Genomic DNA, 57,671 nt, shown 5'->3' on the forward strand with positions numbered 1-57,671 from the left:
CACAAACTGTTGCGATTGCGCATTTTCAGCTGCAGATGTTATCTATTGTAAACAAGCTCGTAGATTCATTTGCGCTCGAAACGCCATGTAGAGCGCTTCGGCGCAAAATTTTGCTCACGTCAGGGAGAGTAGAGATTTGGACAAGCGCGACCTGTCGACGATCTTTCGCGAGCGCCTGAAAATGCTCTTGACAAGGTCCGATTTGAACCAGTCGGCCTTCGCCGCCGCGGTTGGCATCGACCGTTCGGCACTGTCGCAGCTGCTCTCCGGCGCCTCGACCCGCCTTCCCCGCGCCGAAACGCTGCTCAACATCGCCGCCGAATTCAAAGTCTCGCTCGACTGGTTGCTCGGCCTCAGCCACGACGAGGGTGTTACCGGCGAAATCCGCGAGAGCCTTGAGATCGAGGAGGCGCCGGACGGCTTCGACCGCACGCTGCTGGCTCGCTGGCATGCCGAGGCGGCGGGAACGAAAATCCGCTACGTGCCGGCCGGCATTCCCGATCTTCTGCGCACCGAGGCGCTTGTCGACTACGAAGCCGTCATCGCCAACAAGAGCCGCGAGGCACAGGCCGGCGAAACGCAGTACCGCATCGACTACAACCGACGGCCCGAAACCGACATGGAAGTCTGTATGCCGCGCCACACGCTGGAGATCTTCGCGCGTGGGCTGGGCGTGTGGGACCGCTTTCCGGAGGCCGACCGCCACCAGCAGCTCCTCCACATGGCGACGCTGCTCGACGACCTCTATCCCACCTTCCGCCTGTTTCTCTATGACGGGCGGATGCGCTATTCGATCCCCTACACCATCTTCGGGCCCTATCGCGCCGCCATTTACGTCGGCGACATGTATCTGGTGCTGAACGCCACGCAGCCGATCCGCACCCTGACCAGCCATTTCGACAATCTGATCCGTGCCGCGGACGTCAACGCGCATGAAGCGGCCAGCTTCACACGAAAGCTGGCGGAGATGCAATTTTGACCGGTTGCTCTACGTGCCGACATTGACGGCACATAAAGAATTCTTTATATCCTTATCTCAGTTATTCTTCCGGGAAGGCGTATTTCACATGACCAATCCGATCGACGCTCTGCTTGCCGAAAAGGGCGTCCTGCTCGCCGATGGCGCCACCGGCACCAATCTGTTCGCCATGGGCCTTGAGGCCGGAGAGGCTCCCGAGCTCTTGAACGAGACCGCGCCCGACACCATCACCAGCCTGCACCAGAACTTTGTCGATGCCGGCGCCGACATCATCCTGACCAACTCTTTTGGCGGCACCTGCCATCGGCTCAAGCTGCACCACGCGCAGGACCGCGTCTATGCGCTGAACAAGCGCGCGGCCGAGATCGCAAGCGCCGTCGCCGGCAACGCTGGCCGCAAGGTGATCGTGGCCGGCTCCGTTGGCCCGACCGGCGAGCTGCTGGTGCCGCTCGGCGCCATGACCTATGACGAGGCGGTCGAAGCCTTTGCCGAGCAGATTGAGGGGCTGAAGGCCGGCGGCGCCGAAGTCGCCTGGATCGAAACCATGTCGGCGCCTGACGAAATCCGCGCCGCCGCCGAAGCCGCCATCCGCGTCGGCCTGCCCTATACCTATACCGGCTCCTTCGACACCGCCGGCCGCACCATGATGGGACTGCTGCCGAAGGACATCCACGGCGTCGTCGACGGCCTGTCGCAGACACCGCTCGGTGTCGGCGCCAATTGCGGTGTCGGCGCCTCCGACATTCTCGCTTCGCTGCTCGACATGACCGAGGCGAAGCCGGAAGCAACGGTGATCGTCAAGGGCAATTGCGGCATTCCCGAATTTCGCGGTGCCGAGATCTACTATTCCGGCACACCCGAGCTGATGGCCGACTATGTGCGCCTCGCCGTCGATGCCGGCGCCAAAATCGTCGGCGGCTGCTGCGGCACCTCGTTCCAGCACCTCGCCGCCATGCGCAAGGCGCTCGATGCGCACACCAAGTCGGATCGCCCGACCGTCGAGCAGATCGTCGAACGCATCGGCCCGATGCGCAACAAGCAGGCTACGGTCAACGTCGCCGAGACCAGCGAAGCCCGCCGCGAGCGGCGCCGCGGACGCGCCTGACGCTTTCGTCTGCGACATGGTCCGCGCGAAGCAGTGCGGCCGCGAAAAAAGGCCGGCAAGGTTTCCCTCGCCGGCCTGCCTCACCCGCCCGTAGGCCGGCTCCCCCTATCAGAACGATCCCATCTGAAGAAACCGGCCGTCATTGCCACTACCGGTTACCGCCGAGCGCCGAGGCAAGGCGCACAAGCGAGAGGAACTCGGACCGGTATCCAAACGGGTCGGCTCCTCTGGCGGCGGTGGCAATCTGCATGATCTTGTCGTAGCCGAACTTCGCGGTCGCATCCTCGTCGCGCAGCTTCTGGCCGAAGGCAGCAACGGCAACGGAGAAACGCTGGTCGGTGCTGGCCTGGTCGAACGACGCCACCTCGTTGGTTGACGTTACCGGCGTGGTGATCAGCTTCGAGGTGTCCTCGTTCGGCAGCTTGTAACGGATCTTGACGAAAGCATATTCGTCGGCATTGGCGACACCGCCATTGTTCACCGAGGCCTGGCCGTAGCGCAGCTGGTCGATCTGTTCGCCGCCGCTGCCCTTAGGCGTGATCTCGTAGATCGCGGTGACTGAATGACCTGAGCCGATCTCGCCGGCATCGACCCGGTCATTGTTGAAATCCTCGCGGTTCAAGGCGCGGGTTTCGTAGCCAATCAGCCGGTACTCCGAGACCTTGTTCGGGTTGAACTCGACCTGGATCTTCACGTCCTTGGCGATGGTGAACAGTGTCGAGGAGGCATCCTCGACCAGCACCTTCTCGGCCTCCGCCAACGTATCGATGTAGGCAGCAGTGCCATTGCCGTTCTGGGCGATGGTCTGCATCATCTGGTCGTTCAGATTGTCGCGGCCGAAGCCGAACACCGACAGGAATACGCCTGTCTTGCGCTCCTTTTCGATCAGCCGCTTCAGGTCGTCGTCGTCGGTCTGGCCGACATTGAAGTCGCCATCGGTGGCGAGCATCACCCGATTGATGCCGTCCTTGACGAAGGATTTCTGCGCCAGCCTGTAGGCTTCCTTGATGCCGGCCTCGCCTGCCGTCGAGCCGCCGGATGTCAGATTGTCGATGGCAGCGAGGATCTTGTCCTTTTCCGAAGCCTTGGTGGGTTCCAGCACGGTACCGGCATCGCCCGCATAGGTGACGATCGAGACGGTGTCGTCAGGTCTCAGCTTGTTGACAAGCAGCCGGAAGGCCGACTGCAGGAGCGGCAGCTTGTCCTGCTCGTTCATCGAGCCCGACACATCGATCAGGAAGACCAGATTGGCCCTGGGCTGCTCGGCCGGCTTCACGTCGAAACCCTTGATTGCGACATGCATCAGCCTGGTGTGCTCGTTCCACGGCGTCGGCATGACGCTGACGGTCGAGTGGAACGGCGTCGAGGCGGAGTCCGGTCCCTTCCAGGCATAAGGGAAGTAGTTGATCATCTCCTCGACGCGAACCGTGTCGGCCTGCGGGATAAAGCCTTCCTTCAGCGAGCGCCGGACGAAGGAATAGGAAGCGGTGTCGACATCGATCGAGAAGGTCGAGACCGGGTCTTCAAGTGCGGCATGCACCGGGTTGGTCTTGAAATTCTCGACGCGGTCGCGGTTTTCCTCTTGCGGCAGCATCTGGTCGGCCGGCGCAGCGGCGGGCTGCTGTGCCATCAGCTTGGGCTCGGCAACCGTGCCAGGCACGCGTCCGACCCGCGCGCCGCCATCGACTGCCGGAGCCGCGGAGCTTGCACCCCCATCCAACGCGAACTCGCCGCTCTGCGCCGGTTCGGGTGCATTGCGGCTGAGCACATCCTGCTGCGTCAGCCCGCCGACCGCGGTCGATTCCGCCTTCGGCGGCGATGTCGGCGCCACAAGCGCCTCGCCGGTGTCGCGGCTTTCACTGTCGGCGTCCGCCTTCTTCTGCTTGTCCGCTTCGGCAACGACCGGCGGTTTGACGGTCGCCGGTTTGTCAGCCAGCGTTTCGGTGATCTTATCCCCGCCGAATTCGGGCCCGCCGAATTTGGATTCCCCCAGCATATAAATGGTAGCGTATCCGGCGATCGGCAGGGCAACGAGCCCGGCAATGGCCGGCGTGGCGAAGAGTTTCTTTTGCATGATTTCGCTCCAGAGCCTTTGTGCTCGCTCTGTGAGACGAAGCCCGCTCACCGATCCTTGGGCGCCCGGCAAAGTTTTTTCTTCCATGTCATAGGCGCGCAGCGCGGCCTGGAGGGCACGCGCCTTTGCGTCCGCGTCCGGCGCCGGTGCTGCGATGTCGCGCAGTCTGTTCAGTTCGTTGTCGTCGACCATGGTCACACTTCCCCGGCTGAACGCATCAGCGTCTTCAGCCGTTTCTTCGCTTCATGGATGTGCCAGGAAACCGTCGTCTCCGAGATCGCCATCGCCTCGGCGGCGGCGGCGTGGCTCAGCCCTTCGCCATAAACCAGCAGCACCGCATCGCGCTGCTTGTCCGGCAGCTTGCGCACCGCTGCCCAGAGCGTCTCGGCCGGGTCTTCCGGCTCAGCCGAGATTTCCCCCGAAATCAGCGCATAGGCGCCATAGGCCTCGGTCTTGACCGTCTCGCGGGCGGTCTTGCGCATCATGTCGCGCGCCGCATTCAGCGTCATGGTGTAGAGCCACGTCGTGAAGGCACCGCTGCCGTGATAGTCGCGGATCGCCCGCCCGAGCCGGACGCAGACTTCCTGGGCGATGTCCTCGGCGTCGGCCTTTTTCCCGCACCAACGATAGGCGGCGCGATAGACGAAACCATAGTGCCTTTCGAGCAACTTGCCGAAAGCACCCCGGTCTCCGCCCTTCGCCCGTCCGATCAGTTCGGCGTCGGAGGCTTCGCTTTCGTCCAGCATCATCGCCATCATTTGCCTGTTGGACGAAGGCTAATGGCGGTTCCTTGGGGCGATGGAAAGAATTTTTTGGCGGGCGGTCACGTCGTAATGGTTGGCGTGCCTTGGCCGAGCGTCTCCGCAAACAGCGTCGTCAGCCGCTTCCAGTGGCGTTCGGCGCCGGCTGCATCGAAGGCACTATGGTCCGGCATGCACCAGCCATGCGCCATGCCGGCATAGTTCTCTATGACATGATCGACCTCGGCGGCGCGCAGTGTTTCGGCCAGCCGCGCCGATTGCTCCGGCGGAAAGCTGCGGTCCACACCGGCAGTGCCGATATAGACCCTTGCCTTGACCGAGGCGGCCTTCCGATGCGGACTGTCGGCTGCGTCACCAGCCAGATTGCCGCCGTGAAAAGTGGCCGCGGCGGCGATGCGATCGGGATAGCTGGCCGCCGCGTTCAGCGCCCGCGCTCCGCCCATGCAATAGCCGACAATGCCGACCGGCCCGGTTAGGCCCTGGGCAGCGAGCACATCGAGGAAAGCGCCGCTGTCGCGGATCGTCATCTCCTGGGTCGTGCCGCCCAGGAGACCTGTGATGGCGGCCTTGCTCCTCTCGTCGCCGAACGCAGTCTTGGGATCGAACGGACCGTAGGGCGCATTGCGGTAAAAAAGGTCCGGCACAAGCACCGCATAGCCCTCGCCCGTAAGCCGCTCCGCCATCTGATCAAGCGCCGGTCGCGGACCGAAAACGTCCATGTAGAGGATGATCGCTGCCTTGGCTGGGGCCGCCGAACGGTACAGCCGGGCCTTGGCAATGCCGTCGCTTGTCTTGATCTGCATCGCTTGCGTGGCCATCATCCGCTCCGTTGATCTGACGTGCGATAGATACCCGCGGTGACCGTCGCGGCAAGCTGTAATGAGGCGATCTGCTTCAAGATTTCGTGCGGCATTCGGCGACGCTACAGACGCGCGAATGCTGCCATGTGAAAGGCCTGAACCTCGGCCGGATAGCGATAATCGGTAGCGTAAGGACAGGCGTTGCGTTCGAGGCAGCCGCCGGTCCGGCAGGGCGCGCCGTTTTGCCCGCGCACATGGGCCAGACAGGTTTCATGTGCAAAACCATTCGCAGAATAAGCCTCGACCGGACAGGATTTCAGGCAAGGTTTTTCCAAACATGTATCGCAAAGGTGAATCACGTCGTGGGGTTCTTGGAGCGCAATCTCATTTTCGAACAGCAGCGCGCCGCGATAGGCATGCCAGAGCCCGTATTTCGGATGCATGAGAATGCCGAGCGGCGACGGCTTCAGCCCCTCCGCACGCATCGCCCATTGCTGGAACGGCAGATAAGGCCTGTCGGACGGTGACACGGCGCGCGCCCCGAATTTTCCGGCCACCGCGCCGATCACTTCGCGCGACCATCTGTCGAGCGGATCGTCGATCGGCTGTGACTGTTTCTCCAACCAGCGCAGGAAGTGCGGCCAAGGTGCGGCACCCGCCTGCCCCACCAGCAGCACGGATTTGGCGGCGACGCCGGAGAGACCGGAGGGTGTTTCTTCACCACCTGCAAAATTGAAGCCGCCGCGAAGCATGAGGCCGGAGGCGGAAAGCGCTGCCGCGATGGTTTCAGTCATGCCGCGCTCGGGATCACCCCTTCTTGTCCGGGTCGGAGAAGGCACTCCGCCAGACTTCCTTGTGGATGATGTTGGCGACTTTAGCCCCGCCTGATTCGGGCTCCTTTCAGGTGAAGGCGTCGGCCATCGACGACTTCTTCCTGGCGATGAAGTCCTTCAGCCCATCGTCGATGCCCGGATCGAGATACGGCGCCTCGTAGCTTTCGAGCCAGCGGCGCGCGAGCTCGTTGGCGCGCTGCGGCGCGGTTTTTTCGCCTTCGGCCAGCCACTGCTCGTAGGAATTGTTATCGGCGATGTTGGAGCGGTAGAACGCGGTCTGGAAATTGGCCTGGGTGTGATCGCAGCCGAGATAGTGGCTGCCTGGGCCGACCTGGCGGATGGCATCCATCGCCTGGCCGTTTTCCGACAGGTCGACACCCTCGGAGAACTTCTGCGTCATGCCGAGCTGGTCGATGTCCATCATGAATTTTTCGTAGCAGGAGGCGAGACCGCCCTCGAGCCAGCCGGCCGAATGCAGCACGAAGTTGGTGCCGGCGAGGATCGTCGAGTTGAGCGTGTTGGCGCTCTCGTAGGCGGCCTGCGCATCGGGGATTTTTGAAGCACAGAGCGAACCGCCGGTGCGAAACGGCAGGCCGAGCCGACGGGCAAGCTGTGCGGCGCCATACGAGACAAGCGACGGCTCCGGCGTGCCGAAGGTCGGCGCGCCAGACTGCATTGAGATCGACGAGGCGAAGGTGCCGAACAGCACCGGCGCACCCGGCCGGATCAGCTGTGTGAACGACGCCCCGGCCAGAACCTCGGCCAAAACCTGGGTCAGCGTGCCGGCGACCGTCACCGGGCTCATCGCACCGGCAAGGATGAACGGCGTGACGATGCAGGCCTGATTGTGGCGCGAATAGACCTTCAGCGCTCCCAGCATGGTCTCGTCGAAGACCATCGGCGAGTTGGCATTGATCAGGCTGATCAGCACCGTGTTGTTCTCGACGAAATCGTCACCAAACACGATCTTGGCCATCGCCACCGTATCTTCAGCGCGCTCGGGCGCGGTCACCGAGCCCATGAACGGCTTGTCCGAATATTTGATATGGCTGTAGACCATGTCGAGATGCCGTTTGTTGACCGGCACGTCGACCGGCTCGCAAACCGTGCCGCCCGAATGATGGATCGACGGCGCCATATAGGCGAGTTTCACGAAATTCCGGAAATCCTCGATCGTCGCATAGCGCCTGACGCCGTCGAGATCGCGCACGAAGGGCGGTCCATAGACCGGCGCGAACACTGTCGCGTTGCCGCCGATCTGCACCGAGCGCTCGCCGTTGCGGGCGTGCTGGGTATAGACGGACGGAGCGGTCTTCAACAGCGAGCGGCAGAGGCCCTTGGGGAAATGCACCCGCTCGCCCTTGACGTCGGCGCCCGCCTCTTTCCAAAGCTGCAGCGCCTCGGCGTCGTCGCGGAAGATGATGCCGATCTCCTCCAGCACCGTGTCGGTGTTCTTTTCGATCAGCGCCAGCCCTTCCTCGTCCAGCACTTCATAGACGTTGATCTTGCGCTTGATATAGGTGAGCTGTGTGCCGGGGCCGCCGCCCGAACGTGCAGCCCGTCGGGCTGCGGCGCCACCGCTGGCAGCGCGCCCGCGCCGTGCGTTTGACGCTTCCTGATCGACCGGCGCGTTCTCACTCATAATCGTTCTTCCCTGGCTTTCGTTCTGGCCTGATTTACTCCGGCCGGGCTCTTGCACCGGCCTGAAATCCGTTTGCGGCCGCATATTGCGGTCTCTGGCCGGATCGTAGCCATGCACCCTATTCGAAACGGCCCGCCAGCGCCAACGCCTGTCGCAAAATCGACAAGAATTCCAAGAGATTTACGGTCGCTTTCGTTTTGCGGGAAGTCGCAAATCAGCTATGGACAACCGGCCCGTGCGGGTTAGGTATTGACGCGATATTTTTAAGCTGCCGCAACAGTTGTAGCCGGCAAGGAGCCTGAGAAAAAATGGCCGACGACGAGATCATCCTTTCGGAACTCTCCGACGACGAGTTGGTGCAGCAGATGCACGACGATCTTTATGACGGGTTGAAGGAAGAAATCGAGGAAGGCACCAATATCCTTCTCGAGCGCGGCTGGGCGCCTTACAAGGTGTTAACCGAGGCTCTGGTCGAGGGCATGCGCATCGTCGGCGAGGACTTCCGCGACGGCATCCTGTTCGTTCCCGAAGTGCTGCTGTCGGCCAACGCGATGAAGGCCGGCATGTTCATCCTGCGTCCGCTGCTTGTCGCCACCGGCGCGCCGAAGCAGGGTAAGATGGTGATCGGCACCGTCAAGGGCGACATCCATGACATCGGCAAGAATCTGGTCGGCATGATGATGGAAGGCGCCGGCTTCGATGTCATTGACCTCGGCATCAACAATGCGGTCGAAAAATATCTCGATGCCATCGAAAAGCACCAGCCCGACATCATCGGCATGTCGGCGCTGCTGACGACGACCATGCCTTACATGAAAGTCGTCATCGATACGATGAAGGAAAAGGGCATTCGCGATGACTATGTCGTGCTGGTCGGCGGCGCACCGCTCAACGAGGAATTCGGCAAAGCCGTCGGCGCCGACGCCTATTGCCGCGACGCCGCGGTGGCGGTCGAGACCGCCAAGGACTTCATGAAGCGCAAGCACAACGTCCGCGCTTCGGCCTGAGCCAATAAGTCCGGCACCGACGAGAAAAGCCGCGCCTTGCAGTGCGGCTTTTTTATTCCCAAATATTTAGAGCCGTGCGGATCAGGGTTTCTTGACGGTATCGTCAACAGCCTTCGCAGTGGATTTGATATCCTTACCGACGCCGCGCACCGTGTTGGCGCAGGCCGAAACAGCCAAGGCGCAGGCGAGAATAGCGATTGGCGCGACGCGGAACAATTTCATGAATGGTGTCTCCCTCAGGATATAAATTCGCTGGACAGCAACGAAGATGGATTAGACTGGTTCCATGACTACCGCGCGAAAACAACAATCCGATCAAGGCGACAGGCTGCTCGTCATCGCCTGCGGGATGATTGCGCGCGAAGTTTTGGCGGTCAAGGAGCAGCTCGGGCTCGACCATCTCGACCTGACCTGCTTGCCGGCGGAGTTCCATTTCTATCCTGACCGCATCGCGCCGGCCATGGACAAGGCTATCGAGAAGGCCAAGACCGACGGCTACAGACACATATTCGTCGGCTATGCCGATTGCGGCACGGGTGGCCTGCTCGACCGGATCTGCGAGAAGCACGGCGTCGAGCGTATGGCCGGGCCGCATTGCTTTGCCTTCTACCAGGGCATGGATGCCTATGCGAAGGTCGCCGATGACGACATGATGTCGTTCTACATGACCGATTTCCTCTGCCGGCAATTCGATGCCTTCTTCATGAAGCCGCTCGGTCTGGACAAGCACCCGGAGCTGATCAAGGACTATTTCGGCAATTACGAGAAGCTGATCTATATCGCCCAGACCGACGACCCGGAACTCGACAAGGTCGCCGAAAAGGCGGCGAAAATGCTCGGCCTCGCTTATGAGCGGCGCTCGACCGGCTATGGTGACCTGACGGGCGAACTTAAGCGGGTGGCCTCACATCCGGAGGACGTCCGTTAGACGCCCCGCTTCGGATTATTTGCTCGCCGGTTGCGGATCCGACACGAAATCGACAACGCGGCCGTTTTCTAACCGGATCGGTCCCCTTGCAGTTGGATCCTTGCGCAACGCCTCTGCAATCAGGGCTTCGACGGTGTCGAGGTTGACTTGCAGAATTGAGGAGTCGCCCAGTTCCCAGTACTCGCCTTCATCAAAGACATCGAGCTTGTCGAAAAGAGGAGCAACTTTGCGGAGCAGCTCGATGATTTCGATATGCGCGTCCGACCCGGCAAACTGGGTCTTACAAAATTGCTGCATGAAGAGGTGCCTGTCGAACTCGAACCGAAGGGGCTCCGACTTGGGATGCGGCAGAAGCTCTATTCCTATAACCGGGCCGAGATAGTCCACGCTGCGTTCATCAACGACCCGATGGAGAACCATTTCGGCTTCGTCTATTTTCCGAAACGGCCAGCCTCGAGTGACAGCAAACGCCTCCACTTCCCGCAATAGCACAGCGTAGTGCTCGTCTTCGCGCAGCTGTCCCTCAAAATGGATCGTCACCCCCAACATGCACCTCCCCGCGCAAACGTTTTGCGATGATAGCCGCGCTTCTATTCGATCGCCAGGGCGGCAAGCACATCGGCAAAGCTCGTCTTGCAGACGAAACCCAGCCGCTTCCTCGCCCGCGACGCATCGTAGACCCGGTCGATCGACGAAAACATCGTCCAGCCTTTCTTCGTGTAGAGTGCCGGATAATCCGGAAAATAGCGCGCGACGACCGACGGCGCGTCGGCGATCAAGGCCGCGCAATCTTCGGGCTGGAAAGGCGTCGGTGCCGAGATGATGAAAGTGTCGAAGCCCAATTGCGGCGCTTTCTCCAGGGCAGCGATGTGGGCGTCGGCTGCGTCCTCCACCGTCAGCCGGCGGAACAACAGCTCATTGGCCTTGGTGTTGGCATCCGACTGTTCGATCACGTGCGCCATGTCGTCCGCCTCGGGAAAAAACCGGGCGGTGCGCAACACGATCACCGGCAGGCCGAACTGCAAATGATAGAGCCGGCAGAGCTGTTCGGCTGAAAGCTTGGTGACGCCATAGATGTTGCGCGGTTCAGGCGACATGTCTTCCGTCAGCCATGCCGCCTTGCGCGCCCCGCCGGTGAAGCCGGTGCGTATGGACTCGGAAATCATCAGCGATGTCGTCGACGTAAACACGAAGCGCTGAACGCCAAAAGCTGCTGCCGCATCGAGCAGGTTGAGCGTGCCGCGCACATTCGTCTCGACGAAATCCTCGTTGCGATGACGTTCGATGTCAGGCTTGTGCAGCGCGCCGCTATGGATGATGGCCTCGATGCGGTTCTCCTCGACCGCCCTCATGACCAGGTCGCGATCGGCGACTGAGCCGACGATTCGCGTTTCCGAGGATGGGACGGGATCGAGGCCGGTGACGTCATGACCAAGAGCCCGCAGGCGCGGCGCCAAGGCGCTGCCCAGCCAACCGGACGATCCCGTCAGCAAGATCCGCATTCTTTTGCACCTCGTTTCTGCTGTCGATGCTCAGGCACGGATGACAGAACGCGGCGAAACATTAAGGTATGCGCCAGACAAGAAAACAGCCTGCTCCAGCCAACAAAAGGGAAACGCCACCGATGATCGCTCGCCTCATGTTTGCCGCAGCAACTGTCCTCTGCTTGACCATGCCCGCGTTGGCCGATGGCGAGGTGCAGAAGCTGATAACGGCTGCCGACAAGGCGCGGCTCAACAAATATGGCGAGACGCGCAAGGCAGCGCTTGACGAGGCGAAGGCCGGCGATCCCGCCGAGGTCAAGCAGCTCGACGCTTTGCTGGCAAAGCCGCTGGTTCCCTTCTCTGACAGGGACCTGACCGGCAAATGGCAATGCCGCACCATCAAGGCCGGCGGATTGAGCCCGCTCGTCATCTATGGCTGGTTCAAATGCAAGGTGAGTGACGACGGCTCCGGCTGGAGACTGGAAAAGATCACCGGCTCGCAGCGCACCAAGGGCCGCTTCTTCGACGATGGCGAGAAACGCGCGATCTATCTCGGTTCCTTCCACGTCAACGACGATCCGGCAAAGCCCTACGGCAGCGGCCCGGAAAGCGATCAGGTCGGCTATGCCTTCCGCAACAGCGCCAGTGAATGGCGCATCGAGTTCCCGGCGCCCTATTACGAATCGAAGCTCGATATCCTCGAATTCAAGCGCTGAGCCCCGATCACCAGGGGTTAACCCGGTCAGCCTAGCATTCGCGCGCAAAGAACAGGTTCTTTGCGGGGGGGTCGCAGAGCATGGCACTGTCGAAAACAAACCAACGGCCGATCGTCGTCGTCACCGAAGGCGGCCCGCATATCTGGGCGATCGTCAACGCCGTCGCCGATCAACTCGGCCCGGTCAGCGTCATCCTCGAAGCTCCTGAATCCAAAAAGCAATTGCTTCTCGCGCGGGCGCGGCGGCAAGGCTGGACCTCGGCCATCGGTCAACTCGGCAGGATGGTGCTGACGCGCCTCGGCAAGCGCTTCTTCGCCGGCCACGCAGCACGGCTTGCCGCCGGGCAGAAGCTGCAAACCGAACCGAAGCCTGGGCAAAAGATCATTTATGTCTCGTCGGCCAACGCGCCGGAGTGCCTGCAGGCGATCGCGGAAATCCAGCCGGGTGTGGTGCTGCTCGCCGGCTGCCGCTTGCTGTCGCGGCAGACGCTGGCGAAAATCCCTTGCCCGGTCCTCAACTACCACGCCGGCATCGCCCCGAAATATCGCGGCATGAATGGCGGCTACTGGGCGCTGGCTTCAGGCGATGCGGAGAACTTCGGCACCACCGTACATCTGGTCGACGCCGGCGTCGACACTGGCGGCGTGCTGCGGCAGACGCGTGGCAAACCGCAGCCGGGCGACACAATTTCAAGCTACGCGTTGCGGCAGGCGGCCTTCTCGCGCGACATCTGCGTCGAAGCGGTCAGGGATGCGCTGGCCGGCAAGGTCGGCACGGTGGATCCCGGCCTGCCTTCGAAACAATGGTATCATCCGACGGTATGGTTTTATCTCTGGACGGGGATAAGGAACGGCGTCTGGTGACGCGCCGATTTACCGGACAGCCACCCGCCACTAACATTGCATCATGAGCGACATCGACCACCGCACCATCATTGCCGGCCTTTCGGTCGAGGACCGTCGCGACCTCACCGCCAGGGTTGACCGGCCAGGCATTGTCCGGCTGGCGGTCCATGCCGGGCTGGTTATCCTGCTAGGCGCGCTGATCGCCGCCCGCGTCCCGTTCTGGCCGCTGCTCGTCTTGCCGCAGGGAATCCTGATCGTCTTCTTCTTCACGCTGTTGCACGAGACCATCCATGAAACGGCGTTCAGGACGGCGTGGCTCAATCGCGCTGTTGCCGCCGTGGCCGGCTTCCTGATCCTGCTGCCGCCGGAATGGTTCCGCTATTTCCATTTCGCCCATCACCGCCATACGCACGACCCGGACAACGACCCCGAACTGATGGCCCCGAAGCCGGAGACCATCAGCCAATATCTGCGCTATCTGTCAGGCGGCCCCTATTGGATCGCCATGGGCCGTGTGATCGCAACCAATGCGGCGGGCCGCAACCGCGACGGCTTTGTGCCGGAAAAGGGCCGCGGCAAGGTGGTTGCCGAAGCACGGCTGTTCCTGATCGGCCATGCGGCATTGCTGGCCGCATCGCTCGCCGCGCAGTCGGCGCTGCTGTTGTGGGTCTGGATCTTGCCGGTGCTGGTCGGACAGCCGTTTTTGCGTGCCTACCTGCTGGCCGAGCACGCGTTGTGCCCGCATGTCGCCAACATGCTCGAGAACACCCGCACCACCTTCACCACAAGGCTGGTGCGCTTCGTGGCTTGGAACATGCCGTACCATTCCGAGCACCATTCCTATCCGGCCGTTCCCTTCCACCGCCTGCCGCGCTTCCATGACATCGTCGCGGAGCATTTACGCACGACCGAACGAGGTTACGTGCGCTTCCACAGGAAGCTGGTCGGCAGCTACGATGGCCGCGCCGGCTGACCAGTGCTGGAAGAAACTCCGCTTTCAACCGCGGCCGTCGATTGCGTCGCTTTTGAAGGCCCCCGCGTCGTCCCATAACAAGCAGCCCAACAGCGCTTCCGGCAATGCTCGAAACCACTGCATTGGCCAAAAGATCGGAATCGATCTTCGGAGAGCACGATGCAGCGGAGTTAAATGGTAGAGCATCGTTTATGCGTCCGATTGGACGCACGGCGCTCTGCAGGAGCAGGAATTCATGGCCGATCTGATCGTCGTCTACTGGCGCGACATCCCCGCCCAGGTCATCGTCAAGAAGGGCCGGCAGAACGCCAAGCGCGAACTGCCGTTGCGCTTCACCGAGGCGATCGACATGTGCGCCATGCGCACCGGCGCCGGCGGCACCGACGACTATCTTGCCGAATGGCGCAAGGCAGAGCCCGTCGCAGTCAGTGACGATCTTGAAGCCGAGGCAGAGAAGGCTCTTCGGGAGCTCGATGCGAAATACGACCGTGAGCGGCTGGTCGCTCTGGTCAAGGCGGGCGGCAAAGAAAATGTCTGATCCCCAATCAATGCCGGCGACGACGGCTCAAGCCGGCGTGACCCAGGCGACCATCGTCAAGAAGGCGGCGCCGAAATCCGACTACAAGCCGGCCGACGTGTCGCCGCAGCGACGTGTGCAGCGCTCTTTCGCGGTGCGGCTTTGGTCGGTGCGGCATTCGCGGCTGCTCGAATGGTTCTACGGCAAATTCGCCGACATGTTCCTGCTCCTCCATCCGCTGTGGAAGGGCATCGGCTACAGCCGTGTCGAAGGGCCGGTGAAATTCGTCGAAAAGCGCGTCAAGGGCTTCATGTTCGACTGCCGCATGTGCGGCCAGTGCATTCTTTCCTCGACCGGCATGTCGTGCCCGATGAACTGCCCCAAACAATTGCGCAACGGCCCTTGCGGCGGTGTCCGCGCCAACGGCAATTGCGAAGTCGAGCCTGACATGCCTTGCGTCTGGGTCAAAGCCTGGGAAGGCTCGCAGAACATGGCGCATGGCGACAAGATTTTTGACGTGCAGAAGCCGGTGGATCAGTCCTTGCGCGAAACCTCCGCCTGGCTGCGGGTCACCGCGCAGGCCGCGGCCGCCCGCAATGCGGCCCGGAACACTACGAAGACCGGAGCGTCGGCATGATCGGCCGTCAGCCAGACGAGAATCCGGCCGGCATCCATTTGCCGCTCGATCCCCTGCCCGGCCACACCTCGCGTGGCCGGCTGGAACGCGTCCTCAGGCGCGGCGAGTTCGCAGTGACGACCGAGCTCAATCCGCCCGACAGCGCCGATCCGGAAGACGTCTACAACCGCGCCAGGATTTTCGACGGTTGGGTCGACGCCATCAATGCCGTCGATGCTTCCGGCGCCAACTGCCACATGTCGTCGGTCGGCATCTGCGCGCTGCTGACCCGCATGGGCTATGCCCCGATCATGCAGATCGCCTGCCGCGACCGGAACCGCATCGCCATCCAGGGCGACGTGCTTGGGGGTGCTGCGATGGGCGTCGCCAACATGCTGTGCCTGACCGGCGACGGCGTGCAGGCCGGCGACCAGCCCGGCGCCAAGCCGGTGTTCGATCTCGACTGCATGTCGCTGCTCGAAACCTGCCGCGTTATGCGCGATAACGGCAAATTCCTGTCCGGCCGAAAACTCACGACGCCGCCGCAGCTTTTCCTTGGCGCGGCCATCAACCCGTTCGCGCCGCCGATCGATTTCCGGCCCTATCGGCTGGGCAAGAAGATCGCCGCCGGGGCGCAGTTCGTGCAGAGCCAGTACTGCTTCGACGTACCGATGTTCCGCACCTACATGCAGAAGGTCCGCGATCTCGGCTATACCGAGAAATGTTTCATCCTGTGCGGCGTCGGGCCGCTGGCCTCGGCCAAGACGGCCAAATGGATCCGCTCCAACGTACCGGGCATTCACATTCCCGATCAGATCGTCAAGCGCCTGGAAGGCGCCCAGGATCAGAAGAAGGAAGGCAAGCAGCTCTGCATCGACATCATCAATGAGGTGAAGGAAATTCCCGGTGTATCCGGCGTCCATGTGATGGCCTACCGCCAGGAAGAATACGTCGCCGAGATCGTCGACGAATCCGGCGTGCTGAAGGGTCGCCGGCCGTGGAAACGCGAAATCCGCCGCGACGACCAGCTCGTTGCCGACCGGCTCGACCACATACTGCATGACGACCTCACTGAAACCCAGGTCGACATGGTCAAGACCGCGCATTGACAGCGCGAATCGTCAGCATTCGCTTGATCAGAAACAGATAACGATATAAAGAACTCTTTATATCACGATGGAGAGATTTCATGACCCGGACCATCGTCGCCTCGGCGACACGAGAAATCATCATCGGCTTCGATCAGCCCTTCTGCGTGATCGGCGAGCGCATCAACCCGACCGGCCGTAAGAAACTGGCCGCCGAAATGATCGCCGGCAATTTTGAGACCGTCATCAAGGATGCGCTGGAGCAGGCCGCCTGTGGGGCGACCATGCTCGACGTCAATGCCGGCGTCACTGCAGTCGATCCCAACGCCACCGAGCCGGCGCTGCTGGTGCAGACGCTGGAGATCGTGCAAGGCCTGGTCGACCTGCCGTTGTCGATCGACTCCTCCGTGACTGCGGCAATCGAAGCGGCGCTGAAGGTCGCCAAGGGCCGGCCGCTGGTCAATTCCGTCACCGGCGAGGAGGAAAAGCTCGAAGCCATCCTGCCGTTGATCAAGAAATACAACGTTCCCGTCGTCGCCATTTCCAACGACGAGACCGGTATTTCGATGGACCCCGATGTGCGCTTCGCCGTCGCCAAGAAGATCGTTCAGCGCTGTGCCGACTTCGGCATTCCGGCGCATGATGTGGTCGTCGACCCGCTGGTCATGCCGATCGGCGCGCTGGGCGATGCCGGCCGCCAGGTATTTGCCCTGCTACGCCGGCTGCGCGAGGAGCTCAAGGTCAACACCACCTGCGGCCTCTCCAACATCTCGTTCGGCCTGCCGCACCGTCATGGCATCAACGCCGCCTTCATCCCGATGGTGATCGGCGCCGGCATGACCTCGGCGATCATGAACCCGGTGCGGCCGCAGGAAATGGAAGCGGTGCGCGGCGCCAACGTGCTGAACGGCACCGACGAGAACTGCACCAACTGGATCAGGACCTACAAGGACTACAAGCCTGCTGAAGGCGGCCAGGCCGTTGCCGCCCGGACGCAGGTCAACGCGCCGGGCGATGGCAATGGCAATGGCGGACGCAGGCGCGGCGGCCGCGAAGCGCGTATGGCGCGGGGTTGAGCCAGGTCTTGGCCGACACGATATGGGGCCTAGGACTGGGGAGGAACCGAGACACAGCGGCATCGCTGCCGTGGCCAAGACCCGAGCTGCGTAGAAAGTAAAGTCTGGAACGTATGAACTCTCCCGTCAACATCACCGATCCGCTCGTGCTGTTCATGCCGTCGGGCAAGCGCGGGCGGTTTCCGGTCGGCACGCCGGTTCTGGATGCCGCGCGCCAGCTCGGTGTCTATGTCGAGAGCGTGTGCGGCGGGCGTGCCACTTGCGGTCGTTGCCAGATCGAGGTGCAGGAAGGCAATTTCGCCAAGCACAAGATCGTTTCCTCCAACGATCACCTCTCGCCCAAGGGCGCCAAGGAAGAGCGCTACGAGCGCGTACGCGGCCTGCCCGAGCGCCGCCGGCTGTCCTGCTCGGCGCAGATTCTCGGCGATCTCGTCGTCGACGTGCCGCAGGACACCGTCATCAACGCGCAGACCATCCGCAAGGACGCCGACACCAGGGTCATCGCCCGCGATGCGGCAATCCGCATGTGCTATGTCGAGATCGAAGAACCCGACATGCACAAGCCGCTCGGCGACCTCGACCGTCTGAAGATCGCGCTGATGAAGGACTGGGGCCTCAAGAGCCTCGATTTCGATTTCCATCTGTTGCCGCAGGTGCAAGGCATTTTGCGCAAAGGCAACTGGACCGCGACCGCCGCCATCCACAAGGACACCGACAGCGAGACCGCACGGGTCATCGCTTTGTGGCCCGGCCTCAAGAACGAGGCGTACGGCCTTGCCTGCGATATCGGCTCGACCACGATCGCCATGCATCTGGTGTCGTTGCTGTCGGGCCGCGTCGCCGCCTCGTCGGGCACATCCAATCCGCAGATCCGCTTCGGCGAGGATCTGATGAGCCGTGTCTCGTACGTGATGATGAACCCGGACGGCCGCGAAGGCATGACGGTCGCCGTGCGCGAGGCCATTTCGGGGCTTGTGGACAAGGTCTGCACCGAAGGCAACGTCCAACGCAACGACATCCTGGATTCCGTGTTCGTCGGCAATCCGATCATGCACCATCTGTTCCTCGGCATCGATCCGACCGAGCTCGGCGGCGCCCCCTTCGCGCTAGCCGTCTCCGGCGCCGTGCACATCAAGGCATCGGATATCGGTTTGAAGCTCAACCAGGGCGCCAGGCTCTATATGCTTCCTTGCATTGCCGGCCATGTCGGCGCGGACGCTGCCGCAGTGACGCTGTCGGAAGGGCCGCACCGCCAGGACGAGATGATGCTGATCGTCGATGTCGGCACCAATGCCGAGATCGTGCTCGGCAATCGCCAGCGGGTCGTGGCGGCCTCATCGCCAACTGGCCCGGCGTTCGAAGGTGCGGAAATCTCCGGTGGCCAGCGCGCCGCACCGGGTGCCATCGAGCGCGTCCGCATCGATCCTGAAACGCTGGAACCGAAATACCGCGTCATCGGCTCGGAACTCTGGTCCGACGAGCCGGGCTTCCTCGACAGCGTGCAGGCGACCGGCGTCACCGGTATTTGCGGCTCCGGCATCATCGAGGTGGTCGCCGAGATGTATCTCGCCGGCATCATCTCCGAGGACGGCGTCGTCGATGGATCGCTGAGCGGCCACTCGCCTCGCGTCGTCGCCAATGGCCGCACCTTCTCCTATGTGCTGAAGGAAGGCGAGCCCAAGATCACCATCACCCAGACTGATGTGCGCGCTATCCAGCTTGCCAAGGCCGCCCTTTATGCCGGCACCAAGCTTTTGATGGAAAAGCAGCACACCGATCATGTCGACCGCATCCACTTCGCCGGCGCATTCGGCTCGTTCATCGACCCGAAATACGCAATGGTGCTGGGCCTGATTCCGGATTGCGACCTCGACAAGGTCTCGGCCGTTGGCAATGCGGCCGGCGCCGGCGCCCGCATGGCGCTGTTGAACCGTGGCTATCGCCGCGAGATCGAGGAAACCGTTAGCAAGATCGAGAAGATCGAGACGGCGCTGGAGCCGAAATTCCAGGAACATTTCGTTTATGCCATGGCGCTCCCGAACAAGATCGACCCGTTTCCCAAGCTGTCGGCGGCGGTGAAACTGCCGCCGCGCAAGACGGTGAGCGAAGACGGCATTGCCGGCGACGCTGCCCCGCGGCGGCGTTCGCGCGAAGGCCACGCCGCGCGGCGCGGGCGGGGATGACTCGCCTCCGCTAGGCTGTCAGACCTTCCATTTTCATTTGTATGCAAATGTTTCCAGATCGCGCCGATCTGGAAACGAAATCGCGTTTTCGTGAAATCCGCCAGATACATAGGCGGAGCATTTAACCGGCATCGAACGGCAGGCGGAAACAGTTTTCGGCCACCGCAACGCTCCAAGGAGATCAAGATGTCGATGTTCGAAAGCCTCGGCCGCTATGGTGCGGCCTTCAAGAAAACACGCGAAGCGCGCAAGTCGCTGCGCATCCTCAACAGCTTGCCGCCTGAGATCCAAAAGGACATTGGCTGGCCGGTGTCGCCGCGTTCGAGCGAAAGGCAGCTTTCGGTCGGATGGGGCATGCAGCGCGGATGAAATTCATCGACAAATGCAAGCTGCTCGGTATTCGCCGGAGCCGCAATGCGGCTCCGGCTGCACCCAGCAATTGGCTGCGCGCCGCGTTGCTGCCGCGGCGTTGAGCTGCGCCGGTAGGCCAGAGACTTCATGGCCGGACGCTTTGTCGACAGCTGGGATCAAACGACCGTGTTGAGATTGCATCAATCTTGACTTTTTTGGTGGCGACACAATCTTCGAAATAGTCGGGGTTCTCTTAGTCGGCTCAGCCGAAGTCCGTGTATCTGCATGCCCAGTCTCAAAAGCCACGTCGTGTCGTTCGTCCTCAGGTACAGCCGCAAGAAGGCGTTTTCCAGCCCCGAGAACCTGCAGCGCTGGATCGCCTATGCGCGCAAGACGGAAAACCATCAGCCGCCTGCGTCGCTGCGGTCACGCCTGGAGATCACAACCCGCGCGATCAACGGCTTTCCCGTCTACGAGATCGCTCCCCAGGCTGGTGAGCGGAGGCGGATTCTCTACCTGCACGGCGGCGCTTATGTCTTTGAAATCACACCCTATCATTGGCGGCTGATCGCCGACATGGCCGACCGCCTCGGGTTCGGTATCACCGTGCCGATCTATCCCATTGCTCCCGAACACGATTTTCACGCCATGTTCGGCATGGTCGGCGCCGTCTACCGCCAGATGTTCGGCGAAACCAGGGCGACTGATATCATCTTCATGGGCGATTCCGCCGGCGGAAACATGGCCGTCGTGCTGACGATGATGGCTGCGCAAAATGGCCTGCCCTTGCCATCACGCCACGTGCTGATTTCGCCCGGTCTCGACGTGTCGCTCGCCAACCCAGAAATGTATGAGGCCGAACGCAACGATCCGTGGCTGGGCATTGCCGGCGGCCGCGAGGCGATCCGGCTTTACAGCGCCGGCATAGATCCCACCGACTGGCGCATCAGCCCGGTTTACGGCGACCTGTCGGTGCTGCCCAAAACGCTGCTGCTGACCGGCTCACGCGATCTGCTCACCCCCGACAATCTGATCTTCGCGGAAAAGGCACGCACGGCCGGCGTCGAAATTGAGGTCGTCCACGAGCAAGGCATGTTCCATGTCTGGCCGTTGATCGACATGCCGGAGGCGCGACGCGCGCGGGACAGTATAGTGGCCTTCTTGACCAACGAAACTTACAGTTATCATGCCAAGGCAGGAGAGTTGTCGCTGCAAAGGGCAGACCGCGACGGAACCCCTCGCGATCTGGTTGCGCCGCTCAGGTCGTAGTTTGGGTCAGAACTTCCCAGTTTCCCTGAACATCTCAAACGTCGCGCGGATATGGTCGGCGACTGCCTTCACCGGCGCGCTGGCGTCCGGCGTCACCACCATGGCGAGGTTGTAGGTGCCGATGTCAGGCATGCCGTCCTTCGGGCACAGCTCGACCATGTCGCTGCCGAGGAAGGATTTCGGCAGCGGCGCCACCGCAAGATCCGCCATGATCGCGGCGCGCTGGCCGGCCGTGTGCGCGCTCATATAGGCGATACGGTAATTGCGGCCCTCGCGGCCAAGCGCCTCCAATGCCCCTGCCCGCCAGGCACAGCCCTCTTCCCACAATGAGACCGGCAGCGGCTCGCGCAGATGCGCGCAACCGCCCTTGGCACCGGCCCAGACGATCGGCTCTGTGAGCAGCACTTCGGCGCCGATCGCGCTGGTCTTGTAGGAGTTGGTGAGCAGCGTGATGTCGAGCGCCCGGTCGTCCATGCGCCGGCGCAGATTGACGCTCTGGTCGATGGTGACGTCGACCGCGATCGATGGATGCGACTGTGCGAACCGCTTCAGCACATGCGGCAGCACACGTTCGCCGTAATCGTCCGGCGAGCCGAGCCGCACCACCCCGACAATGTCTGGAATGATGAACTTCGACACCACCTCGCGATTGATCGACAGCAGCCGGCGCGCATAGCCGAGCAGCATCTCGCCATCGGTGGTCAGCGTCACCGAACGGGCGTCGCGCGCGAACACCGAGCGGCCGAGAATGTCCTCCAGCTTCTTGATCTGCATGGAGACGGCCGACGGCGTGCGGAAGACCGCATTGGCCGCAGTGGTGAAGCTGCCGGTCTCGGCGATCGCGACGAAAGTGCGCAGAACATCCAGATCGAGCAGCGGCAGCGGATGATTGAGTGGGGCGTTCATGGCAAGCGACCTTCAATTTTTCTGATGCAAACCATCATTCCATTTCGTTTGATTGAACATCAGTTTGGGAGGATAGTCAACTCCATCGAAGGCAGGACGCATCGAAGTGGTCCCGAAACAACCATGACACGGACCTGCAATCGACACGAAATGAAGCTGAAACAAACCCGGTGTACCGCCTGACGCTGCAAGCGCCGGGACAACCCGGCCCAACGCGAAGGAGAATGAGATGTCTATCCTGTTATCCATCGGTCGGATCGCGACCGAGTTCAGCGAGGCCCGTGCCCGCTACCAGACGGAACGCGCCATCCGCGCGCTGCCGATTGAACTGCAGAAGGATATCGGCTGGCCTGAAGCTGCCGATGCCAAGGCCGGCACTCGCCATGGTGTGGGATCCTGGGCTGGAGCAAAGTAAACCGTGTGTATCAACAGCTGAAGGCCTGCCGCGCAGATCAGCCCGGCAGGCCTTTTTGTTTGTACTCCAATGATTTTCCCGAGCCATGTCGCCGTCGCATGCCGCATATGAGCAAGTCGCATAGCAGCCCGCACTGGCAATCAACACATTGTAAATAATCGAAAATCCGGGGCAGAATGCCCAAATTTGTCGCATTCCGTGTCGCTTTTCATATCAAGTGCTTCGCTTTTGCGATTTAGTTTCCCCTCACGTAAGCCTATATCATCATCAACAAACGAGCTGCCCCACTCCATCAAGCGAAGGCGACCCGTCTGAGCAACCGAATGGAGATGATCATGAAGCTTTTTGCCCGCCTCTTTGCCCGTCGCGAAATGAACCTGACGACCGCGCTCGAGCGCCAGCGCCTGGCCAACACCATGCCTGGCCAGACCGGTGCCATGGCTGCCGCGCGCCTCGGCTTCGTCGCCTGAGACGCGGCAATCCCGGCGGAAGCAGCCTAGCGCTGCTTCGAAGTCGATCCAGCGCCGCTTCGGTTTTGCCGAGGCGGCGTTTTCGTGTGCGCAGACTGCGTAGGCTCGTTTGGTCGATCCGGCGGCATGTCGCGTCCTTCGCCGCATAGCGATTGCCCATTTGCGACCCGTGTCGCAAATAAAGTCGCTCCGTTGCCATCTAGCCAATTGACAGGAAACGTCTTTCCTGATGTCGCTATGCTAATCGCGACATCCTGTTCGCGCCATTGCAGCGTGAGGATCTACCCGTGAACGTCGTAAAGCACCCGATCCGGCGATCGTTCGTATTCTTCCTGGTCCCCGATTTCACCATGATCGCCTTCGCGACGGCGCTCGATCCATTGCGTTCGGCCAACCGCATGCTCGGCTATGAAGCCTATCGCTGGCGGCTCGCCAGCATCGACGGCAAGCCGGTGCGCGCCTCGAACGGCGTCGAATGCGCCGTCAACACCTCGCTGGAGGAAGAGCGCAAGAAAATGTCCGGACCGGACCGGCCGAACATGGCCATCGTCTGCAGCGGCATCAATGTCGAGCGCTACCAGAACAAATCGGCCTTTGCCTGGTTGCGCGAGGAGTACAATCGCGGCGTTGCCGTCGGCGGCCTGTGCACCGGCGCGCATATCCTGGCCGCCGCAGGCCTGCTGTCCAACAAGCGCTGCGCCATCCATTGGGAGAACCTGCCGGGCTTTTCCGAGGCGTTCCCCAAGGCCAATGTCTTCGCCGACCTCTTCGAGATCGACCAGAACATCTACACCTGCGCCGGCGGCACCGCCGCGCTCGACATGATGCTGAAGCTGATCGGCGACGATTTCGACGAAAGCCTCGTCAACCGCGTCTGCGAGCAGGTGCTGACCGATCGCGTGCGCAGCCCGACCGACCGCCAGCGCCTGCCGCTGCGCGCCCGCCTTGGCGTGCAGAATTCCAAGGTTCTGACCATTATCGAGCTGATGGAAGCCAATCTCTCCGAGCCGCTCTCGCTGATCGAGGTCGCTGACCATGTCGACCTGTCGCGCCGGCAGATTGAGCGCCTGTTCCGCACCGAGATGGGGCGCTCCCCTGCCCGTTACTATCTGGAGATCCGCCTCGACCGCGCCCGGCACCTGCTGATCCAGTCGTCGTTGCCGGTGGTCGAAGTGGCGGTCGCCTGCGGCTTTGTTTCCGCCTCGCATTTCTCCAAATGCTATCGCGAGTTGTACGCCCGCTCGCCGCAACAGGAACGCGTCGACCGCAAGCAGCTTCTAGCGGCTTGATCCAGCACGTTTCGCGGGCGCGGCCGCATTGTCATGACATTGTCTGGCGTGGTATCCTTCAATCGAGAGGTACCAATGACCAGAACCACCAGATCGGAAAAACTGGACTTGCGCCTTACCCCCCAGGCAAAGCGTACACTCGCAACCGCCGCCGCTACTGAACGCCGTTCGCTCAGCGATTTCGTGCTTGAAAGCGCGCTTGCGCGAGCCGAAGAAACATTAGCCGACCGGCGCAGCTTCCATCTCGACGCCGAAAAATGGGTCGCGTTCATGGCAGCGCTCGACGCGCCAACGCGTGATCTCCCCCGCCTCAAGCACCTATTGAACGAACCAAGCATCTTTTCCGGTCGCGATCCAGCGTGAGCGAATTCCAGATCGAGAAACTGGCCCGCACGCATTTGGTGGACATGTTCGACTGCGGTGAAGAACCGCTCAATCGCTTTCTCGTACGCTATGCATTCCAAAACCAGCAAGCCAATGCTTCGCAGACCTACATTGGTCTCTCTGGCGAAGATGTGATCGGCTTTTATACCCTGGTCGTTGGTGAAGTTAAATATGAGGGCGCGCCCGAGCGATTGACGAAAGGTCTCGCACGCCATCCGGTGCCTGTAATGCTGCTGGCGCGTCTTGCGGTCAGTCTGGACTGGCAAGGCAAAGGCGTCGGCGGCGGACTGTTGCGCGATGCCGTCCTGCGCAGTTTGCAGGCGGCCGATATTGCAGGTGTCCGCAAGGTCGTCGTCCACGCCAAGAACGACGGCGCCCGCACGTTTTACGAGCGCTACGGATTCGCGCAATCGCCGACGGACCCGCTGCATCTTTACGTGCTTATCAAGGACTTACGAAGTCTCTGAGCCGTTCAGGCGCCTTGCTGACCCGACTATATCTGCGCCGTGCGCATCGCCTCGACGCGGATATCTTCTGTCAGCCGCGCCTTCAGTGCCGAAAACTCCGGGCTGGTCTTCAGCGTGTAGTGGCGCGGATGCGGCAGGTCGACGGCAACGTCCGATTTGATGCGGCCCGGCCGTGCCGTCATCACGACCACGCGCGACGCCATGAAGATCGCCTCCTCGATGTCGTGGGTGACGAACAGCACCGTTTTTTGCCGGCGCTCCCAGATGCCGAGAAGCAGTTCCTGCATCAGCCCGCGGGTCTGGTTGTCGAGTGCGCCGAACGGCTCGTCGAGCAGCAGGATCTCCGGATCGTTGGCCAGTGCCCGGGCAATCGCGGTGCGCTGCTGCATGCCGCCGGAAAGCTGCTTCGGCCAATGGTTTTCAAAACCTCTCAGCCCGACGAGATCGACGTAAGAAGCGACGATTTCGCTGCGCTCGTGCTCGGCCATTCCACGTTCGCGCAGGCCGAAGGCGATGTTCTCGGCGACCGTCAGCCACGGAAACAGCGTATAGGACTGGAAAACCATGCCGCGGTCTGGACCGGGCCGGTCCACCACCCTGCCGTCGAGCAGAACACGTCCCCCACTCGGCGCTTCGAGGCCGGCGACGATCCTGAGCAGCGTCGACTTTCCACAGCCGGATGGCCCCAGGATGGTGATGAAGTCGTTGGCGGCGACCGCCAGATCGATCGGCATCAGCGCCTTGACCGGCTGCCCACCGCCGACACCGGCGAAGGTGCGCGAGACGCTTTCGATGAGCAGCTTGCTCACGCCAGGCTCCATGGAAACAGCCAACGGTTGAGCGCCTTGAAGGCGAAATCGGACAACAGCCCGATCAGGCCGATGACGATGATGCCGAAGATGATCTGCCCTGTCGCCAGCCGCGACTGGCTGTTGATGATCATGTAGCCGATGCCCGACGACGAGCCGATCAGCTCGGCGACGATGACATAGGTCCAGGCCCAGCCGAGGACCAGCCGCAGGGTCTCGGCAATCTCCGGCGCATTGGCCGGCATGATCACGCGCCGCACGATGCCGTTGTCGGACGAGCCAAGCGTGTAGGCCGCCTCGACCAGGTCGCGCCGTGTGCCGCCGACCTTGACCGCGATGATCAGGATGATCTGGAACACCGAGCCGACGAAGATCACCAGCAGTTTTTCGAGCTCGCCAACGCCCGCCCACAGGATGAGCAGCGGGATGAAGGCCGATGCCGGCAGATAGCGGGCGAAGGAGACGAACGGCTCCAGGAACGCCTCCACGGGCTTCCAGGCACCCATCACGATGCCGAGCGGCACGGCAACGATGGCCGCCATCAGGAACCCGCCGAAGACGCGCCAGATGGTGATAAGGATGTCGAGCCAGAAGCGGTCCTCGACCAGCAGCCGCCAACCGTCTCTCACCATCGACAGCGGATCGGCAAGGAAAATGCGATTGACGTGGCCGCCAAGCGTGATCCACGCCCAGAACGCCACGAACAGCACGAAGAACGAAATGCCGAGCACGGTTCGAATGCCCGGCGAGACCGGATGCAAGGGGCGCGGCATCTTCGACCGTCCTCTGATCTGAATGAAAAAGCGGCGGCGCACGCGCCGCCGCCGGGCGACAATCCTGCCGGTTAGTCGGCGACGGCGCTGGTGTCGGCCAATGTCGAGACGTCAGGCGCTTCCTTGATCAAACCCATCTGCAGCAGAAGCTCGCCGGCGGTCTTGGAAAAGTCCTGGAATTCCTTGGTGAAGAACTGCTTGTTTTCAGCCTTGTCGGCCCATTTCAGGTATTTGGCCGACTCTTCGAATTCCTTGGCCGACTGCTTCACGTCAGCACCCATCGTCTCATAGGATTTCGCCGGATCGCTCTTGATCAGGTCGAGTGCCTCGAAATAGCTGTCGGCAAGCGCCTTGCCCGCATCCGGATTGGCCTTGAGGAACTCCGGCGCGCAGCCGACCGTATCGAGCACCATCGGATAGTCGAGAGTGGTCACAAGGATATGGCCCTGGTCGGACTTTTCGCGCACCGCCGAGATGAACGGCTCATAGGTGACCGCCGCATCGTTCTGGCCGGCGAGAAACGCCTGCGCCGCCGCATCCGGCTCCAGGTTGACGACCGTCACGTCCTTGGTCGACATGCCGTTCTTGTTGAGCACCCAGGCCAGCATGAAATAGGGCGAGGTGCCCGGCGCCGAAGACGCGACCGACTTACCTTTGAGATCGGCGACGGTCTTGATGTCGTTGCGGGCGACGATGCCGTCGGCGCCGTAGGATTTGTCGAGCTGGAATATCTGCTTGGTCGTCACGCCATTGGCGTTCCAGACCAGCCAGGTCTCGACCGTGGTGGCGGCGCATTGCAGGTCGCCGCTGGCGATGGCGAGCGGCCGGCTGGCTTGCGGCACCTTCTTCAAGGTGACGTCGAGGCCGTGCTTTTCGAAGATGCCGGCCTGCTTGGCGAGCGTCAGCGGCGCAAAGCCGGTCCATCCGCTGATGCCGATGCTGACCGATGTGGCGGCCATCGCCGGCGCGGACAATCCGACGGCAAGCGTCAAGCTTGCGGCAAGAATTCCGATCCTGTTCATGTCGGTTCCCCTTTTATGTGTTCGGATGGGGAATTGTGTCACAGACGCCCGCAGGCTTGTCAATGAAGCAGATGCTGCACTGCGGTATGTCACCATCGACAGCAAACTCCGCCATCAGCGGCTGTTGTACATCCAGCTGCGGTCGCGCCACATTTTTTCGCCGACCAGGCAGTCGGTGACGGGGATGTCCTGTGCCAGCACCAATGGCGGATGCGCCGCCTCTTCCGCCGCTCGCTGCGGCGAGGCCGGACCGGCAAGCTCCAGCACCAGCTTGCGGCGGATGGCCTCCGGAAACTGCGTCCAGTCATTGACCGGGATCATGAAGGAGCCCGGCCCGCCGATGACGCAGTCGCTGTAGTAGCGGTCGAGATTGTTGACATCGTAAGCGCTGCTGAACCCGCCCCTGGTCATCAGCGGCAGGCCGTTGACGGTGATGCCTTGCTTGATCACCGCGTCGCGGGTGATATCGACAGGTGCGCCCTGGTTGTTGGGGCCGTCACCCGAAATGTCGATCACCCGCTTGACGCCCTGGAAGCCGCTTTCAGCAAAGAGATCGCTGGCGAATTCCAGCGCGCCGGAGATCGAGGTGCGCCTGGCACTGGCCGGCGGATGAGCGGAAAGCTGCGCTGCCAGCCGCTCGGCGTCGGCACGATTGGCGATCACCGTCCACGGCACGACGACCTGCTGCCAGGTCGCGCCAGCCCATTCGACATAGGTGACGGCAATCTTGCCATGAGCGCCTTCGCCGATTGCCTGCAGGACATCGTCATGCGTCAGCGCCGCCGCATAGCCATGACGCTGGATTTCGAGCTCGTCCGGCGACATGGACAGCGAAACGTCGACTGCCAGCACCAGTTCGACGTCGACCGGCTCGGCGGCGCGGGAGTTTGCAGTCAGCCATAGCACCGACGCCAGCGCGGCGGCACCCGAGACGAGATGTCTTGCACGGGCAAAACCAGACATGCCGCACGGTAAGCGAAAATCGCCGATCGACAAAGAGAAAAGCCCGGTGGAGAGCCGGTCTCATTCGGTCACATTTTTGCGAACCGCCGGAAAACGAATTTCATTTGTGGATGCGGTGCCCGCCCCGCCCCCGCCACTCCACGGCCTTCTCGACATCCGTCTCGGAGGATGGGTCCGGCTTCGGTTTTCTAGCACCGACCCCGCGCGCTGCCCTCCAGTTCGGCTTGAATGACGGCGGAAGCCACAACAGAATACCTGCAACCGCGGCAGGCAAGATGATCGCAAAACGCAGAATTGAAAGTACGATGCCGCAGATGCCGACGATCTGCGCGGCCCGGCGGACGCCGAAGCGTCTCAGGAACAAATGTCTTGCAATCACGCCGCCATCCAGATCGTAGGCGGGCAGGATGTTGAGAATGATAAGTGACACGTTCAACAATGCGCCAATCCAAAGCGTCCATTCCAGAGGACCGGCCGACCTTGACGGCAGCCACCCGAATGGCCCTTCGGGCGCAACTGGGATGAGTTCTCCAAAAACCAGACAATAGGCCGCATCGAAAAACGCGGCGAGCGCGACGTTCGCCAGGGGACCCGCTATCGCAATCCGCGCCCAGGCAGGCGATGGCGCTGCGGCGCGTTTGAAACGCGTGAGCCCGCCGAAGAGATATAATTCTATCCTGTCGGTGGCGACGCCTTGTCGGCGTCCGATCCAGGCGTGCGCCAGTTCGTGCAGAAATATCGACGCAAACAGAAGCGCTGCAAAGATAGAGGTATGGATCAGTGCATCCTTGGGTCGGCTCGCCTACTCGTTCAGGAAGGGCAGCACAATGGGAATTGCGAAGGTCCAGCTGACGCGAACCGGGATATTCCGGTTCAGCTGAAACACAAGCGCATCGTTTTTTCTGTCCCAGCCGATCCGCCGCAAAGGCACCCCCAATCGCAGCGCGACGGTAAGCGAGAATCATCGCTCCACAAAGCGAAAAGCCCGACGATGAATCGGGCTTCTGCATTCAGGTCCTGCTGGCACACTGCTCGGCTTGCCTGTGTGGAGAATCGGCAGGCAAGCAACGCTTAGCTGCGCGGATTGAGGTTCTCCGGGTCGTAGAGCGGCCTGTAGCCGACGGCGGCCACTTCGACCGGGTACTTCTCGCCGAAATATTCGACGCTCAGCTTGCGGCCCTCCTGACAATACGCCCAGGGCAGGTAGGCGAGCGCGATGTTCTTGCCGAGGGTCGGACCATAGGCCACCGAGGTCGTGAAGGAGCGGCGGCCGAGCTCGTCGACGAGCGTCTCACCGGTTTGCGGGTCCATCACCGGCATCGTGCCAACCGGATAGCGGGGAACACCATTCGAATCTGTATTGTCCGTCATGATAAGCGTGCAAAGCATGGCCGGCTGATGCACCCGGGCGCGATATTCCAGATGCTTTGCCTTGCCGCAGAAATCGGCCTCCTTGACTTTCGGACGGGCAAGGTCGGCTTCCAGCAGATTGTATTCGGTCAAGAGGTCCGCGTTTTGCAGGCGCAGGCTCTTCTCCATGCGGCGGCTGTTGGCATAGGTCTCGACGCCAAAGGCCATCACGCCGGTCGACCGCAGCGCGTCCCAGACAGCCAGGCCGTCCTCGTAGCGCATATGCAGTTCCCAGCCTTGCTCGCCGACATAGGAGATGCGGAAGGCGGTCACGTCCTTGCCGGCGATCCTGACGGGCTTGATCGCGGCAAAGGGAAAATTCTCAGGCGTCAGCCCGTCGGCGTTTTCCACGACCTTGCCCAATGTTGCCCGGGCGTTCGGACCCCAGATGCCGACGGTCACGTACTTCTCGGTCACGTCGGTGACGGTAACGTCGAAGCCTTTGTCTTCTGCCGTCCGGCGCATGTACTGGAAGTCGCGCGGTCCGGCATCGGCGCCATCGATGACGCGGCAGCGGTCGGCCATGCGGATGACGGTCAGGTCGGCGCGCACCATGCCTTCCTCGTCGAGGAAATGGGTATAGATGCCCTTGCCGATATTGCCGTCACCGCCGATCTTTGCCGCGCACAGCCATTCCATCAGCGCGACATGGTCCGGGCCTTCCACGTCGTACATGGCGAAATGCGACAGGTTGACGATGCCGCAATCCTCGCTCATGGCGAGATGCTCGGCATTCGAGACGCGCCAGAAATGGCGGTTATCCCATTCGTTTTGGCGCACCGGCACCCGGTTGCCGTATTTCTCGAGCAGATGCTCGTTGGCGGCGTAGCCATGGGCGCGCTCCCAGCCGCCGAGCTCCATGAAATAGCCGCCGAGTTCCTTCTCGCGCTCCCAGAAGGGCGAGCGGCGGACATTGCGGGCCTTGGAGAAGGGTTCGCGCGGATGGACAGCCGGGTTGTAGACCTTCATCGCCGTTTCGGTGCAGCGGTCCCAGATGAACTGCTCTTTGGTCTGGTGCGGATAGAAGCGCGAATAGTCGATGGCGTGGTGGTCGATCGCCGTGCGGCCGTCCGTCATCCAGTCGGCGATGAGCTTGCCCATGCCGGGGCCGTCCTTGACCCAGATCGCAACGACATACCATAGGCCCCTGACCTTCTGGCTTTCGCCCATCGAGGGGCCGCCGTCCGCCGTCACCTGCAGCAGGCCGTTGAAGGAATGGCTCTCATTGTAGCCCAGCTCGCCCAGGATCGGCGTCAGTTCCAAGGCGCGCTCGAGGGGCGCCATGATCTGCTCCATGTCGAGATCGCGTTGCGACGGCGAAAGCCGCGCCTCGTTTTTCTCGAGAATATCGCGCGGATGGCAAAGGCGCGGATTGGTCTCTTCGTAATAACCCCATTCGATCTGCCCGCCTTCGGCGGTCTTGGGGTCGCCGGTATCGCGCATGTAAGCCGAGTTGCCCTGGTCGCGCAGCAGCGGCCAGCCGATCTCCTTGCCGGTGCCGGCGAACTCAGTGTACGGCCCGAAGAAGGTAAGCGGATGGTCAATCGGCATGACCGGCAGGTCCTCGCCCGCCATTTCCGCGATCAGCCGTCCCCAGATGCCGGTGCAGACCACGACATAGTCGGCTTCGATGGTGCCGCGGTCTGTCACCACGCCCCTGATGCGGCCGTTCTCGATGACGAGCGACCTGGCCGACGTATTGGCAAACGCCCTGAGTTTGCCGGAAGCTTCCGCCTGATCGACAAGCTTGCCGGCGACGGTCTGCGAGCGCGGGATGACGAGGCCGGCGTCGGGATCCCACAGGCCGCCCTGTACCATCTGTTCTTCGATCAGCGGGAATTTTTCCTTGATCTCGGCGGGATCGATCAGGCGGGCGCGTGTGCCGAAGGCCTTCGCCGAGGCGATCTTGCGCTTGATCTCCGCCATGCGGGCGTCGTCGCCGACGCGGGCGACCTCGAGGCCGCCGATGCGCGCGTAGTGACCCATCTTTTCGTAGAAATCGATGGAATAGAGCGTCGTCCAGCACGACAGGAAATCATGGCTGGTCGTGTAGCAGAAGTCGGAGGCATGCGCCGTCGAGCCGATATCCGTCGGGATGCCCGATTTGTCGATGCCGACAATATCGTCCCATCCGCGCTCGATCAGGTGATGGGCGACCGATGCGCCGACGATGCCGCCCAGCCCAACGATGACGACCTTCGCCTTTTCCGGAAACCCTGCCATTGCCCGCGACTCCAAGATGCTATTGCGAGCAGACTATAGGGCGGCGCGGCGCCGCGCTTGCAGCCTGTTTGCGACATCGCCAAAAAAGCCCGCGCCACCAGCCCGTCGAATGCAGTTAGACCTACGCCTTCGCCCTGCTCGGTATGAAGGCGCTGCTAGAGCCCGTCCTGCGCAGCTTCGAAGAAAAGTGCATACCTTCATCGCCGATTACCGGAAGCAAATAAAAGGCCGGGCGTTTGCCCGGCCTTCAAAAATCATGGCGTCGACTTTACTTGATGCGCGCGACGCCGCCCGAGATCTCAATGGTTTCCGAACCGGTCAGCGCCTCGAGGTCGCCATTCGGCAAGGTAACAAAACAGCCGCTCGGGCAAAATTCCACGGTTTCGCCGGCGGCCAGCGCCAGCTCGGTCTTGCCGCCGCCTTCCGTCACGATCAGCGTGCGGGTCTCGGCGTCCTTGTTGACCGCGCTGGCGGCATGGGCCGAACCGCCAACGGCCAGAAAAGCGATGGCGGCGACGAGAGACTTCCACATTTTGCAGTATCGGTGTTGCCACCGCCTCTGTTGCATTTCGCAAGGCATTCTCGCCGTTTGCAGGTGAGCTTATATGCAATGCAAGCTGAACGGCAACTGAATGCCGCATTCATGCCGCAATTGGTTTCCGAAGGCTTGAAGGCAAGCTCCAAACAGCTAGTCAGGATCGGGCTTCCGCACCTTGCGTGCTGATTTGGCGAGACGTTTCGCCTCGACCGCCGCTAGGGCTTTTGCTTGTTCCCGCTCGGCGAATTCGACTTCGATCTTGTCGTCGTCGATCGGCCACGCCTCGTGCTTTTTGGTCTCGACGACGGCGCGCGGTGTCGACGGAATTTCGATATGCTGGTCAGCGAACACATCGAAGATGGCAAAGCGGATGTCGTTCTGGACGATATTGCCACTAAGAACGTCTGCCAGGAATACGCGGATCTCGAATTCGAGCGCGGCCGGGCCGAAATTGGAAAACAGCACAAAGGGTTCCGGGTTTTTCAGCACCAGCGGATGACTGCGCGCGATCTCCAACAGGACGCCATGCACGTGCTTGATGTCGCTGCCATAGGCAACGCCGACCTTGATATCGATGCGGCCGAGCTTGTTGCGGTGCGTCCAGTTGCCGACCGCATTGTTGATCAGGTTTGAATTGGGCAGGATCACCGACTGCCGCTGGAACGTTTCGATCTCGGTGGCGCGTACACTGATCTTCTTGACCGTGCCGCTGATGTCACCGGCGACGATCCAGTCGCCGACCTTGAACGGCCGCTCGGCCAAAAGGATCAGGCCCGAGACGAAGTTGGAGACGACATTCTGCAGGCCGAAACCGATGCCGAGGGACAGGGCGCCGGCGACCAGCGCGAGATTGGAGAGGTCGATACCGGCCGCCGAGATGCCGACCAGTGCCGCGACCGCGACGCCGGCATAGCCGACCGCCAGCCGGATCGAATTGCGCACACCGGTGTCGACCCGGCCGCGCGCCATCACCGAACCGTCGAGCCAGCCCTGGAACCAGCGCGTCAGGAAATAGCCGATGATGAAGACGACGACGCCGGTGAGGATGCCGGTGACCGAGATCGTCACCGAGCCTATGGTGAGGCCCGTCGCCAGCTTGTAGGCCCAGGCCTGGATGTCGCCGGGCTGGAAGCCCCACATCAACAGGATCAGCGGCAGGAACACCAGCACGATCATGATGTTGATGGCGGCGCTGACGACAAGCCCGAGCTGGTCGAGCGCGGTCTCTTCGTAGCTTGAATTGGCCGCTAGCCAGCGCCCGATCGAAGTGTTGGCGAAACCACCTTCCTCGCCGATCGCCCGCGCCGACAGGAAGCCGATATAGGCGGTGACCAGGATAGTGCCGGTAACCACGACCTGCACCGAGACGAAAATAGCAAGGCCGATAAAGCCGAGCAGCGCCGACGCTATGGTGAATAGCCCTAGCGCGACGGCGGTGTAGCGCAGCCATGCCGGCCACGGGCGCCAGCTCCCGTCGGCAGCCTTGAACGGCTTCAGCAGCCCCATCAGGATCAGGATGACGCCGACGCTGATGGTGGCGACAAAGCTTCTGGCGATGGTCAGCGATAGCGGCGAGCCCATCTTGTCGTTGACGACCGACAGGAAATAATTGATGCCGATGGCGACGGCCATGGCAGTCGTCAGCCGCACCAGCCAGCGCGCCGGGCCGGTTTCGACAGGGATCAGACGCCAGTTCGGCAATCGCGGTTCCAGCGCCGCATTGGTCAGCCGGTTGACGCAGAACACCACCGCGATAACGGCAACCAGCGAATTCAGGAAGATGCCGATGTCGCCGCGCAAGACATTGTAATAATTGAAGAAGAAGACCGTCGAGATAAGGAAGGCGCCAACCGCCAGCGACGGCAGCAATGTCGACCAGAACGCCACCGACAGGCGGCTGAGATAGGATGGATCTTCGATGGAAGGATCGGCTTCGAAGACGCGGCCGAACAGGCGCCGCCCGCCGACAAAAAGCACAGCGGCCAGCGCAAGCGCCATCAACGTCGCGGCAAGAATTGCCTGGAACTTGAACTTGAAGGCGAAGCTCAGCCAGGACGACACCGCCTTGTAGAAACTGGTAAATTCGTCGTTGGCGTCGGAAATGACCTCCGGGCTCAATGCATCGGACAGCACGTAGCGCTTGGTGAGCTGATTGCGGAACAGCTCGCTGCGCATATTGCCGATCTTCTCGATCAGCCCGCTGATACGGATCGACAGGTTCTGCGCGCTGGCAATGACGGCGTTAATCTCGGCTTTTTCGGAAGCCAGCGCCTGGCGTTCACCGGTCACGATGTCGGGCTCGGCCGGCTGGCCCGCGGCCGGCGGAGGTCCCAGCGTCTCGATCCGATCGTTGATATCGCCGAGACGCGAGCGGAACGCCAGCGCGCTGGTGAGCGCCGCCCGCGACAGATCCTCCAATTGCAGGCGGATTTCCACCAGGGTGGCATCGTCTTGGCCGTCCTGCTGTATCTTCTTCTCGAGATCGTCGGTTTTGGCCGTCAGGCTCTGGATGACCTTCTGCTGGTCTGTGACCAGCCCGGCGGCACCCTGCCCGAGCGCCTGCGCCAACGCGTCGAACGACGGCGGCGCCGAGACAACAAGTGCAGCGATCAGGACCAGGCGGAGTAAACGAAAGAACATGATTTTTCTGGCGACTCGCGGGCGGCAGAGGCAGTTTTGAAGCACGTCCTTGATAAAGACGCTCATATCACGGGGCAAGTCATGCCAGGCGGCTCGTTTTCGAAGTCCGCCAATCGAAGTCGGCCAATCCAGTCGAAGTCGGCCAATCCAGTCGAAGTCGGCCAATCCGGTCGAAGTCGGGGAGTCGAAAAGCGATGGCGCAATCTTGGCTTTGCGTTGGCGGCCTGCTCTATAGTCTGCCGCAAAGCCTGAAATGGATGACAATAAGAATGGCGGAATATTCGGCCTTTTCGCTTCTCAAGAACGCGCTGACCGGAAACAAGGACTGGAGGCCGGCCTGGCGCAAACCCGACCCGAAGGCGTCCTACGACGTGATCGTCATCGGTGGCGGCGGCCATGGCCTGTCGACCGCTTACTATCTCGCCAAGGAGCACGGCATCACCAATGTCGCGGTGCTGGAGAAGGGCTGGCTCGGTTCCGGCAATGTCGGCCGCAACACCACGGCGGTCCGTTCCAACTATCTCCTGCCGGCCAACACGCGCTTTTACGAGCATTCGATGAAGCTGTGGGAGAACCTGGCCCATGACCTCAACTACAACGTCATGTTCTCGCAGCGCGGCTGCCTGAACCTCGCCCACACACCTGCCCAGCTCGACGACTATGCCCGGCGCGGAAACGCCATGCGCCATCTCGGCGTTGACGCCGAACTGATGACCACGGCCGAAATCGCGCGCCTGGTCCCGGCACTGGACGTCTCAGCCACCGCGCGTTTCCCGATCGTCGGCGGCCTGATGCAGCGGCGCGCCGGCACCGCCCGCCACGACGCCGTCGCCTGGGGCTATGCGCGCGGCGCAGATCGCCGCGGCGTCGACATCATCGAAAATTGCGAGGTCACCGGCTTCCTGCGCGACGGCGACCGCATCACCGGCGTCACGACAACGCGTGGCGAAATCCGCGCAAAAAAGGTAGCGGTCGCGGTTGCCGGCAGCACCGGGCGGGTCATGCGGCTTGCCGGCATCGAGACCATGCCGATCGAGAGCCACGTGCTGCAGGCCTTCGTCACGGAATCGCTAAAACCGTTCATCGATACGGTCCTGACCTTCGGCATGGGCCATTTCTATATGTCGCAATCGGACAAGGGCGGCCTTGTCTATGGCGGCGATCTCGACGGCTACAACAGCTACGCCCAACGCGGCAGCCTGCCGATCGTCGATGAGGTGATGAGCGAGATGCTGGCGCTGTTCCCTGGGCTGGCCCGTGTCCGCATGCTGCGCTCATGGGGCGGCGTCTGCGACATGTCGATGGACGGCTCGCCAATCATCACCACCGGTCCGCTGCCGGGCATGTATCTCAACTGCGGCTGGTGCTATGGCGGCTTCAAGGCGACGCCGGCTTCCGGCTGGTGCTTTGCCTGGACCATTGCCAAGGACGAGCCGCACGGTCTCAACGCGGCCTTCACGCTCGACCGCTTCTACCGTGGCCTGGTGATCGACGACAAGGGCCAGGGCGCCACGCCCCGGCTGCATTAGGTTAGAGATCCATGCTCATCACCTGCCCCTATTGCGGCCCGCGCGACGTGATCGAATTCACCTATCAGGGCGACGGCAATCGCCAGCGCCCACAGCCCGCCTCGCAGAACCTCGACGCCTGGAACGCCTATGTCTACGACCGGCTTAATCCAGCCGGCGACCACAATGAGATCTGGCAGCATTCCGGCGGCTGCCGCGCCCATCTCAGGGTCGTGCGCAACACGCTGACGCACGAGATCTCCAGCACCGCGTTCGCGCGCGGCGACCACAACTCGGTTGCGCGGCACCGGGCCGAGGACAAGCCATGAGCCCGCGCCGTACAGAGGCCGGGGGCCGCATCGACCGGCTGCGGACCATCCGTTTCACCTTCGACGGCGCGCCTTATACCGGCCATGCCGGCGACACGCTGGCTTCGGCGCTGCTGGCCAACGGCGTCACCCTGTTTGGGCGTTCGTTCAAATATCACCGCCCGCGCGGCCTGCTGACCGCCAGCGTCGAGGAACCGAACGCGCTGGTCACAGTGTTGAGGGGCGAGGTTCGCGAGCCGAACATCCCCGCCACAATGGTCGAGATTTATGACGGGCTGGCCGCAATCAGCCAGAACCGCTTCCCTTCGCTTGCCTGGGACATCAGTGCCGTGAACCAGCTCGGCGGCAAGCTTTTGTCGGCCGGCTTCTACTACAAGACCTTCATGGGACCGGTGATCGGTCCGCTGAAGGGCACTCGCTTCTGGATGTTCTGTGAGCATTTCATCCGCCGTGCCGCCGGCCTGGGCAAGGCAGGCACGGCTCCCGATACGGCGCGCTACGAACGCATGAACGCGTTCTGCGATGTGCTGGTAGTCGGCTCCGGCCCGGCGGGGCTGATGGCCGCCAGGGCGGCTGCCGATCAGGGTGCACGCGTCATCCTGGCCGAGCTCGAGCCGCATTTCGGCGGCTCGGCCAATTGGTCGGGCGAGACGATCGATGGCATGCCGGCCGCCGACTGGGCAGCGCGCGCCGCCGGCCAGCTCGAAGGCCGTGACAATGTCCGCCTGCTGCCGCGCACCACCGTCTGGGGCTATTATGACGGCAACACGCTTGCCGCGCTCGAACGTGTCACCGACCACAAGGAAACGCCCGGCAAGGGCGAATCGCGCCATCGCTACTGGACGATCCGCGCCAAGTCGGTGGTGCTGGCCACCGGATCCCTGGAGCGTCCGCTGGTCTTTCCAGGCAATGATCGGCCAGGCGTAATGCTGGCGCATGCTGCCGAGCGTTATGCCATTGAATATGGCGTGCTGCCCGGCGACAGGATCGGGCTGTTCACCAACAATGACAGCGCCTATCGCGCGGCCCTGGCGCTGAAGAAGGCCGGCGCCGTGGTCGTCGCCATCATCGACGTGCGCCCTGAGCTTTCGAGCGAAATGCGCAAGCTGGCCGGCGAGACCGAGGCCGAGATCCTTTCTGGCCACGCGGTGATCGCCACCGAGGGCGGCAAGGCGCTTTCCGGCTTCAAGGTGCAGCGCTTCGACATGGTCAACGGCGCGCTTTCCGGCGATGCGCGCAGCATCCACGCCGATTGCCTATTGATGTCGGGCGGCTGGTCGCCGACCATTCATCTGGCCAGCCAGGCCGGAGCCAAAGCGGAATGGAACGAAGCATTGCAAGCGTTCCTGCCGCCCAAGCCGACGACACAGCAATGGATCGGCGCCGGCGCCTTCACCGGCAGTTTCTCCACCGCCGAGGCGATCGCCGAAGGTCGCGCCGCCGGTCTTTCCGCTGCGGGCGCAACCGCCACGCCGGCGGCCTTGCCTGCCGTCGAGGCAGCACCTGGCGATCCCGATCCGGCGCCGGTGTTCGAGATCAAGGCCGAAGGAAAAAGCTTCGTCGACTTCCAGCATGACGTGACGGCGGATGACGTGCGGCTGGCGCATCGCGAAGGCTTCGTCTCGGTCGAGCATCTGAAGCGCTACACCACGCTCGGCATGGCAACCGACCAGGGCAAGAGCTCCAACATACCCGGCCTGGCCATAATGGCCGAGGCGCTGGGCAAGCCGATCCCGCAGGTCGGCACGACGCGCTTTCGCCCGCCCTTTTCGGCGGTGTCGATCGGCTCGCTAGCCGCCGAACGCTTCGGCGATCTGAAGCCCGAGCGGCTGACGCCGATGCATGACTGGCACGTCGCCAACGGCGCCACCATGTATTCCGCCGGCCTGTGGTATCGGCCGATGATCTACGGCCATCCCGGCGAGACGATCGAGCAGGCCTATGTGCGCGAAGCGAGAGGCACGCGCGAGAGCGCCGGCATCGTCGATGTCTCGACACTGGGCAAGATCGCGGTGCAAGGCCCCGACGCGGCGGAATTCCTCGACCGCCTATACACCAACATGTTTTCGACGCTGGCCGTCGGCAAGGCGCGCTACGGGCTGATGCTGCGCGAGGACGGTCTCGCCTTTGACGACGGCACCACGTGGCGCCTCGGCCAGCAGGATTTCCTGATGACCACCACCACCGCCAATGCCGGCAAGGTGATGCAGCATCTGGAATATTTCCTCGACGTGATCTGGCCGGCGCTGAAGGTCCACGTCACCTCGGTGACCGACCAATGGGCCGGTGCCGCCATCGGCGGGCCGAAGGCAAGGCAGATACTGGCTGCTTGCGTCAGCGGCACTGCCGTCGACAATGCCGCCCTGCCCTTCATGGGCATCGTCCACGGCGAAATCGCCGGCGTGCCGGTGATGATCTGCCGGCTGTCCTTCTCCGGCGAAATGGCCTTCGAGGTCTATTCCGGCGCCGGCTACGGCACCCATGTCTGGGAGGCGCTGATCGAAGCCGGCAAGCCGTTCGGGCTGGTGACCTACGGGCTGGAGGCGCTGGGCACCATGCGCATCGAGAAAGGCCACGTCACCGGTGCCGAGATCGACGGCCGTACCACGGCACGCGACCTGCATCTCGACTGGATGCTGTCGAAGAAGAAGCCGTTCATCGGTTCGGCGATGATGGACCGCGAGGGGCTGATCGCGCCCGACCGCCTGGAACTCGTCGGTATTGTTTCGCTCGACAACCAGCCGCTCAATGGCGGCGCACACATCGTCGAGGAGCTTGACGAAGCCAATCCGCACGGCTCGCTTGGCCACATCACCGCTTGCTGCTATTCGCCGGCGCTGGGTAAATATATCGCGCTTGCCCTGGTCAAGGGCGGCAAGGCGCGGCGCGGCACGCGCGCTTATGTCTCCGACCCGCTGCGCAACCGGTTCGGGCCGGTCGAGATCGTCTCCAACCATTTCTTCGATCCGGACGGGAGCCGCATGCATGGTTGAACGCCAATCGCCGCTTGAGCCGGTGCTGCATCCGGGCTCGCATGGCAATTTCGAGCATGGTGTCGAAATCATCCTCTCCGAAACCAGGCCGGGTTCGATCCTGCAGCTCGCCGCCTGGCCCGGCGAGGAGAAGAAGTTGATGGCCGGCATCCATGCGGTCACCGGCCTGGCTTTGCCCGACGGCGCCGGTGGCGGTGTGACGAACGGCGCCAGGTCGGTGTTCGGCTTTGCGCCGGGAAAGTTCACTGTGGTCGATGAAGCCGAGGGATTGGCGCCGGCCTTTGCCAGTGTCGTCACTTCGGCCATCGGTACGGTGACCGACCTTTCGCACGGCCGCACCGCGATCCGTATCGCCGGGCCGAAGGCCGAGTGGGTGCTGGCGAAATTCTTCGCCATCGACTTCGCGCTGCCGGCCTTCCCGATCGGCGCCGGCCGCTCGACCATGCATCACGACATCTTCGCGCAGATCCAGCGCACCGGCGCCGATCAGTTCGACATCTATGTGTTCCGCTCGTTTGCCCGCTCGTTCTGGAAAGCGCTCTGCCATGCGAGCGAGGAAGTCGGCTACGAAGTGCAGTAGAGCCGGACGGCGCTTCACGTCACTCCGCGAACGTCACCCACTCTTCCAGCGGCGCGCGGTCGGTGCGGAAGGCATTTTCGGGCTTGGACGTATCCTCATGGCCGAGCGCCATGCCGCAGACGATGATCTCCTCGTCGGGAATGTTGAGCACCGGCCTGATCTGCCGGTGATAGGGCGCGAAGGCGGCTTGCGGACAGGTGTGCAGGCTCCTGCCCCGCGCGGCGACCATGATGTTTTGCAGGAACATGCCGTAGTCGATCCACGACCCCTTGTTCAGCCGCCGGTCGACGGTGAAGATCATGCCGACCGGCGCGTCGAAGAAGACGAAGTTGCGGTCGTGCTGCGCACGCATCCTGTCGACCTCGCGCCGGCCGATGCCGAGCACGCCGTAGAGGCCGAAACCGTTGGCCCGCCGTCGCGTCAGATAGGGTTCGAAGAACTGGTCGGGATAGTAGCGATACTCGTCCCACTCGGCCTTTTCGGCGCGGATGCCCGAGCTGAGGATGGCGTCGGTGATGCGCTGCTTGACCTCGCCCTTGGTCACATAGACTTTCCAGGGTTGCATATTGGTGCCTGAGGGCGCGCGCGCGGCAACGGCGAGAATATCGCGGATGGTCTCGTCGTCGACCATATCGGGCAAGAAGGCGCGTACCGACCGCCGCGAGGTGATCGCGTCATCGACGATCGCCGCCGCAATCCGGGAGTTGTTTTCCAGCATGGGCCGTCCTTTTGCGTATGATCCCGAACCGATTTTCCGGAAGGATCATGCGCCGACTAGAAGTGATGGAGCATCCTTGCGCGTCTTTTTGAACGCCCGATAGCCTACCCGCCTCGACCGGACGCCCCACTCGCCGCTCGTGCGCCGAGCCTTTGCCCGAACCGTCAAAATGGCGCAAGTAAATCTTGTGGTTGCGTGAAAATCCTCTTGATTTTTTCATGAACCCGCCATCAAATGAAATTTGCTGAGAATTTTTCACCAAGACAGGGATGGCTTTGCCCTCAACCGCCGCCAGATCGGAACAGGACAGCGGCGAACGGCTGCTGGCCGGCGACATTCGCGCGTTGCGCAAGGCGCGCGGCTTGACGCTTGCTGAAATCGCACTGAAGCTCGGCCGTTCCGTCGGCTGGGTCAGCCAGGTCGAGCGCGGTCTGTCGGTCCCGTCGCTCGGCGATCTCAGGGCCTTCGCCGAATTGTTCGGCGTGCCGGTCAGCCTGTTCTTCAGCCATGACGTGCCTGTCGAGACCGAGCGCGGCGTGGTCGTGCGCGCCGGCAACCGGCGCACGCTTGGCACAAGCGATTCCGGCCTGGTGGAGGAGCTTCTGTCGCCCGATCTCGGCGGTAGCTTCGAGATGCTGCGTTCGGTCTTCGCTCCGGGTGCCGAGATGAAGGCCGAGGCGCGCCGGCCGACCGAGGAAGCCGGCTACGTCGCTTCGGGCAGTTTCGACATCGAAATTGCTGGCATCTGGCACCGGCTTGGCGAAGGCGACTCCTTCCGCTTCGACGGCAAGCCGTTCCGATGGCGCAATCCTGGAGCCGAGCCGGCTGTCGTCATCTGGGTGGTTTCGCCGCCTGTCTATTGAACGAATGCATGTCGCCCAAAAGTGCGTGGCGGTTTTGGGACAACGACATGCATCAAAACAAATAGTCGGAGAAGAACATGGCCGGTTTGCCGACCACGGCACGCGTTGTGATCATCGGAGGTGGTGCCGTCGGCGCCTCCTCGCNCCTCCTCGCTCTACCATCTCGCCAAGGCGGGCTGGACCGACTGCGTGCTGCTGGAGAAGAACGAGCTGACCTCCGGCTCGACCTGGCATGCCGCCGGCAACGTGCCGACTTTCTCCTCGTCATGGTCGCTGATGAACATGCAGCGTTATTCGACCGAGCTCTATCGCCGGCTGGCCGACGAGGTCCGCTATCCCATGAACTACCACGTCACCGGCTCGCTCAGGCTGGCCCATAGCGCGGAGCGCATGCAGGAATTCCAGCGCGCCAAGGGCATGGGCCGCTACCAGGGCATGGATATCGACGTGGTCGGGCTCGACGAGATTAAGCGCCGTTACCCCTTCATCGAGACGCATGAGCTGAAAGGCGCGCTCTACGATCCGAATGATGGCGATATCGACCCCGCGCAGCTGACCCAGGCACTGGCCAAGGGCGCGCGCGACATGGGCGCGAAGATCATCCGCTTCTGTCCGGTCACCGGCGTGAGCCGAGACAATCACGAGTGGGTGGTCGAGACGGCGCAAGGCGAGATCCGCTGCGAGATCGTCGTCAACGCCGCCGGCTACCGCGCCGCCGAAGTCGGCAGGATGTTCGGCCGCGAGGTGCCGATGATGGTGATGAGCCATCAATATATCCTGTTCGAGGAAATCCCCGAACTGGCGGCGTGGTCGAAGGAACAGGGCAAGAAGCTGCCGCTGCTGCGCGACGTCGATACGTCCTATTATCTGCGCCAGGAAAAGAACGGCATGAATCTCGGCCCCTATGAGCGCAATTGCCGCGCCCACTGGGTCGGCCACAACGACCCGATGCCCGACGACTTTTCCTTCCAGCTGTTTCCCGACGATCTCGATCGGCTGGAACATTACCTGGCCGATGCTGTCGCCCGCGTGCCGATCCTCGGCACCGCCGGCCTTTCAAAGGTCATCAACGGGCCGATCCCCTATGCGCCGGACGGCAACCCTCTGATCGGGCCGATGCCCGGCGTGCCCAACGCCTTCGAGGCCTGCGTCTTCACCTTCGGCATCGCCCAGGGCGGCGGCGCCGGCAAGGTGCTGGCCGAGTGGGTGACCGAAGGCCAGACCGAATGGGACATGTGGTCGTGCGATCCACGCCGTTTCACCGCCTTTGCCTCGGCCCCGGATTATTGCGTCGCCAAGGGCATGGAGATCTACGGCAACGAATATGCCATCCAGTTCCCGCGCCATGCCTGGCCGGCCGGGCGCGACCGCAAGCTGTCGCCGCTCCACGACCGCATCAAGGCACTCGGCGCCCGGTTCGATGCTTATAATGGCTGGGAACGCGCCACCTGGTATACGAACGCAGGCGACGACATCTCCGAAGAATCCACGCTGACCTTCCGCCGCGACGGGCCGTGGCAGCATCGTGTGCGCGAGGAATGCCTCGCCGTCCGCGATGCCGCCGGCATTCTGGACCTGCCGGGGTTCTCCCGTTTCAATCTCGACGGTCCGGGTGCCGCCGAATGGCTGAGCCTCCAGGTGACCGGCCTGGTGCCGAAACCCGGCCGCATCGGCCTCGTCTATTTTGCCGACGACAAGGGCCGCATCGTCACCGAAATGTCGGTGGTCCGCCACGACGAGAACCTGATGACGCTGATCACCGCCGCTGTGGCTCAGTGGCATGATTTCGAATGGCTGAAGTCGCGCATCCCGAAGGACGCCACATTCAAGCTGATCGACAGGACGGAGGAATACTCCACCCAGATCCTCGCCGGCCCCAACTCGCGAAAAATCCTCGCCGAACTCTGCGCAGCCGACCTCACCCTGCCCTGGCTGACGCATCAGGAAACCAGTATCGCCGGACGTTGGGCAAAGCTGGTGCGCGTGTCCTTCGCCGGCGAGCTCGGCTGGGAAATCCACAGCAAGGTCGACGATACCTTAGGCATCTTCGACGCCGTCTGGGCGGCCGGGAAGAGGCATAGACTAAAACCGTTCGGCATGTACGCGCTGGATTCGCTGCGGCTCGAAAAAGGCTACCGTACCTGGAAGGGCGACCTGTCGACCGACTACTCGATCCTGCAGGGCGGGCTGGAGCGATTCGTCAGATGGGATAAGCCCGACTTCCGCGGCAAGACGGCGCTGCAAAACGAGAAGCAGCAGGGCATCAAGAAGCGCTTCGTCACGCTGGTTGTCGAAAACCCCGGCGACTGCGATGCGCCCTACATGTCGACGCTGTGGCATGACGGCCGGATCGTCGGCGAGACGACATCCGGCGGCTGGGGTCATCGCATCGACAGGTCGATCGCGCTCGGCATGCTGCGCGCCGACCTCACCGAGCCGGGAACCGCGGTCGAGATCGAGATCTTCGGCGAACGTTTTCGGGCGGTCGTGCAGAAGGATGAGCCGTTATGGGATCCAAAGAACGAGAGGCTCAGAGCATGAAGAAAGTGATCCTCACCGATGGCGGCATGGGCCAGGAGCTGGTCCGCCGTAGCAGTTCCGAGCCGACGCCGCTGTGGTCGGCCAGGGTGCTGATCGACGAACCGGATCTGGTGCGCGACCTGCATGCGGAATTCATCCGCGCCGGCGCCCGCGTCATCACCATCAACACCTATTCAGCCACGCCGGAGCGGCTGGCACGCGAAGGCGCGGAAGAGCTGTTTAAGCCGCTGCAGAAGCGCGGCATCGAACTGGCAAGGCAAGCCCGCGACCAGGCCGGCGACGCGGCGATCGCCGGCTGCCTGTCGCCGCTGTTCGGCAGCTATGCGCCGGCGCTGACGATATCCTTCCAGGATACGCTCGACATCTATCGCCGTATCGTTGCCGAGCAGGCGGACGGCGTCGATCTGTTTCTGTGCGAAACCATGGCGTCGGCCGAAGAGGCGCGCGCCGCCGTCACCGCGGCGTCGGAAAGCGGCAAGCCCCTATGGGTGTCGTGGACGCTTGCCGACCACGGCACGCCGCGCCTGCGCAGCGGCGAAGCCATTGCGGCGGCGTCGGGCGCTCTTGCCGGCCTGCCCGTCGCGGCCCGGCTGATCAATTGCTGCCGGCCCGAAGCGATCGCTGCAGCGCTGCCCGAACTGATCGCTCTCGGCGGTCCGGTCGGCGCTTATGCCAACGGCTTCACCTCGATTGAGGCGCTCAAGCATGGCGGTACCGTGGAAGTGCTGCACGCCCGCCACGACCTTGATCCGGATGCCTATGCCGGCCAGGCGGTCGGTTGGGTCGAGGCCGGCGCCGGCATCGTCGGCGGCTGCTGCGAAGTCGGACCGGCCCACATCGCCGCGCTGCGCGACCGGCTCGAACAGGCCGGTTATGAAATTTCGGGAGCAGCATAATGCCCAGGCCATCATCGCGCATTTCCGGCATCGTGCCTTCGGGCAAGGATGGCTGGGAGGTTCATTCCGCTGCCTGGGCGCGCAAGCAGGCCGGCGAGGACATCATCATGCTGTCGGTCGGCGACCACGATTTCGACACGCCGAGCGAGACGATCGAAGCCTGCGTGACGGCGGTTCGCGCCAGCAATCACCACTACACGCCGCTTGCCGGCGTTCCACGCCTGCGCAAGGCGATGGCGGCGGCCTCGATGCGGTGCACCGGCGTTGCGACAAATCCCGACCAGGTCATCGCCACGCCGGGCGGGCAGGCCGCGCTTTACGCGGCCATTCAAGCGGTTCTCGACCAGGGCGACCATGCCATCGTCGTCGCGCCCTATTACGCCACCTATCCCAACACCTTCAGTGCGGCGGGCGCCGAGTTCAGCGTCGTCGAGACCCCCGCCGAGGATGGCTTTCAGCCGCGCGCCGCCGACATTCGCGCCGCCCTTCGGCCGAACACCCGCGCCATCCTGATCAACACGCCCAACAACCCCACGGGCGCCGTCTATTCGCGAGAGCGCCTGGAGGATCTGGCGCAGATCTGCCGCGAGCATGACCTATGGCTGCTGTCGGACGAGGTCTACTGGACGCTGGGCGGCGGCGAGCACGTCTCACCACGCTCGCTGCCCGGCATGGCGGAACGCACGCTGGTCATCAATTCGATGTCGAAGAGCCACGGCATGACCGGCTGGCGCATGGGCTGGCTGACCGGGCCCGAGGAGATGGTCTCGCTGCTGACCGACCTCAATCTGGTGATGACCTACGGCCTGCCGGCCTTCATCAGCCTCGCCTGCGCTGAGGCGCTCGAAAATGGTTACGGCGTCAAGGAGATCGCCGAGCGCTATGCCGCAAGGCGCGCCGTCGTTCTCGATGCCATGCGCGGTATGAACAACGTCACCGTGCGCGGCTCCGAAGGCGGCATGTATGTGATGCTCGACATATCGGCGATCGAGCCGGACGACGAAAAATTCGCCTGGGCTTTCCTCGACCAGGAGAAGGTCGGCGTCATGCCCGGCTCGAGCTTCGGCGAGGCTGCAGCCGGCCACATCCGCTTCAGCCTCTGCCAGCCTGAGCCGGTGCTGATGGAGGCCGCCACACGCCTGCGCCGCTTCGCCTCCTTCTATCGCCGTGAGGCCGCATGAGCGCCTCACCCACCAAAACCATTCCGACCAAGGCCATTCCCCCCAAAGCGAGGGCGGTCATCATCGGTGGCGGCGTCTCCGGCTGCTCGGTCGCCTATCATCTGGCCAAGCTCGGCTGGACCGATATCGTGCTGCTCGAGCGCAAGCAGCTGACGTCGGGCACGACATGGCACGCCGCCGGCCTGATCGGCCAGCTGCGCGGCTCACAGAACATGACGCGGCTGGCGAAATACTCGGCCGACCTCTACGTCAAGCTGGAGGCCGAGACCGATGTCGGCACCGGCATGCGCCAGGTCGGCTCGATCACGGTGGCGCTTACCGAGGAGCGCAAGCACGAGATCTATCGGCAGGCGTCTCTCGCCCGCGCCTTCGATGTCGATGTGCGCGAGATTTCGCCTCGTGAAGTCAAGCAGATGTACCCGCATCTCAATGTGTCAGATGTGGTCGGCGCCGTGCACCTGCCGCTCGACGGCCAGTGCGATCCGGCCAATATCGCCATGGCGTTGGCCAAGGGCGCGCGCCAGCGCGGTGCAACGATCGTCGAGAACGTCAAGGTGACCAAGGTCCATACCAGGGCCGGCCGCGTCACCGGCGTTTCCTGGGCGCAGGGCGACGAGCAAGGCCTGATCGAGGCCGATATCGTCGTAAACTGCGCCGGCATGTGGGCACGCGAACTTGGCACCCAGAACGGCGTCACCATCCCGTTGCACGCCTGCGAACATTTCTATCTCGTCACCGAGCCGATCCCCGGGCTCTCCCGCCTGCCGGTGCTGCGCGTGCCGGACGAGTGTGCCTACTACAAGGAAGATGCCGGCAAGATGATGCTCGGCGCTTTCGAGCCAGTGGCCAAGCCTTGGGGCATGAACGGCATAAGCGAGGATTTCTGCTTCGACCAGTTGCCGGAGGACATGGACCATTTCGAGCCGATCCTCGAAATGGGCGTCAACCGCATGCCGATGCTGGCCACCGCCGGTATTCACACCTTCTTCAACGGTCCCGAGAGTTTTACGCCCGACGACCGCTACTATCTCGGCGAGGCGCCGGAGCTTTCCGGCTACTGGATGGCGACCGGCTACAATTCGATCGGCATCGTCTCCTCCGGCGGCGCCGGCATGGCGCTGGCGCAATGGATCAATGATGGCGAAGCGCCTTTCGACCTCTGGGAGGTCGACATCCGCCGCGCCCAGCCGTTCCAGAAGAACCGCCGCTATCTCAAAGAGCGCGTCTCCGAAACGCTCGGCCTGCTCTACGCCGATCATTTCCCCTACCGGCAGATGGCGACCTCGCGGAACATAAGGCGCTCGCCGCTGCACGAACATCTGAAGGCGCGCGGCGCCGTGTTCGGCGAGGTCGCCGGCTGGGAGCGCGCCAACTGGTTCGCTAGGCCCGGCCAGGAGCGCGAATACCGCTATTCCTGGAAGCGGCAGAACTGGTTCGACAACCAGCGCGAGGAACATCTTGCGATCAGGAACGGCGTCGGCCTGTTCGACATGACTTCGTTCGGCAAGATCCGTGTCGAAGGCCGCGATGCCTGCGCCTTCCTGCAAAGGCTCTGCGCCAACGACGTGGACGTGGCGCCGGGCAAGATCGTCTATACCCAGATGCTCAACCAGCGCGGCGGCATCGAGAGCGATCTCACCGTCTCGCGACTGTCCGAAACGACCTTCTTGCTCGTCGTGCCCGGTGCGACGCTGCAACGCGACCTGGCCTGGCTGAGAAAACACCTTGCCGACGAGTTCGTCGTCGTCACCGATGTGACGGCGGCCGAAGCCGTGCTTTGCCTGATGGGCCCGGATTCGAGAAAGCTGATCCAAAAGGTGAGCCCGAACGATTTCTCCAACGAGAACAACCCGTTCGGGACGTTTCAGGAGATCGAGATCGGCATGGGCCTGGCCCGCGCTCACCGCGTCACCTATGTCGGCGAACTCGGCTGGGAGCTTTATGTCTCGACCGACCAGGCTGCCCATGTCTTCGAAGCGATCGCGGAAGCCGGCACTGACGCCGGCCTGAAGCTATGCGGCCTGCATACGCTGGATTCCTGCCGCATCGAAAAGGCCTTCAGGCATTTCGGCCACGACATCACCGACGAGGACAATGTGCTGGAGGCCGGGCTGGGTTTCGCGGTGAAAACGGCCAAGGGCGAATTCCTTGGCCGCGATGCGGTGCTGACGAAGAAAGAAACCGGCCTGTCACGCCGGCTGGTGCAGTTCCGCCTGAACGACCCCGAGCCGCTGCTCTTCCACAATGAGGCGATCCTGCGCGACGGCACGATCGTCGGCCCGATCACCTCGGGCAATTACGGCCATCATCTCGGCGGCGCGATCGGGCTTGGCTACGTGACTTGCAAGGGCGAAAGCGAGGCGGACGTCCTGGCGTCGTCCTACGAAATCGAGATCGCCGGCGAGCGCTTTGCCGCCGAGGCCTCGCTCAAGCCGATGTACGATCCGAAATCGGAACGGGTGCGGATGTAACTCTTTTCTTTCTCCCCTTGTGGGAGAAGGTGGCCGAGCGAAGCTCGGTCGGATGAGGGGTGTTGGAAGGATCGCTACCTCAACGGAATTAGCGTTTAGCGCTCCCGTCCCAATCTTCCCACGCCGCGTTTCTTCCAGCACCCCTCATCCGGCTCGGCGCTACGCGCCGATCCACCTTCTCCCACAAGGGGAGAAGGAAAANCGTTTCTTCCAGCACCCCTCATCCGGCTCGGCGCTACGCGCCGATCCACCTTCTCCCACAAGGGGAGAAGGAAAAGTCCCCTCCCGCGTCAGAACGCGTCCATCTTGGCAGCGACCTTCGCGATGAATTTCGTCCGCGTCTCGTTCGTCGACAGGTTCATCGAGTAATGCGCGAGATAGGAGACCGACCCGCCAGGCTTGATGGTGGCGCGCAGCACCCGATTGACCAGCTTGCGCGGCGGGTCGCCCATCAGCATGGCGCGGAACCGGCTGCCGCCATAGGTGGTGACCGCCGCGACCTTGTGAATGTTGTGCAGCGACGGCTGCACCTTGCCGTTGACCAGCTTGAACGACACGCCGGGCAGGAAGACGCGATCGAAAAAGCCTTTCAAAATGGCCGGATAGCCGAAGTTCCACACCGGAAACGACAGCACCAGCGCCTCGGCCCGCAGTAAGCGCTCGACATAGGCTGACGCCGGATCGCCGTCGCTGCGTTCGTCGTGATAGGACAGCCGTTCGGCCCGCGTCAGCCTGGGATCGAAACCCTCCGCATAGAGATCGCAGTCGTCGACGACATGGCCGGCGGCCTTCAGCCGCTCGATGATCGTCCGGTGCAGATCGGCGTTGAAGCTGGTCTCCACAGGATGAGCGTAGAGGACGAAGACGTTCACAGGAGAACATCTCGCAAGTCGGCACCAAGCACCCCCCTCTGCCCTGCCGGGCATCTCCCCCCCAAGTGGGGAGATCGGCTGTCAGTATCGCTTTCGCCAGTTGACGACGTTGGAAGATGGTCGAGACGATGGAACTGCCAATCTCCCCCCTTGAGGAGATGGCCGGCAGGCCAGAGGGGGGTACAGCGCCACTCGCCCGTCATCGTCTCAACCCGCCTTCTCCAGCCCCTTGAACAGGAACGACTTGCCGGAGCGATAATCATAGTCCGGGTTTTCCCAGGCGATCATCTTGCCTGGATTGAGCAGCCCTTGCGGGTCGGTTTCGCGCTTGAAGGCGAGCTGCACCTCGTCGGTGCGCTTCATGCCGCCTTCTTCCAGCGTGTAGCGGTGCGGGTTGAAGATCCAGCAGCCATTGTCCTCGTGGATGCGGATGATCTCGTCGAGCCGCTCCGCCGTGGTGAAGCGGACCAGCGGCAGCCCGGCGATGCCGATGGCGCCGTCGAAGCGGATGAACTCGAGATGCGCCGGCACCTCGTCGCCGAAGCGGTCGACCATCGCCTTGACGTGGCCGAGGTGGTCCGGCGACGGATAGCGGGTCTGCAGATAGGTGATCGTCGGATCGACCCGGATGGCACGCAGCGTCGTGTGGTTCCAGGTCAGCTCATAGGCCGGCGGCAGCCCTTTGAGATCGGCCTCCTTGTCGGCGCGAAAGACGATCTCGCCCTTGCTGCGCGCCGTGAAGGCGAGGAAGGCATCCATCGCATGCGGCGCGATCATCAAGACGACGATGCTTTGGCCGCGCCGGAAAAACCGCTGGTGGCGCTTGAAGTAATCGTAGGGGATGGGTGCTGCGATCGGCGTGATCAGTTTCGCCAATATGCCGTCCTGGATGGCGAGATCGTTGCCGAAGCCAGCCGCATCCATGACATCGTCGAAGCCGACGATGACGTCGATCCAGTCATAGCTGGCGGTCAGAGGCATCTCGACTTCGGTGATGATGCCGTTGGTGCCGTAGGCGTGCATCACCTTCAGCACGTCCTCGCCGGTGAGCTCCATGACCCGCGGCTCAGCCTCCATCGTCACGGTCCTCAGCCGGATGACGTTGCCGAGGTCGCGCAGTCCGCCCCAGCGGATCGAACCGATGCCGCCGGAGCCGCCGGCGACGAAGCCGCCGATCGATGCGGTGTTGTAGGTCGACGGCGACATGCGGAGCTCCTGGCCGGAATGCGCCCGCGTCGCTCTGTCGATGTCGGCGAGCACGGCGCCGGGGCCGGTGACGACACGGCCCGGCGCGATCATCTTGACCGCGTTCATCTCGGCGAGATTGAGCACCACGCCGCCGGACAGTGGCATCGCCTGCCCGTAATTGCCGGTGCCACTGCCGCGCGGCGTCACCGGGACGCCGTGCCGGTGGCAGGCGGCGAGAATGCGGACGACCTCGTCTTCGGTTTTCGGCGTCACGATCAGGTCACCGGTGACGTGCTCGAGCTGCTGCTTCAGCACCGGGCTGTACCAGTAGAAGTCGCGGCTCTTCTGCTGGACGATGGCCGGATGGTCATCGACCTTGAGGCCGTCCAGGTCGCGCTTGAGCGCCGCAATATCCATCATTCCACCATCAGATCATCGAGTTCGGCATAATCGGGCAGCTGGCGCTCGATCGCATGCCCGTCGCGCACGACGATGCGATCCGATTCGGGCCGCGACAGCAATTCCGTCCAGCTTCGCCCCCTGAAGACGACGAAATCGGCCGGCGCTCCGGCGGCAAGCGTGCCGAAATTATCGAGCCGCATCACCTTGGCCGGCGTTGCGGTGACAGCTTGCGGCCAGTCCGCGACGGGATGGTCGAGATGCAGGACGCGCGTCGCCATGCGATAGACCTCCAGCATGTCGAGATCGCCATAGGCGTAGAACGGGTCGCGCGTATTGTCGGAGGCGACGGCGACGGCAATGCCGCGCGCCTTCATCTCGTGCAGCAGCGTCACCCCGCGCCAGCGCGGCGTTGTCCTGTCGCCTCGCCGGTCCTGCAGATAGAGATTGCACATCGGCAGCGACACCACCGCCAAGCCGGCCTTGGCGACCTTATCCAGCGTGTCGAGCACGTCGAGGTCGGGCTGGCGTGCCAGCGAGCAGCAATGGCCGACCAGGATGTTCCCGTCAAAACCGTTCCAAAGGGCTGCTTCGGCGATTTTCTTCAGCGAGATCGCCGAGACATCGTCGGTCTCGTCGGCGTGGAAATCGAGGTCGAGGCCATGCTTGATCGCCTGCGCAAACACCTGGTCGAGCAGTTCTTCGAGATCCGGCACCATATAGGTGACGACGCCGAGGACACCCTTGGCGGCAGCCACCCGTTTGGCCAGCCTCTCGAACCATTTCCTGTCGCGCACGCCCTCGATGCCGAGCAGGCAGGCCGCCTGCAGCTCGATGCGGCCGCGCCATTTCTCCCGCATCGTCTCGAACACCGGCCAGGAGATCTCTTCCTGCGGCGCGACGCTGTCGAGATGCGTGCGCAGCGCCCTGGTGCCGTGCGCGTAGGCGCAGCGCAGCGAAAAATCCATGCGGCGGGCAACGTCGTCGGCGCTCCAGCGCGCCGCGCGGTCGGCGCCGGTGGCGTTCAAAGCGGCCATGAAGGTGCCGTCCGGGTTGGGCTTTCGGGGCCAGATATGGCCCTTGTCGATATGGGTGTGGCAGTCGACAAAGCACGGCAGCACGATGCGGCCGCCGAGATCGGTGGCGTCCGCCGGTGCGTTGGATCGATGCGCCGTAATCCCGGAGATCTTGCCATCGGCGACGGCAACGTCCGCGAGCGCAAATCCGTCGGCGCCAAAGGCAGCCGCAAGCCCCGGCGTCAGCGACGCGTGAAGCCGGACGTTGGAAAGATGGTAGGAACCAGAAGCTGGTATCAAGGCGGCGCTGCTCACCATCACCGCTCCTGCCTCAGCGCGCTCTCGTGCCAGCGCCGCAAAATGAGATGCGAAATCAGCGACAGCACCAGGAAGATCAGGATGCCGGTGAGCGAGATCAGGATCAGCGCCGCGAACAGCCTTGGCGCGTTGAGCCGGTAGCCGGCCTCGATGATGCGCGAGGCGAGGCCGGACGACTGGCCGGTGGCGCCNGCCACCACCGCGCCGATCAGCGACAGGCCGCCGGCGATCTTCAGCCCGCCGAGGAAATAAGGCATCGCCGCCGGCAGCCGCAGATAGCGCAATTGCTGCCAGCGGGTCGCACCGTTGAGCTTGAACATGTCGCGCAGATTGCGGTCGACGGAATTGAGGCCGAGCGTGGTGTTGGAGAGGATCGGGAAGAAGGCGACGATCCAGGCGCAAAGCAAAAGCTTCGTCGTCTGGTTGTCGACATAGATATTGATCAGCGGAAAGATCGCGACGATCGGCGTCACCTGCAGCACGATGGCGAAGGGAAAGAACGACATCTCCACCCATTTCGACTGAGCGAACAGCACTGCCAGCCCGACACCGCCGACCACGGCGAGAAGCAGGCTCAAGAAGGTGATCCTGAGTGTCACCAGCAGCGAGGAGAACAGCAGCCCGGCATCGTCGTGCAGGGTTTGCAGCACCACGCCGGGGCGCGGCAGTATGTATTTCGGAATGTCGTTCCAAACACAGATGCGGTCCCACAGCCAGATGGCCAGGATCATGATCGCCAGCGGCAGCAGCCATCTGCCGATGCGCTCGAAGCGCTCCTGGCGGACGCGGCGCGCCTCCTCCGGGTCGAGCGCCGGGATCTGTTCTTCAATGGCCGTCATGATGCGGTCCGGCAGTTGAGTTGATAGCGCCGATCAGCACGTCGGATGCCTGGCGGCAGAGCGCGGCATAGTCGGGCGAGGTGCGAAACGCCTCGTCGCGCGGATAGGATGCATCGACGGCAAGCTCGGCAAACACCCGGCCCGGCCGCGCCGCCATGACGACGATGCGGTTGGAGAGGAATACGCTTTCGAAGACGCTGTGGGTGACGAAAACGACGGTGAAACGCTCATCCTGCCATAGCTCGAGAAGGTCGTTGTTGAGCTTGAAGCGGGTGATCTCGTCGAGTGCGGCGAACGGCTCGTCCATCAACAGAATGCGCGGCTTGGTTACCATGGCGCGGGCGATAGAGACGCGCATCTTCATGCCGCCCGACAGTTCGCGCGGCACCGCCTTCTCGAAGCCGGTCAGGTGAACCCGCGCCAGCATCTCCATCACCGCCGGCGCCGCCTTGGCACGCGACACGCCCTTCAGCCGCAGCGGCAGCCAGACATTGTCGAAGACGTCGGCCCAGGGCAGCAGCGTCGGCTCCTGGAAGACGAAGCCGATATTTGAACGGTCGCCGATATTCGAACGCTCGAGGGCGCCGCTGCCGCGCCAGTCGAGCACGCCCGAGGTCGGCGTCGACAGGCCCGCAATCAGCCGCAGCGCCGTCGATTTGCCGCAGCCCGACGGCCCGAGCAGGCTGAGGAAATCGCCCTCCCGGATCGTCAGCTCGACATTGCTGAGCGCGGTGACGCCGTTGGAAAAAACCTTGCCGACGCCACGCAGCGCCAACAGCGTCGGCCCCGATACGCTTCCTGGCTGTTGCGCCACTTTCTCCAGCTTCACGGCCTACTTCTTCAGGTCGAGCCCGACGCTCTTGTTGACGAAGGCCAGCGTGTAGGCCTTCTTGATGTCGATGCCCGCCGGCGTGACCTTGGCCTTGACCATCTTGTCGTAAAAACTCTGGATGCGCGCATCGGTCATGGCGCCGATGCCGAGCTTTTCGCTGTCGCCGGAATCGACCACGCCGAACTTCTTCAGCTGCTCGATCGAGAAGGCGATCTGCTCATCCGTCATATCCGGATTTTCCTTCTTGATCATCTCGTTGGCGGCCTTGTTGTCGCCGTAGAGATAATTGTACCAGCCCTTGGCCGAGCCATCGACGAAGCACTGGACCACCTCGGGCCGCTTGTCGACCGTCTCCTGCATGGTCTCGACTGTCGTTGCATATGTGTCCCAGCCATAGTCGGCCAGCAGGAACTGGTTCGGCGTAAAACCGCCCTGCTTTTGGACGGCGAATGGCTCCGAGGTGACGTAACCCTGCTGGATCGACTTCTTGTTAGCGATGAACGGCGCCGGGTTGAAGGTGTAGGGCGCGCGCTTGGCGGCGTCGAAGCCGAGGTCGGTGACCATCCACTGGAAGAAGGTCTGCGCACCTTCGTCGCCGAGGATGTACTCCTCGGCGTTCTTCAGGTCTTCCCATTTGTCCAGCCCCTGCCCGGGATGGGACATGATGACCTGCGGGTCCTTCTGGAAGTCGGCGGCCACGACGCGCATCGGTATGCCTTGCTGCACGGCATCGAAGGCCGACAGCAGATTGCCGCCCATGTAAAAATCGATCTTGCCGGCCAGCAGCAGCGGCCGGCCGCTGACCTGTGGGCCGCCCTGCATGATCGTCACATCGATGCCGCAGGCGGCATAGGTGCCGTCCACCACGGCCTGGTAGTAACCCCCATGCTCCGGCTCAGCCAGCCAGTTGGTGCCGAAGGTGACTTTTTCGTTCGCTGCCGCGGCAAGCGTGCCTGCGCCAAGCAGCACGATCGTGCCCGCCGAAATCTTGAGTTTTCCGTACATCCACACCACCCTTTGTTCGCTCCGGCGCGTCACGCGCCGGGCTCGACACCATTGTTTCAAGAAGCAAGACACATGCCACCGGCGCGTTGCGCCGGGACCGCCCGCTTGTGCAATGCCCGCCTGAGCAATGGCGGCGCGAAGGCCGGATGGGTCATGCTGTACGAAAGGCATCGTGCCTATTTTTTGATCGCCTGTCCACAATCGCCCTCGTGACATGCACCGCCATCTTGATGCCCGCATCGATCCCGCTTTAGGCTGCCGTGAACGGAGATTGCCATGTTCAAATTTCTCACGCCGAAGTCGATCAAGCCGCCCTTCGCCCGCTACAGCCATGGCGTCGAGCTGCCGCCGGGCAAGCGGCTGGTGCTGTGTTCGGGCCAGGTCGCAATCACCCCGGACGACCAGATCCCCGAGGAGGCCGGCGCACAGGCCGAGCTTTGTTTCCGGAACATATCGGCGATTCTCGGCGAGGCCGGGCTCGGCCTCTCCGACATCGTCCGCATCAACGCCTACGTCACCGACCGCGCCTTCCTGAGCCCCTATATGGAGGTTCGCGACCGGCTGTTCGCCAGCCCGGCGCCCGCCTCGACGCTGATGATCGTGTCCGGTTTTGCCCGGCCGGAATTCAAGGTCGAGATCGAGGTCATCGCGGCGCGATGATCGACAGCCGATCATTCCCGCGTTAGGTCTGGGCTTGTCGGTTCAAGAGGGCATGACATGACCGCTGCAAAAAAACGCGTATGGTGGGGTGACTACCGGACCACCGAATACGCGACCGTCGATCCTGAGGCGACCATTGCCGTTCTGCCGCTGGCGGCGATTGAGCAGCACGGCCCGCATCTGCCGGTCTCGACCGACACCTCGATCATGAACGGCATGCTGGAAACGGTGATCGCGCGCCTGCCCGGCGATCTCGACATCCGCATCCTGCCGGTCCAGGCGGTAGGCAAGTCGAACGAGCATTTGCACGCACCGGGCACCCTCACCCTGCCGGCGACGACCTTGGTCGAGGCGTGGACCGAACTTGGCCTGTCGGTCGCGCGCGCCGGCGTCCGAAAACTGATTGTCGTGAACTCGCATGGCGGCAATGAGGAGATCATGGGCATCATCACCCGCGAATTGCGCGTGCGGGCAAAGATGCTGGCGGTAAAGACCAGCTGGCAGCGTTTTGGCCGGCCGGCCGGCATGTACACCGAGCTCGAGGACCGCCACGGCATTCATGGCGGCGACGTCGAGACCTCGCTGATGCTGCATTTCCGGCCCGACCTCGTCGATATTGGGAAGGCCGACAATTTCGTGTCCAAGGTCGCCCGCGCCGAAAAGGAATTTGCGCTGCTGCGCCACACCGGAACGCACGCCTTCGCCTGGATCGCCAGCGATCTCAACCCGAATGGCGTGGTCGGCGACGCCAGCATTGCCACCGCCGAAAAAGGCCGGCTGACCGCCGAACATCAGGCCGACGGCTTCATCGGCCTGCTGAGGGACGTGGGCAAGGCAAAGCTGGCGGATTGGTTGGCGTAGGTGTTTGATCCCACCAGCTCAGGCCTCGCTCACGAGGGGCGATTC

Annotated in this window: 53 protein-coding genes and 1 pseudogene; 30 read left to right on the forward strand and 24 right to left on the reverse strand. The window is 62.8% G+C overall.

What is annotated here, in order from left to right:
- Positions 1–136: 136 nt before the first annotated feature.
- Both X773_RS52920 and bmt read left to right on the forward strand, forming a co-directional pair.
- Complete coding sequence (locus X773_RS52920) at positions 137–979, forward strand: helix-turn-helix transcriptional regulator (protein WP_023676499.1); 843 nt, start codon at positions 137–139, stop codon at positions 977–979.
- 88 nt (positions 980–1,067) lie between these two features.
- On the forward strand, positions 1,068–2,084 hold the full coding sequence (gene bmt, locus X773_RS52925; protein WP_023676500.1) for a betaine--homocysteine S-methyltransferase: 1,017 nt from the start codon (positions 1,068–1,070) through the stop codon (positions 2,082–2,084).
- A gap of 148 nt (positions 2,085–2,232) precedes the next feature.
- On the opposite strand, the gene X773_RS52930 is transcribed toward bmt, so the two are convergent.
- From X773_RS52930 to X773_RS52950, 5 genes are all read right to left on the reverse strand, one after another.
- Complete coding sequence (locus X773_RS52930) at positions 2,233–4,350, reverse strand: VWA domain-containing protein (protein ID WP_023676501.1); 2,118 nt, start codon at positions 4,348–4,350, stop codon at positions 2,233–2,235.
- 2 nt (positions 4,351–4,352) lie between these two features.
- Complete coding sequence (locus tag X773_RS52935) at positions 4,353–4,913, reverse strand: RNA polymerase sigma factor (RefSeq protein WP_023676502.1); 561 nt, start codon at positions 4,911–4,913, stop codon at positions 4,353–4,355.
- A 68-nt stretch (positions 4,914–4,981) separates the two neighbouring features.
- Entirely contained in the window at positions 4,982–5,737 is a 756-nt protein-coding gene (locus tag X773_RS52940) for a dienelactone hydrolase family protein (RefSeq protein ID WP_023676503.1), read from the reverse strand.
- 104 nt (positions 5,738–5,841) lie between these two features.
- Positions 5,842–6,513, reverse strand: coding sequence for a ferredoxin (locus tag X773_RS52945; RefSeq protein WP_023676504.1), 672 nt, complete (start codon positions 6,511–6,513; stop codon positions 5,842–5,844).
- Positions 6,514–6,619: 106 nt separating this feature from the next.
- Positions 6,620–8,194 (reverse strand): trimethylamine methyltransferase family protein, encoded by a 1,575-nt coding sequence (locus tag X773_RS52950; RefSeq protein ID WP_023676505.1) that lies wholly within the window; start codon positions 8,192–8,194, stop codon positions 6,620–6,622.
- A 308-nt stretch (positions 8,195–8,502) separates the two neighbouring features.
- Between X773_RS52950 and X773_RS52955 the strand changes: the two genes are divergently transcribed.
- Entirely contained in the window at positions 8,503–9,201 is a 699-nt protein-coding gene (locus X773_RS52955; protein WP_023676506.1) for a B12-binding domain-containing protein, read from the forward strand.
- Between the two features lie 81 nt (positions 9,202–9,282).
- Here the strand turns inward: X773_RS52955 and X773_RS52960 are convergent, their stop codons facing one another.
- Positions 9,283–9,423 carry an entericidin A/B family lipoprotein gene (locus tag X773_RS52960; RefSeq protein WP_023676507.1) on the reverse strand — a complete coding sequence of 47 codons (141 nt, stop codon included), beginning with the start codon at positions 9,421–9,423 and terminating at the stop codon, positions 9,283–9,285.
- 64 nt (positions 9,424–9,487) lie between these two features.
- On the opposite strand from X773_RS52960, the gene X773_RS52965 reads away from it, so the two are divergent.
- Positions 9,488–10,129: a DUF1638 domain-containing protein gene (locus X773_RS52965; RefSeq protein WP_023676508.1), complete on the forward strand. Its 642-nt coding sequence runs from the start codon at positions 9,488–9,490 to the stop codon at positions 10,127–10,129.
- A gap of 15 nt (positions 10,130–10,144) precedes the next feature.
- On the opposite strand, the gene X773_RS52970 is transcribed toward X773_RS52965, so the two are convergent.
- Both X773_RS52970 and X773_RS0137830 read right to left on the reverse strand, forming a co-directional pair.
- Positions 10,145–10,675, reverse strand: coding sequence for a hypothetical protein (locus X773_RS52970; RefSeq protein WP_156937334.1), 531 nt, complete (start codon positions 10,673–10,675; stop codon positions 10,145–10,147).
- A gap of 44 nt (positions 10,676–10,719) precedes the next feature.
- Positions 10,720–11,631, reverse strand: a complete 912-nt coding sequence (locus X773_RS0137830) for an NAD(P)-dependent oxidoreductase (protein ID WP_031211725.1) — start codon at positions 11,629–11,631, stop codon at positions 10,720–10,722.
- A 122-nt stretch (positions 11,632–11,753) separates the two neighbouring features.
- Here X773_RS0137830 and X773_RS52975 point away from each other — a divergent pair, with 122 nt between their 5' ends.
- From X773_RS52975 to X773_RS53020, 10 genes are all read left to right on the forward strand, one after another.
- Complete coding sequence (locus X773_RS52975) at positions 11,754–12,329, forward strand: DUF4893 domain-containing protein (protein WP_023676510.1); 576 nt, start codon at positions 11,754–11,756, stop codon at positions 12,327–12,329.
- An 80-nt stretch (positions 12,330–12,409) separates the two neighbouring features.
- Complete coding sequence (locus X773_RS52980; RefSeq protein WP_023676511.1) at positions 12,410–13,192, forward strand: formyl transferase; 783 nt, start codon at positions 12,410–12,412, stop codon at positions 13,190–13,192.
- Between the two features lie 43 nt (positions 13,193–13,235).
- Positions 13,236–14,147, forward strand: coding sequence for a fatty acid desaturase (locus X773_RS52985; RefSeq protein WP_245274690.1), 912 nt, complete (start codon positions 13,236–13,238; stop codon positions 14,145–14,147).
- A gap of 235 nt (positions 14,148–14,382) precedes the next feature.
- Entirely contained in the window at positions 14,383–14,685 is a 303-nt protein-coding gene (locus tag X773_RS52990; RefSeq protein WP_023676513.1) for a virulence factor, read from the forward strand.
- Positions 14,678–15,301, forward strand: a complete 624-nt coding sequence (locus X773_RS52995; protein ID WP_023676514.1) for a methylenetetrahydrofolate reductase C-terminal domain-containing protein — start codon at positions 14,678–14,680, stop codon at positions 15,299–15,301. Before X773_RS52990 ends, X773_RS52995 begins: the two co-directional genes overlap by 8 nt.
- Positions 15,298–16,389 (forward strand): methylenetetrahydrofolate reductase, encoded by a 1,092-nt coding sequence (locus tag X773_RS53000; RefSeq protein ID WP_023676515.1) that lies wholly within the window; start codon positions 15,298–15,300, stop codon positions 16,387–16,389. The genes X773_RS52995 and X773_RS53000 overlap by 4 nt, the downstream gene beginning before the upstream one ends.
- An 80-nt stretch (positions 16,390–16,469) precedes the next feature.
- Complete coding sequence (locus X773_RS53005) at positions 16,470–17,444, forward strand: methyltetrahydrofolate cobalamin methyltransferase (RefSeq protein ID WP_023676516.1); 975 nt, start codon at positions 16,470–16,472, stop codon at positions 17,442–17,444.
- Positions 17,445–17,557: 113 nt separating this feature from the next.
- Positions 17,558–19,627 (forward strand): ASKHA domain-containing protein, encoded by a 2,070-nt coding sequence (locus X773_RS53010; RefSeq protein WP_023676517.1) that lies wholly within the window; start codon positions 17,558–17,560, stop codon positions 19,625–19,627.
- A 186-nt stretch (positions 19,628–19,813) separates the two neighbouring features.
- Positions 19,814–19,996, forward strand: a complete 183-nt coding sequence (locus X773_RS53015; protein WP_023676518.1) for a hypothetical protein — start codon at positions 19,814–19,816, stop codon at positions 19,994–19,996.
- Positions 19,997–20,263: 267 nt separating this feature from the next.
- The gene (locus tag X773_RS53020) at positions 20,264–21,247 is read left to right on the forward strand and encodes an alpha/beta hydrolase (RefSeq protein ID WP_023676520.1); all 984 of its coding nucleotides are present in this window, start codon (positions 20,264–20,266) and stop codon (positions 21,245–21,247) included.
- Between the two features lie 6 nt (positions 21,248–21,253).
- On the opposite strand, the gene X773_RS53025 is transcribed toward X773_RS53020, so the two are convergent.
- Positions 21,254–22,153 (reverse strand): LysR substrate-binding domain-containing protein, encoded by a 900-nt coding sequence (locus tag X773_RS53025; protein WP_023676521.1) that lies wholly within the window; start codon positions 22,151–22,153, stop codon positions 21,254–21,256.
- A 229-nt stretch (positions 22,154–22,382) separates the two neighbouring features.
- On the opposite strand from X773_RS53025, the gene X773_RS53030 reads away from it, so the two are divergent.
- The 5 genes from X773_RS53030 (at position 22,383) to X773_RS53045 (ending at position 25,178) form a co-directional block, all read left to right on the forward strand.
- A complete protein-coding gene (locus tag X773_RS53030; RefSeq protein ID WP_023676522.1) occupies positions 22,383–22,568 on the forward strand; it encodes a hypothetical protein in 186 nt (61 codons plus the stop codon).
- A 335-nt stretch (positions 22,569–22,903) separates the two neighbouring features.
- The gene (locus X773_RS79030) at positions 22,904–23,038 is read left to right on the forward strand and encodes a hypothetical protein (RefSeq protein ID WP_013894968.1); all 135 of its coding nucleotides are present in this window, start codon (positions 22,904–22,906) and stop codon (positions 23,036–23,038) included.
- Positions 23,039–23,388: 350 nt separating this feature from the next.
- On the forward strand, positions 23,389–24,327 hold the full coding sequence (locus X773_RS53035) for a GlxA family transcriptional regulator (RefSeq protein WP_348625928.1): 939 nt from the start codon (positions 23,389–23,391) through the stop codon (positions 24,325–24,327).
- Positions 24,328–24,402: 75 nt separating this feature from the next.
- Positions 24,403–24,690 carry a DUF1778 domain-containing protein gene (locus X773_RS53040; RefSeq protein ID WP_023676524.1) on the forward strand — a complete coding sequence of 96 codons (288 nt, stop codon included), beginning with the start codon at positions 24,403–24,405 and terminating at the stop codon, positions 24,688–24,690.
- Complete coding sequence (locus tag X773_RS53045) at positions 24,687–25,178, forward strand: GNAT family N-acetyltransferase (RefSeq protein WP_023676525.1); 492 nt, start codon at positions 24,687–24,689, stop codon at positions 25,176–25,178. Before X773_RS53040 ends, X773_RS53045 begins: the two co-directional genes overlap by 4 nt.
- Positions 25,179–25,204: 26 nt before the next feature.
- On the opposite strand, the gene X773_RS53050 is transcribed toward X773_RS53045, so the two are convergent.
- The 8 genes from X773_RS53050 to X773_RS53085 form a co-directional block, all read right to left on the reverse strand.
- Entirely contained in the window at positions 25,205–25,987 is a 783-nt protein-coding gene (locus tag X773_RS53050) for an ABC transporter ATP-binding protein (RefSeq protein ID WP_031211730.1), read from the reverse strand.
- The gene (locus tag X773_RS53055) at positions 25,984–26,760 is read right to left on the reverse strand and encodes an ABC transporter permease (RefSeq protein ID WP_023676527.1); all 777 of its coding nucleotides are present in this window, start codon (positions 26,758–26,760) and stop codon (positions 25,984–25,986) included. Before X773_RS53055 ends, X773_RS53050 begins: the two co-directional genes overlap by 4 nt.
- Before the next feature lie 71 nt (positions 26,761–26,831).
- Positions 26,832–27,782, reverse strand: coding sequence for an ABC transporter substrate-binding protein (locus X773_RS53060; protein WP_023676528.1), 951 nt, complete (start codon positions 27,780–27,782; stop codon positions 26,832–26,834).
- Between the two features lie 114 nt (positions 27,783–27,896).
- Complete coding sequence (locus X773_RS53065) at positions 27,897–28,745, reverse strand: DUF1194 domain-containing protein (RefSeq protein ID WP_023676529.1); 849 nt, start codon at positions 28,743–28,745, stop codon at positions 27,897–27,899.
- Between the two features lie 100 nt (positions 28,746–28,845).
- Positions 28,846–29,526, reverse strand: a complete 681-nt coding sequence (locus X773_RS79285; RefSeq protein WP_348625929.1) for a site-2 protease family protein — start codon at positions 29,524–29,526, stop codon at positions 28,846–28,848.
- A gap of 290 nt (positions 29,527–29,816) precedes the next feature.
- Positions 29,817–32,378 carry an FAD-dependent oxidoreductase gene (locus X773_RS53075; protein WP_023676532.1) on the reverse strand — a complete coding sequence of 854 codons (2,562 nt, stop codon included), beginning with the start codon at positions 32,376–32,378 and terminating at the stop codon, positions 29,817–29,819.
- A gap of 268 nt (positions 32,379–32,646) precedes the next feature.
- A complete protein-coding gene (locus X773_RS53080) occupies positions 32,647–32,910 on the reverse strand; it encodes a hypothetical protein (RefSeq protein ID WP_023676533.1) in 264 nt (87 codons plus the stop codon).
- A gap of 156 nt (positions 32,911–33,066) precedes the next feature.
- A complete protein-coding gene (locus X773_RS53085) occupies positions 33,067–35,556 on the reverse strand; it encodes a mechanosensitive ion channel family protein (RefSeq protein ID WP_023676534.1) in 2,490 nt (829 codons plus the stop codon).
- Between the two features lie 269 nt (positions 35,557–35,825).
- Here X773_RS53085 and X773_RS53090 point away from each other — a divergent pair, with 269 nt between their 5' ends.
- The 4 genes from X773_RS53090 to X773_RS53105 are packed head-to-tail and all read left to right on the forward strand — an operon-like array spanning position 35,826 to position 40,966.
- Positions 35,826–37,085: a sarcosine oxidase subunit beta gene (locus X773_RS53090; RefSeq protein ID WP_023676535.1), complete on the forward strand. Its 1,260-nt coding sequence runs from the start codon at positions 35,826–35,828 to the stop codon at positions 37,083–37,085.
- Positions 37,086–37,096: 11 nt separating this feature from the next.
- Positions 37,097–37,393 (forward strand): sarcosine oxidase subunit delta, encoded by a 297-nt coding sequence (locus tag X773_RS53095; RefSeq protein WP_023676536.1) that lies wholly within the window; start codon positions 37,097–37,099, stop codon positions 37,391–37,393.
- Entirely contained in the window at positions 37,390–40,386 is a 2,997-nt protein-coding gene (locus X773_RS53100) for a sarcosine oxidase subunit alpha (RefSeq protein ID WP_023676537.1), read from the forward strand. The genes X773_RS53095 and X773_RS53100 overlap by 4 nt, the downstream gene beginning before the upstream one ends.
- Entirely contained in the window at positions 40,379–40,966 is a 588-nt protein-coding gene (locus tag X773_RS53105; protein WP_023676538.1) for a sarcosine oxidase subunit gamma, read from the forward strand. The genes X773_RS53100 and X773_RS53105 overlap by 8 nt, the downstream gene beginning before the upstream one ends.
- A 19-nt stretch (positions 40,967–40,985) precedes the next feature.
- On the opposite strand, the gene X773_RS53110 is transcribed toward X773_RS53105, so the two are convergent.
- Positions 40,986–41,684, reverse strand: coding sequence for a nitroreductase (locus tag X773_RS53110; RefSeq protein ID WP_023676539.1), 699 nt, complete (start codon positions 41,682–41,684; stop codon positions 40,986–40,988).
- Positions 41,685–41,953: 269 nt separating this feature from the next.
- Here X773_RS53110 and X773_RS53115 point away from each other — a divergent pair, with 269 nt between their 5' ends.
- The 5 genes and pseudogenes from X773_RS53115 (at position 41,954) to X773_RS53135 (ending at position 49,636) form a co-directional block, all read left to right on the forward strand.
- A complete protein-coding gene (locus X773_RS53115) occupies positions 41,954–42,547 on the forward strand; it encodes an XRE family transcriptional regulator (protein ID WP_031211731.1) in 594 nt (197 codons plus the stop codon).
- Between the two features lie 77 nt (positions 42,548–42,624).
- Positions 42,625–45,088 (forward strand): annotated as a pseudogene (locus tag X773_RS53120) (FAD-dependent oxidoreductase).
- Positions 45,085–45,984, forward strand: a complete 900-nt coding sequence (locus X773_RS53125; protein ID WP_023676541.1) for a homocysteine S-methyltransferase family protein — start codon at positions 45,085–45,087, stop codon at positions 45,982–45,984. The pseudogene X773_RS53120 and the gene X773_RS53125 overlap by 4 nt, the downstream one beginning before the upstream one ends.
- Entirely contained in the window at positions 45,984–47,165 is a 1,182-nt protein-coding gene (locus X773_RS53130; RefSeq protein ID WP_023676542.1) for a pyridoxal phosphate-dependent aminotransferase, read from the forward strand. Before X773_RS53125 ends, X773_RS53130 begins: the two co-directional genes overlap by 1 nt.
- The gene (locus X773_RS53135) at positions 47,162–49,636 is read left to right on the forward strand and encodes an FAD-dependent oxidoreductase (protein ID WP_023676543.1); all 2,475 of its coding nucleotides are present in this window, start codon (positions 47,162–47,164) and stop codon (positions 49,634–49,636) included. The genes X773_RS53130 and X773_RS53135 overlap by 4 nt, the downstream gene beginning before the upstream one ends.
- 290 nt (positions 49,637–49,926) lie before the next feature.
- On the opposite strand, the gene X773_RS53140 is transcribed toward X773_RS53135, so the two are convergent.
- The 6 genes from X773_RS53140 to X773_RS53165 all read right to left on the reverse strand — a co-directional run bounded on the left by X773_RS53140 (position 49,927) and on the right by X773_RS53165 (position 56,105).
- Positions 49,927–50,508, reverse strand: coding sequence for an NAD(P)H-dependent oxidoreductase (locus X773_RS53140; RefSeq protein WP_023676544.1), 582 nt, complete (start codon positions 50,506–50,508; stop codon positions 49,927–49,929).
- A 207-nt stretch (positions 50,509–50,715) separates the two neighbouring features.
- Complete coding sequence (locus X773_RS53145) at positions 50,716–52,113, reverse strand: FAD-binding oxidoreductase (RefSeq protein ID WP_084641099.1); 1,398 nt, start codon at positions 52,111–52,113, stop codon at positions 50,716–50,718.
- Positions 52,113–53,411, reverse strand: a complete 1,299-nt coding sequence (locus X773_RS53150; protein ID WP_023676546.1) for a cytosine deaminase — start codon at positions 53,409–53,411, stop codon at positions 52,113–52,115. Before X773_RS53150 ends, X773_RS53145 begins: the two co-directional genes overlap by 1 nt.
- Before the next feature lie 17 nt (positions 53,412–53,428).
- Positions 53,429–54,268 (reverse strand): ABC transporter permease, encoded by an 840-nt coding sequence (locus tag X773_RS53155; protein ID WP_023676547.1) that lies wholly within the window; start codon positions 54,266–54,268, stop codon positions 53,429–53,431.
- Positions 54,255–55,097 (reverse strand): ABC transporter ATP-binding protein, encoded by an 843-nt coding sequence (locus X773_RS53160; protein WP_023676548.1) that lies wholly within the window; start codon positions 55,095–55,097, stop codon positions 54,255–54,257. The genes X773_RS53155 and X773_RS53160 overlap by 14 nt, the downstream gene beginning before the upstream one ends.
- 3 nt (positions 55,098–55,100) lie before the next feature.
- On the reverse strand, positions 55,101–56,105 hold the full coding sequence (locus tag X773_RS53165) for an ABC transporter substrate-binding protein (RefSeq protein WP_023676549.1): 1,005 nt from the start codon (positions 56,103–56,105) through the stop codon (positions 55,101–55,103).
- A gap of 276 nt (positions 56,106–56,381) precedes the next feature.
- On the opposite strand from X773_RS53165, the gene X773_RS53170 reads away from it, so the two are divergent.
- Positions 56,382–56,765, forward strand: a complete 384-nt coding sequence (locus tag X773_RS53170; protein ID WP_023676551.1) for a RidA family protein — start codon at positions 56,382–56,384, stop codon at positions 56,763–56,765.
- A gap of 57 nt (positions 56,766–56,822) precedes the next feature.
- Complete coding sequence (locus X773_RS53175; protein ID WP_023676552.1) at positions 56,823–57,626, forward strand: creatininase family protein; 804 nt, start codon at positions 56,823–56,825, stop codon at positions 57,624–57,626.
- The last annotated feature ends 45 nt before the right edge of the window (positions 57,627–57,671 follow it).

It is taken from the genome of Mesorhizobium sp. LSJC280B00, assembly GCF_000502835.1.
In the GTDB taxonomy this organism is placed as follows: Bacteria; Pseudomonadota; Alphaproteobacteria; order Rhizobiales; family Rhizobiaceae; genus Mesorhizobium.

Coding starts and splice junctions, on each gene's coding strand:
- X773_RS52995 (WP_023676514.1), top strand. CDS start 14,678: ATGTCTGATCCCCAATCAATGCCGGCGACGACGGCTCAAGCCGGCGTG.
- X773_RS53015 (WP_023676518.1), top strand. CDS start 19,814: ATGTCGATGTTCGAAAGCCTCGGCCGCTATGGTGCGGCCTTCAAGAAA.
- X773_RS53165 (WP_023676549.1), bottom strand. CDS start 56,105: ATGTACGGAAAACTCAAGATTTCGGCGGGCACGATCGTGCTGCTTGGC.
- X773_RS53145 (WP_084641099.1), bottom strand. CDS start 52,113: ATGGATATTGCGGCGCTCAAGCGCGACCTGGACGGCCTCAAGGTCGAT.
- X773_RS52940 (WP_023676503.1), bottom strand. CDS start 5,737: ATGGCCACGCAAGCGATGCAGATCAAGACAAGCGACGGCATTGCCAAG.
- X773_RS53175 (WP_023676552.1), top strand. CDS start 56,823: ATGACCGCTGCAAAAAAACGCGTATGGTGGGGTGACTACCGGACCACC.
- X773_RS53030 (WP_023676522.1), top strand. CDS start 22,383: ATGTCTATCCTGTTATCCATCGGTCGGATCGCGACCGAGTTCAGCGAG.
- X773_RS53125 (WP_023676541.1), top strand. CDS start 45,085: ATGAAGAAAGTGATCCTCACCGATGGCGGCATGGGCCAGGAGCTGGTC.
- X773_RS79030 (WP_013894968.1), top strand. CDS start 22,904: ATGAAGCTTTTTGCCCGCCTCTTTGCCCGTCGCGAAATGAACCTGACG.
- X773_RS53090 (WP_023676535.1), top strand. CDS start 35,826: ATGGCGGAATATTCGGCCTTTTCGCTTCTCAAGAACGCGCTGACCGGA.
- X773_RS53065 (WP_023676529.1), bottom strand. CDS start 28,745: ATGTCTGGTTTTGCCCGTGCAAGACATCTCGTCTCGGGTGCCGCCGCG.
- X773_RS53080 (WP_023676533.1), bottom strand. CDS start 32,910: ATGTGGAAGTCTCTCGTCGCCGCCATCGCTTTTCTGGCCGTTGGCGGT.
- X773_RS53075 (WP_023676532.1), bottom strand. CDS start 32,378: ATGGCAGGGTTTCCGGAAAAGGCGAAGGTCGTCATCGTTGGGCTGGGC.
- X773_RS53115 (WP_031211731.1), top strand. CDS start 41,954: ATGGCTTTGCCCTCAACCGCCGCCAGATCGGAACAGGACAGCGGCGAA.
- X773_RS53060 (WP_023676528.1), bottom strand. CDS start 27,782: ATGAACAGGATCGGAATTCTTGCCGCAAGCTTGACGCTTGCCGTCGGA.
- X773_RS53170 (WP_023676551.1), top strand. CDS start 56,382: ATGTTCAAATTTCTCACGCCGAAGTCGATCAAGCCGCCCTTCGCCCGC.
- X773_RS52985 (WP_245274690.1), top strand. CDS start 13,236: ATGAGCGACATCGACCACCGCACCATCATTGCCGGCCTTTCGGTCGAG.
- X773_RS52965 (WP_023676508.1), top strand. CDS start 9,488: ATGACTACCGCGCGAAAACAACAATCCGATCAAGGCGACAGGCTGCTC.
- X773_RS52960 (WP_023676507.1), bottom strand. CDS start 9,423: ATGAAATTGTTCCGCGTCGCGCCAATCGCTATTCTCGCCTGCGCCTTG.
- X773_RS53035 (WP_348625928.1), top strand. CDS start 23,389: ATGATCGCCTTCGCGACGGCGCTCGATCCATTGCGTTCGGCCAACCGC.
- X773_RS53100 (WP_023676537.1), top strand. CDS start 37,390: ATGAGCCCGCGCCGTACAGAGGCCGGGGGCCGCATCGACCGGCTGCGG.
- X773_RS52930 (WP_023676501.1), bottom strand. CDS start 4,350: ATGGTCGACGACAACGAACTGAACAGACTGCGCGACATCGCAGCACCG.
- X773_RS53010 (WP_023676517.1), top strand. CDS start 17,558: ATGAACTCTCCCGTCAACATCACCGATCCGCTCGTGCTGTTCATGCCG.
- X773_RS52980 (WP_023676511.1), top strand. CDS start 12,410: ATGGCACTGTCGAAAACAAACCAACGGCCGATCGTCGTCGTCACCGAA.
- X773_RS53105 (WP_023676538.1), top strand. CDS start 40,379: ATGGTTGAACGCCAATCGCCGCTTGAGCCGGTGCTGCATCCGGGCTCG.
- X773_RS52975 (WP_023676510.1), top strand. CDS start 11,754: ATGATCGCTCGCCTCATGTTTGCCGCAGCAACTGTCCTCTGCTTGACC.
- X773_RS0137830 (WP_031211725.1), bottom strand. CDS start 11,631: ATGCGGATCTTGCTGACGGGATCGTCCGGTTGGCTGGGCAGCGCCTTG.
- bmt (WP_023676500.1), top strand. CDS start 1,068: ATGACCAATCCGATCGACGCTCTGCTTGCCGAAAAGGGCGTCCTGCTC.
- X773_RS52935 (WP_023676502.1), bottom strand. CDS start 4,913: ATGGCGATGATGCTGGACGAAAGCGAAGCCTCCGACGCCGAACTGATC.
- X773_RS53130 (WP_023676542.1), top strand. CDS start 45,984: ATGCCCAGGCCATCATCGCGCATTTCCGGCATCGTGCCTTCGGGCAAG.
- X773_RS53040 (WP_023676524.1), top strand. CDS start 24,403: ATGACCAGAACCACCAGATCGGAAAAACTGGACTTGCGCCTTACCCCC.
- X773_RS52945 (WP_023676504.1), bottom strand. CDS start 6,513: ATGACTGAAACCATCGCGGCAGCGCTTTCCGCCTCCGGCCTCATGCTT.
- X773_RS52990 (WP_023676513.1), top strand. CDS start 14,383: ATGGCCGATCTGATCGTCGTCTACTGGCGCGACATCCCCGCCCAGGTC.
- X773_RS53110 (WP_023676539.1), bottom strand. CDS start 41,684: ATGCTGGAAAACAACTCCCGGATTGCGGCGGCGATCGTCGATGACGCG.
- X773_RS53095 (WP_023676536.1), top strand. CDS start 37,097: ATGCTCATCACCTGCCCCTATTGCGGCCCGCGCGACGTGATCGAATTC.
- X773_RS53005 (WP_023676516.1), top strand. CDS start 16,470: ATGACCCGGACCATCGTCGCCTCGGCGACACGAGAAATCATCATCGGC.
- X773_RS53135 (WP_023676543.1), top strand. CDS start 47,162: ATGAGCGCCTCACCCACCAAAACCATTCCGACCAAGGCCATTCCCCCC.
- X773_RS52955 (WP_023676506.1), top strand. CDS start 8,503: ATGGCCGACGACGAGATCATCCTTTCGGAACTCTCCGACGACGAGTTG.
- X773_RS53025 (WP_023676521.1), bottom strand. CDS start 22,153: ATGAACGCCCCACTCAATCATCCGCTGCCGCTGCTCGATCTGGATGTT.
- X773_RS53020 (WP_023676520.1), top strand. CDS start 20,264: ATGCCCAGTCTCAAAAGCCACGTCGTGTCGTTCGTCCTCAGGTACAGC.
- X773_RS53085 (WP_023676534.1), bottom strand. CDS start 35,556: ATGTTCTTTCGTTTACTCCGCCTGGTCCTGATCGCTGCACTTGTTGTC.
- X773_RS52950 (WP_023676505.1), bottom strand. CDS start 8,194: ATGAGTGAGAACGCGCCGGTCGATCAGGAAGCGTCAAACGCACGGCGC.
- X773_RS53055 (WP_023676527.1), bottom strand. CDS start 26,760: ATGCCGCGCCCCTTGCATCCGGTCTCGCCGGGCATTCGAACCGTGCTC.
- X773_RS53000 (WP_023676515.1), top strand. CDS start 15,298: ATGATCGGCCGTCAGCCAGACGAGAATCCGGCCGGCATCCATTTGCCG.